General features: G+C 63.6%; 55 protein-coding genes and 2 pseudogenes (1 of these 57 only partly in view). 30 read left to right on the top strand and 27 right to left on the bottom strand.

What is annotated here, in order from left to right:
- The 5 genes from B4394_RS08930 to B4394_RS08910 form a co-directional block, all read left to right on the top strand.
- Positions 1-166 carry the 3' portion of a sensor domain-containing protein gene (locus B4394_RS08930; protein ID WP_078314804.1) on the top strand. 515 nt of this gene lie to the left of the window's left edge, so 166 of the gene's 681 nt are visible here — the last part of the coding sequence; its start codon lies beyond the left edge, outside the window; it ends in the stop codon at positions 164-166.
- 76 nt (positions 167-242) lie between these two features.
- Positions 243-980, top strand: coding sequence for an SDR family NAD(P)-dependent oxidoreductase (locus B4394_RS08925; RefSeq protein WP_078314847.1), 738 nt, complete (start codon positions 243-245; stop codon positions 978-980).
- The gene (locus B4394_RS08920) at positions 977-1,630 is read left to right on the top strand and encodes a TetR/AcrR family transcriptional regulator (RefSeq protein ID WP_078314803.1); all 654 of its coding nucleotides are present in this window, start codon (positions 977-979) and stop codon (positions 1,628-1,630) included. Before B4394_RS08925 ends, B4394_RS08920 begins: the two co-directional genes overlap by 4 nt.
- 1 nt (position 1,631) lies before the next feature.
- Positions 1,632-2,921: an acyl-CoA dehydrogenase family protein gene (locus tag B4394_RS08915; protein WP_078314802.1), complete on the top strand. Its 1,290-nt coding sequence runs from the start codon at positions 1,632-1,634 to the stop codon at positions 2,919-2,921.
- On the top strand, positions 2,921-3,970 hold the full coding sequence (locus B4394_RS08910) for a phosphotransferase family protein (protein ID WP_078314801.1): 1,050 nt from the start codon (positions 2,921-2,923) through the stop codon (positions 3,968-3,970). The genes B4394_RS08915 and B4394_RS08910 overlap by 1 nt, the downstream gene beginning before the upstream one ends.
- On the opposite strand, the gene B4394_RS08905 is transcribed toward B4394_RS08910, so the two are convergent.
- Complete coding sequence (locus B4394_RS08905) at positions 3,960-5,348, bottom strand: amino acid permease (RefSeq protein WP_078314800.1); 1,389 nt, start codon at positions 5,346-5,348, stop codon at positions 3,960-3,962. The genes B4394_RS08910 and B4394_RS08905 overlap by 11 nt on opposite strands.
- A gap of 103 nt (positions 5,349-5,451) precedes the next feature.
- On the opposite strand from B4394_RS08905, the gene B4394_RS08900 reads away from it, so the two are divergent.
- On the top strand, positions 5,452-6,285 hold the full coding sequence (locus B4394_RS08900; protein ID WP_139360070.1) for an LLM class F420-dependent oxidoreductase: 834 nt from the start codon (positions 5,452-5,454) through the stop codon (positions 6,283-6,285).
- A 54-nt stretch (positions 6,286-6,339) separates the two neighbouring features.
- Here the strand turns inward: B4394_RS08900 and B4394_RS08895 are convergent, their stop codons facing one another.
- The 5 genes from B4394_RS08895 to B4394_RS08875 all read right to left on the bottom strand — a co-directional run bounded on the left by B4394_RS08895 (position 6,340) and on the right by B4394_RS08875 (position 10,249).
- A complete protein-coding gene (locus tag B4394_RS08895; RefSeq protein WP_078312391.1) occupies positions 6,340-7,431 on the bottom strand; it encodes an inositol-3-phosphate synthase in 1,092 nt (363 codons plus the stop codon).
- Positions 7,432-7,460: 29 nt separating this feature from the next.
- Positions 7,461-8,006 carry a PadR family transcriptional regulator gene (locus B4394_RS08890; protein WP_030097647.1) on the bottom strand — a complete coding sequence of 182 codons (546 nt, stop codon included), beginning with the start codon at positions 8,004-8,006 and terminating at the stop codon, positions 7,461-7,463.
- A 102-nt stretch (positions 8,007-8,108) separates the two neighbouring features.
- Positions 8,109-8,954 carry a DUF1707 SHOCT-like domain-containing protein gene (locus tag B4394_RS08885; RefSeq protein ID WP_078312390.1) on the bottom strand — a complete coding sequence of 282 codons (846 nt, stop codon included), beginning with the start codon at positions 8,952-8,954 and terminating at the stop codon, positions 8,109-8,111.
- 28 nt (positions 8,955-8,982) lie between these two features.
- Entirely contained in the window at positions 8,983-9,768 is a 786-nt protein-coding gene (locus tag B4394_RS08880; RefSeq protein WP_078312389.1) for a DUF1707 SHOCT-like domain-containing protein, read from the bottom strand.
- A 25-nt stretch (positions 9,769-9,793) separates the two neighbouring features.
- A complete protein-coding gene (locus B4394_RS08875) occupies positions 9,794-10,249 on the bottom strand; it encodes a hypothetical protein (protein ID WP_078314798.1) in 456 nt (151 codons plus the stop codon).
- A gap of 130 nt (positions 10,250-10,379) precedes the next feature.
- Here B4394_RS08875 and B4394_RS08870 point away from each other — a divergent pair, with 130 nt between their 5' ends.
- The 8 genes from B4394_RS08870 to dnaB all read left to right on the top strand — a co-directional run bounded on the left by B4394_RS08870 (position 10,380) and on the right by dnaB (position 18,460).
- Positions 10,380-10,802, top strand: a complete 423-nt coding sequence (locus tag B4394_RS08870; RefSeq protein ID WP_078312462.1) for a DUF5318 family protein — start codon at positions 10,380-10,382, stop codon at positions 10,800-10,802.
- A gap of 19 nt (positions 10,803-10,821) precedes the next feature.
- Positions 10,822-13,194, top strand: coding sequence for a transglycosylase domain-containing protein (locus tag B4394_RS08865; protein WP_078314797.1), 2,373 nt, complete (start codon positions 10,822-10,824; stop codon positions 13,192-13,194).
- An 85-nt stretch (positions 13,195-13,279) separates the two neighbouring features.
- Positions 13,280-14,866: a glycosyltransferase family 87 protein gene (locus B4394_RS08860; RefSeq protein WP_078314846.1), complete on the top strand. Its 1,587-nt coding sequence runs from the start codon at positions 13,280-13,282 to the stop codon at positions 14,864-14,866.
- Between the two features lie 128 nt (positions 14,867-14,994).
- Positions 14,995-15,285 carry a 30S ribosomal protein S6 gene (gene rpsF, locus B4394_RS08855; protein WP_030097640.1) on the top strand — a complete coding sequence of 97 codons (291 nt, stop codon included), beginning with the start codon at positions 14,995-14,997 and terminating at the stop codon, positions 15,283-15,285.
- A 74-nt stretch (positions 15,286-15,359) separates the two neighbouring features.
- Positions 15,360-15,860 (top strand): single-stranded DNA-binding protein, encoded by a 501-nt coding sequence (locus B4394_RS08850; RefSeq protein WP_078312386.1) that lies wholly within the window; start codon positions 15,360-15,362, stop codon positions 15,858-15,860.
- Between the two features lie 44 nt (positions 15,861-15,904).
- Positions 15,905-16,159, top strand: coding sequence for a 30S ribosomal protein S18 (gene rpsR, locus B4394_RS08845; RefSeq protein WP_005064619.1), 255 nt, complete (start codon positions 15,905-15,907; stop codon positions 16,157-16,159).
- A 17-nt stretch (positions 16,160-16,176) separates the two neighbouring features.
- The gene (gene rplI, locus B4394_RS08840) at positions 16,177-16,632 is read left to right on the top strand and encodes a 50S ribosomal protein L9 (protein WP_078289820.1); all 456 of its coding nucleotides are present in this window, start codon (positions 16,177-16,179) and stop codon (positions 16,630-16,632) included.
- A gap of 451 nt (positions 16,633-17,083) precedes the next feature.
- Positions 17,084-18,460: a replicative DNA helicase gene (dnaB, locus tag B4394_RS08835; RefSeq protein WP_078312385.1), complete on the top strand. Its 1,377-nt coding sequence runs from the start codon at positions 17,084-17,086 to the stop codon at positions 18,458-18,460.
- A gap of 145 nt (positions 18,461-18,605) precedes the next feature.
- Here dnaB and B4394_RS08830 read toward each other — a convergent pair whose 3' ends face one another.
- A complete protein-coding gene (locus B4394_RS08830; protein ID WP_078314796.1) occupies positions 18,606-19,748 on the bottom strand; it encodes a glycoside hydrolase 5 family protein in 1,143 nt (380 codons plus the stop codon).
- Between the two features lie 327 nt (positions 19,749-20,075).
- Entirely contained in the window at positions 20,076-20,507 is a 432-nt protein-coding gene (locus B4394_RS08825) for a hypothetical protein (protein ID WP_139360054.1), read from the bottom strand.
- Between the two features lie 149 nt (positions 20,508-20,656).
- On the opposite strand from B4394_RS08825, the gene B4394_RS08820 reads away from it, so the two are divergent.
- Entirely contained in the window at positions 20,657-21,211 is a 555-nt protein-coding gene (locus B4394_RS08820) for an LGFP repeat-containing protein (RefSeq protein ID WP_078314794.1), read from the top strand.
- Between the two features lie 150 nt (positions 21,212-21,361).
- On the top strand, positions 21,362-21,574 hold the full coding sequence (locus tag B4394_RS08815; RefSeq protein WP_078312369.1) for a CsbD family protein: 213 nt from the start codon (positions 21,362-21,364) through the stop codon (positions 21,572-21,574).
- A gap of 290 nt (positions 21,575-21,864) precedes the next feature.
- Here the strand turns inward: B4394_RS08815 and B4394_RS26010 are convergent.
- Positions 21,865-22,014: pseudogene (locus tag B4394_RS26010) on the bottom strand (carbonic anhydrase); the annotation flags it as partial.
- 528 nt (positions 22,015-22,542) lie between these two features.
- Between B4394_RS26010 and B4394_RS08805 the strand changes: the two are divergent.
- Positions 22,543-23,631 carry an MlaD family protein gene (locus B4394_RS08805; protein ID WP_139360053.1) on the top strand — a complete coding sequence of 363 codons (1,089 nt, stop codon included), beginning with the start codon at positions 22,543-22,545 and terminating at the stop codon, positions 23,629-23,631.
- 1 nt (position 23,632) lies between these two features.
- On the opposite strand, the pseudogene B4394_RS08800 reads toward B4394_RS08805, so the two are convergent.
- Positions 23,633-24,450: pseudogene (locus tag B4394_RS08800) on the bottom strand (peptidoglycan recognition protein family protein).
- A 478-nt stretch (positions 24,451-24,928) separates the two neighbouring features.
- Between B4394_RS08800 and B4394_RS08795 the strand changes: the two are divergent.
- Positions 24,929-26,125 (top strand): alpha/beta hydrolase-fold protein, encoded by a 1,197-nt coding sequence (locus B4394_RS08795; RefSeq protein WP_078314792.1) that lies wholly within the window; start codon positions 24,929-24,931, stop codon positions 26,123-26,125.
- Positions 26,126-26,246: 121 nt separating this feature from the next.
- Positions 26,247-26,357, top strand: coding sequence for a hypothetical protein (locus B4394_RS08790; RefSeq protein ID WP_286142001.1), 111 nt, complete (start codon positions 26,247-26,249; stop codon positions 26,355-26,357).
- 145 nt (positions 26,358-26,502) lie between these two features.
- Here the strand turns inward: B4394_RS08790 and B4394_RS08785 are convergent, their stop codons facing one another.
- The 5 genes from B4394_RS08785 to B4394_RS08765 all read right to left on the bottom strand — a co-directional run bounded on the left by B4394_RS08785 (position 26,503) and on the right by B4394_RS08765 (position 30,596).
- Positions 26,503-27,684 (bottom strand): DUF7373 family lipoprotein, encoded by a 1,182-nt coding sequence (locus B4394_RS08785; RefSeq protein WP_286142000.1) that lies wholly within the window; start codon positions 27,682-27,684, stop codon positions 26,503-26,505.
- A gap of 213 nt (positions 27,685-27,897) precedes the next feature.
- A complete protein-coding gene (locus B4394_RS08780; RefSeq protein WP_078314791.1) occupies positions 27,898-28,359 on the bottom strand; it encodes a hypothetical protein in 462 nt (153 codons plus the stop codon).
- Positions 28,360-28,502: 143 nt separating this feature from the next.
- Complete coding sequence (locus tag B4394_RS08775; RefSeq protein WP_078314790.1) at positions 28,503-29,684, bottom strand: MAB_1171c family putative transporter; 1,182 nt, start codon at positions 29,682-29,684, stop codon at positions 28,503-28,505.
- Positions 29,681-30,133: a regulator gene (locus B4394_RS08770; RefSeq protein ID WP_078314789.1), complete on the bottom strand. Its 453-nt coding sequence runs from the start codon at positions 30,131-30,133 to the stop codon at positions 29,681-29,683. Before B4394_RS08770 ends, B4394_RS08775 begins: the two co-directional genes overlap by 4 nt.
- 34 nt (positions 30,134-30,167) lie before the next feature.
- The gene (locus tag B4394_RS08765) at positions 30,168-30,596 is read right to left on the bottom strand and encodes a helix-turn-helix domain-containing protein (protein ID WP_139360066.1); all 429 of its coding nucleotides are present in this window, start codon (positions 30,594-30,596) and stop codon (positions 30,168-30,170) included.
- A 348-nt stretch (positions 30,597-30,944) separates the two neighbouring features.
- Here B4394_RS08765 and B4394_RS08760 point away from each other — a divergent pair, with 348 nt between their 5' ends.
- From B4394_RS08760 to B4394_RS25675, 3 genes are read left to right on the top strand one after another with little or no spacing between them, the layout of a single operon-like run.
- The gene (locus tag B4394_RS08760) at positions 30,945-31,571 is read left to right on the top strand and encodes an MspA family porin (RefSeq protein WP_286142006.1); all 627 of its coding nucleotides are present in this window, start codon (positions 30,945-30,947) and stop codon (positions 31,569-31,571) included.
- Positions 31,571-32,839 (top strand): hypothetical protein, encoded by a 1,269-nt coding sequence (locus tag B4394_RS08755; protein WP_078314787.1) that lies wholly within the window; start codon positions 31,571-31,573, stop codon positions 32,837-32,839. The genes B4394_RS08760 and B4394_RS08755 overlap by 1 nt, the downstream gene beginning before the upstream one ends.
- Before the next feature lie 12 nt (positions 32,840-32,851).
- Positions 32,852-34,042, top strand: a complete 1,191-nt coding sequence (locus B4394_RS25675) for a hypothetical protein (RefSeq protein ID WP_286141999.1) — start codon at positions 32,852-32,854, stop codon at positions 34,040-34,042.
- Between the two features lie 253 nt (positions 34,043-34,295).
- Here B4394_RS25675 and B4394_RS08745 read toward each other — a convergent pair whose 3' ends face one another.
- Both B4394_RS08745 and B4394_RS25350 read right to left on the bottom strand, forming a co-directional pair.
- On the bottom strand, positions 34,296-35,024 hold the full coding sequence (locus tag B4394_RS08745) for a hypothetical protein (protein WP_078314786.1): 729 nt from the start codon (positions 35,022-35,024) through the stop codon (positions 34,296-34,298).
- A gap of 115 nt (positions 35,025-35,139) precedes the next feature.
- Entirely contained in the window at positions 35,140-35,316 is a 177-nt protein-coding gene (locus B4394_RS25350) for a hypothetical protein (RefSeq protein WP_176138292.1), read from the bottom strand.
- A gap of 167 nt (positions 35,317-35,483) precedes the next feature.
- Here B4394_RS25350 and B4394_RS08740 point away from each other — a divergent pair, with 167 nt between their 5' ends.
- Positions 35,484-36,014 (top strand): mismatch-specific DNA-glycosylase, encoded by a 531-nt coding sequence (locus B4394_RS08740; RefSeq protein ID WP_078314785.1) that lies wholly within the window; start codon positions 35,484-35,486, stop codon positions 36,012-36,014.
- Here the strand turns inward: B4394_RS08740 and B4394_RS08735 are convergent.
- From B4394_RS08735 to B4394_RS08725, 3 genes are all read right to left on the bottom strand, one after another.
- Entirely contained in the window at positions 35,965-36,777 is an 813-nt protein-coding gene (locus B4394_RS08735) for a DUF1906 domain-containing protein (RefSeq protein ID WP_078314784.1), read from the bottom strand. The genes B4394_RS08740 and B4394_RS08735 overlap by 50 nt on opposite strands.
- 128 nt (positions 36,778-36,905) lie before the next feature.
- On the bottom strand, positions 36,906-38,378 hold the full coding sequence (locus B4394_RS08730; protein WP_078314783.1) for a serine hydrolase domain-containing protein: 1,473 nt from the start codon (positions 38,376-38,378) through the stop codon (positions 36,906-36,908).
- A gap of 265 nt (positions 38,379-38,643) precedes the next feature.
- On the bottom strand, positions 38,644-39,264 hold the full coding sequence (locus B4394_RS08725) for an FMN-binding negative transcriptional regulator (protein WP_078314782.1): 621 nt from the start codon (positions 39,262-39,264) through the stop codon (positions 38,644-38,646).
- Positions 39,265-39,404: 140 nt separating this feature from the next.
- Here B4394_RS08725 and B4394_RS08720 point away from each other — a divergent pair, with 140 nt between their 5' ends.
- Positions 39,405-40,664, top strand: a complete 1,260-nt coding sequence (locus B4394_RS08720; RefSeq protein WP_078314781.1) for an MFS transporter — start codon at positions 39,405-39,407, stop codon at positions 40,662-40,664.
- A gap of 28 nt (positions 40,665-40,692) precedes the next feature.
- Here the strand turns inward: B4394_RS08720 and B4394_RS08715 are convergent, their stop codons facing one another.
- The gene (locus tag B4394_RS08715) at positions 40,693-41,253 is read right to left on the bottom strand and encodes a TetR/AcrR family transcriptional regulator (RefSeq protein ID WP_502688519.1); all 561 of its coding nucleotides are present in this window, start codon (positions 41,251-41,253) and stop codon (positions 40,693-40,695) included.
- A gap of 253 nt (positions 41,254-41,506) precedes the next feature.
- Here B4394_RS08715 and B4394_RS08710 point away from each other — a divergent pair, with 253 nt between their 5' ends.
- Both B4394_RS08710 and B4394_RS08705 read left to right on the top strand, forming a co-directional pair.
- Positions 41,507-41,911 carry an MmpS family transport accessory protein gene (locus B4394_RS08710; RefSeq protein ID WP_078314779.1) on the top strand — a complete coding sequence of 135 codons (405 nt, stop codon included), beginning with the start codon at positions 41,507-41,509 and terminating at the stop codon, positions 41,909-41,911.
- Complete coding sequence (locus tag B4394_RS08705; RefSeq protein WP_078314778.1) at positions 41,908-44,838, top strand: MMPL/RND family transporter; 2,931 nt, start codon at positions 41,908-41,910, stop codon at positions 44,836-44,838. The genes B4394_RS08710 and B4394_RS08705 overlap by 4 nt, the downstream gene beginning before the upstream one ends.
- 11 nt (positions 44,839-44,849) lie before the next feature.
- Here B4394_RS08705 and ppc read toward each other — a convergent pair whose 3' ends face one another.
- From ppc to B4394_RS08680, 6 genes are all read right to left on the bottom strand, one after another.
- Positions 44,850-47,639 (bottom strand): phosphoenolpyruvate carboxylase, encoded by a 2,790-nt coding sequence (ppc, locus tag B4394_RS08700; RefSeq protein ID WP_078314777.1) that lies wholly within the window; start codon positions 47,637-47,639, stop codon positions 44,850-44,852.
- An 86-nt stretch (positions 47,640-47,725) separates the two neighbouring features.
- Complete coding sequence (locus B4394_RS08695) at positions 47,726-48,559, bottom strand: SDR family NAD(P)-dependent oxidoreductase (protein ID WP_078314776.1); 834 nt, start codon at positions 48,557-48,559, stop codon at positions 47,726-47,728.
- Between the two features lie 115 nt (positions 48,560-48,674).
- Complete coding sequence (locus tag B4394_RS08690; RefSeq protein ID WP_078314775.1) at positions 48,675-49,463, bottom strand: DoxX family protein; 789 nt, start codon at positions 49,461-49,463, stop codon at positions 48,675-48,677.
- 159 nt (positions 49,464-49,622) lie between these two features.
- Positions 49,623-49,778, bottom strand: a complete 156-nt coding sequence (locus B4394_RS25095; protein WP_099051630.1) for a hypothetical protein — start codon at positions 49,776-49,778, stop codon at positions 49,623-49,625.
- A 104-nt stretch (positions 49,779-49,882) separates the two neighbouring features.
- The gene (locus B4394_RS08685) at positions 49,883-51,382 is read right to left on the bottom strand and encodes a PPE family protein (RefSeq protein WP_078314774.1); all 1,500 of its coding nucleotides are present in this window, start codon (positions 51,380-51,382) and stop codon (positions 49,883-49,885) included.
- 278 nt (positions 51,383-51,660) lie between these two features.
- Positions 51,661-52,425, bottom strand: coding sequence for a DUF1906 domain-containing protein (locus B4394_RS08680; RefSeq protein WP_078314843.1), 765 nt, complete (start codon positions 52,423-52,425; stop codon positions 51,661-51,663).
- Positions 52,426-52,494: 69 nt separating this feature from the next.
- Here B4394_RS08680 and B4394_RS08675 point away from each other — a divergent pair, with 69 nt between their 5' ends.
- The 4 genes from B4394_RS08675 to B4394_RS08660 all read left to right on the top strand — a co-directional run bounded on the left by B4394_RS08675 (position 52,495) and on the right by B4394_RS08660 (position 56,435).
- Positions 52,495-54,159 (top strand): ABC-F family ATP-binding cassette domain-containing protein, encoded by a 1,665-nt coding sequence (locus B4394_RS08675; protein WP_078314773.1) that lies wholly within the window; start codon positions 52,495-52,497, stop codon positions 54,157-54,159.
- A gap of 327 nt (positions 54,160-54,486) precedes the next feature.
- A complete protein-coding gene (locus B4394_RS08670; protein WP_078313044.1) occupies positions 54,487-55,326 on the top strand; it encodes an SH3-like domain-containing protein in 840 nt (279 codons plus the stop codon).
- 29 nt (positions 55,327-55,355) lie between these two features.
- A complete protein-coding gene (gene scnC / locus B4394_RS08665; protein ID WP_078313043.1) occupies positions 55,356-56,048 on the top strand; it encodes a thiocyanate hydrolase subunit gamma in 693 nt (230 codons plus the stop codon).
- Between the two features lie 21 nt (positions 56,049-56,069).
- Complete coding sequence (locus B4394_RS08660; protein ID WP_078313042.1) at positions 56,070-56,435, top strand: thiocyanate hydrolase; 366 nt, start codon at positions 56,070-56,072, stop codon at positions 56,433-56,435.
- Positions 56,436-56,448 lie beyond the last annotated feature (13 nt).

The following is a 56,448-nucleotide window of genomic DNA, read 5'->3' as shown; positions in this document are numbered from 1 at the left end:
CGAGGTGAACTGGACGCGCACCACCGACAGCTCACCGTGGTCGTGCCGTCTGGTGGCGCGACAGCGCGCGAACTACGTCGCCTCGGTGATGTTCTGCCGACTAGACCCCAACGACGATAAGACCGAAGCGCTGTTCACGTTGTTGCTGGACAAGCTCGCTCGGTGACCGATCGCAGCAGCCCTTGCGTTATCGGTGTCGCGTCTTTAATGTATCGATCGCCACATTAATGGAGGAGACTCGAATGCTGCAGGACAAGGTCGTCGTCGTCACCGGCGGAAGCCGCGGATTGGGGCGAGCGATGGTGCAGGCATTCGCGGCCCATGGCGCCGATGTGGTGATCGCGAGCCGCAAGATCGACTCCTGTAACGAGCTGGCCGCCAAGGTGGAAGCTGAGCATGGACGCCGCGCGCTCCCGGTGGCCTGCAATGTCAGCTCCTGGGAACAATGCGATGAGCTGGTCGAGACCGTGTACCGCGAATTCGGCCGCGTGGACGTATTGGTCAACAACGCGGGGCTGTCCCCGCTGTACCCCAGCCTGGATCAGGTGTCGGAAGCGTTGTTCGACAAGGTGATCGGGGTCAACCTGAAGGGCCCGTTCCGGCTGTCGGCGTCGATTGCCACCAAGATGGCGGCAGGTGCGGGCGGTTCGATCATCAACATCAGCTCGATCGAAGCGGTGCGGCCTGACGCCACCGCCCTGCCGTACGCGGCGGCCAAGGCCGGTTTGAATGCCCTGACCCTCGGGCTGTCGCACACTTTCGGGCCGGCCGTACGCGCCAACACGATTCAGTGCGGGCTGTTCAATACCGATATCGCGGCGGCCTGGCCGGAGGGGTTCGCTGAGGCGCTCATTCCGAGCATTCCGTTGCGCCGCGTGGGGGAACCGGAGGACATCGTCGGCGCGGCACTGTATCTCGCGAGCGAAGCCTCGGCCTACTGCACGGGAACGACAATTCGCCTGGACGGCGGCATCTTGTGACGGAGGCCGGCGCCAAACCGCGGCGGGGCCGGCCTCCCGCGTCCGACGGTGATGCGGCGGCGACCCGTCGGCGGATCATGGATGTGGCGACAGAGCTGTTTGCGGACAAGGGATTTCACGCTACGGGTGTCGCAGAGATTGGTTCGGCGGCGGGCGTACGCGGCGGTGCGCTGTACTATCACATTGGATCAAAAGAGGAACTTCTCTGGGAGATCCTGCGCAGCTACATCGACGAGATGCTCACCGAGGCTGCCCATATCGCGGGTATGAATACCCCGCCGGCCAAGCGCCTGCGCACGCTGATCGGCTCCTACGTCATCCTCATCGTCAAGTACCGCAAGCAGGTCGCCATACAGGTCCGTGACGGTTCCGCGCTGACCGGTGAGCGTGCCGCGGAACTACAGGAACTACGTGACGAGTTGCAGCGCTGCTGGCAGCGCGTCCTCGACGAGGGTCACGAGGCCGGGGTGTTTCGCACGTCCGATCACCTGATCACCAATGCGATCCTCGGGATGCTCAACATGGTGGCGGTCTGGTATCGCGCCGACGGCAAGAGCCCGGCACAGATCGCCAAGCGCATCGCCGACATGGTCTTGGACGGTGTCCAGACGAACCGTCTCGTTGAATCCGAACCGACAGGAAGTGACTGACATGGCATGGGATTTCGAAACCGACCCCGAGTACCAGGAGCTGCTGGACTGGGCCGAGGAGTTCGTCCGCACGGAGGTTGAACCACTCGACTACGTGTTCCCCAATCCGTACGACAAGTCGGACAAAGAAGCCATGGACTACGTACGCCCGCTCAAGGAAGAGGTCAAGCGGCGCGGCCTGTGGGCCTGCCACCTCGGGCCCGAACTGGGCGGCCCGGGCTTTGGGCAGCTCAAGCTGGCGCTTCTCAATGAGATCCTGGGCAGGTCGGTCTGGGCGCCTTCGATATTTGGATGTCAGGCACCCGACACCGGCAACGCGGAGATCCTCGCGCACTACGGTACTGAAGCTCAGAAGGCCACGTATCTGCAGCCGCTGATGGATGGTGATATCGGCTCCTGTTACGTCATGACCGAGCCGCAGGGCGGATCCGATCCGACGCTGTTCAAGACCACCGCGGTGCGCGACGGTGACGAGTGGATCCTGAACGGGGAGAAGTGGTTCAACTCCGAAGCGCGGCACGCGGCCTTCTGGATCGTCATGGCCGTCACCAACCCGGACGTCAGTCCGTACCAGGGCATGTCCATGTTCATCGTCGACCCGAACGCCCCCGGAGTCGAGATCGTCAGAAACATCACCGTGCACGGGTTCAGCGAGGACGAGGCATATACCCGCTTCACCAACGCCCGGATTCCCGCCGAGAACATGCTGGGCGCCGAGGGTGCCGCGTTCGTGATCGCCCAGACCCGTCTGGGTGGAGGTCGCGTGCACCATGCCATGCGGACGGTGGCCCAGGTGCGCAAGGCATTCGACATGATGTGTGAGCGCGTCATCAGCCGGGAGGCGCGTGGCGGCGCCATCGCCAAATTGCAGATGACGCAGGAGCGCATCGCCGACAGCTGGATCGAGATGGAATCGTTCCGTCTGCTGGTGCTCCGCACCGCGTGGCTGATCGACAAGCACCAGGACTATCTGAAGGTGCGTAAGGACATCGCGGCGATCAAGGCCGCCATGCCGAAGGTCATGCACGATGTCGCCCAGCGCGCCCTGCATCTGCACGGCTCGCTCGGGGTGTCCGAGGAGATGCCGCTGGCCAAGATGTTCTTGTACTCGGAGGTGATGGGTCTGGTCGACGGCCCAACCGAGGTGCACAAGGTAACCATCGCTAAGGAGGTCCTCAAGGACTACACCCCGTATGAGGGGCTGTTCCCGCCGAGCCACATCCCGGCGCTGACGGAGAAGGCGCGGGCGCATGTGGCGGCTCGGCTCGAGCACCGGGTGGGCAATCTGTAATGGCCGCACCGCAGCATGTAGATCCGAAAAGCGTTGATTTCGACATTGTTTCGCGCTGGATGGACGAGCAGGGGCTCCCCGCGGGCGAGGTTGCGGATGTCTCCGCGATCACGGGGGGCACGCAGAACATCATGGTGCGGTTCATCCGGGGTGGCCGCGAGTACGTGTTGCGGCGACCACCCAAGCATCTGCGTGAGGCTAGCAACAATGTGATCCGTCGCGAGGCGAGATTGTTGGGAGCCTTACGTGGGCAAGGAGTTCCGGCACCGGAGCTCATCGCGGCCTGCGTCGACGAGACGGTGCTGGGTGGCGCGGTCTTCTACCTGATGGAGCCGGTCGACGGCTTCAACGCCTCGGTTACCCTGCCGGAGTTGCACGCCGGTAGAGCGGATATCCGGCATCAGATGGGATTGGAGGCTGTCGGCGGCATCGCTGCGCTGGGCGCACTGGACTACCAGACGCTGGGACTGGACGGCTACGGAAATCCCGACGGCTTCCTGGAGCGCCAGGTGCCGCGCTGGCTCAAGGAACTCGACTCGTATGCCAAGCGCGAGGGATATCCGGGTCCGGATATCCCGGGCCTGCGGTCCGTCGCGGATTGGCTTGAGCAGCACCGTCCGTCGCAGTGGAAGCCGGGAATCATGCACGGGGATTTCCACCTGGCCAACATGATGTTCCGCAATGACGGCCCGCAGTTGGCGGCCATCGTGGATTGGGAAATGTCGACCATCGGCGATCCGCTGCTGGATTTGGGGTGGCTGCTGGCGACCTGGCCGTCCGAGACCGACGATGCGTCACTGGGCGGGGCACTCGTGCAGGCCGGGAACCTGCCCACGCCCGAGGAACTCGTCGCGCACTATGCCGAACGCACGGATCGCGATCTGAGCGCGATGGACTGGTACACGGTGCTGGCCTGCTTCAAGCTGGGCATCATCCTGGAGGGTACGCATGCTCGTGCCTACGCTGGGAAAGCACCTGTGGCGGTGGGTGATTACCTCCACAGCCTGACTTTGCAGCTGTTCAGGCGGGCGATGGCAATTACCGGGTGACCGGTTCCTCGGGTGACGGGTCGCGGCGCCGGGTCAGGCGCAGTACCACGAAGGCGATCAGGATCACCGCCCAGGACAGCAGGCTGGCCCACAGCTGCGACCGGGTGCCGTCCTGAAAGCCCATGGCGACCAGAATCGCCACGATGGCACCGGCGGTGAGAATCGTCAACACCGGGTAGCCCCACATCTTGACGATCAGCTTATCCGGAGGCGTGCGGGGCCTGAGCACCAGCTGTGATATCGCAATCATGAAGTACACAAAGAGGATTACCGCGCCGGAGGAATTGAGCAGGAACAGGAACACGGTGTCCTCGGCGACGTATGCCAGGATCACGCAGACGAATCCGATGAACGAGGACGCCAGGATGGCGTGCACGGGAACACCGCGAGAATTGACGCGTAGCCAGCTGCGTGGCGCCTCGCCCCGTCCCGCCAACACGAAGAGCATGCGGGAGGCGGTATACATCGCCGAGTTGAGACAGGACAGTACGGCGGTGAGCACCACGATCCGCATGATGTTGTCGGCGTGCGGAATCCCCATGGTCTTGAATGCGGTGACGAAGGGAGAGGTGCCCAGGGTCGGGCTATCCCACGGCACGATCACCGCGATAAGGAAGATTGATCCCACAAAGAAGAGCCCAATTCGGTAGATGACCGAGTTGGTGGCCCTGCTGATGGCCCGCGCGGGGTCCTTGGATTCGGCGGCGGCAATGGTGGCAATTTCCGGGCCGACCATGGAGAACACGACGACCACGATGGCGGAGAAGATCGCACCGGTGCCGTTCGGTGCGAACCCGCCCTTGGTGAGGTTGGAGAAGTCCATCTGCTTATCCGGCCACCAGCCCACGACGAACATGGTGCCGAGGACCAGAAACGCGATGATGGCAAGCACTTTCACGCTCGCAAACCAGTATTCGAATTCTCCATAGGAGCGCACCGAGAAAAGGTTGGTGGCGGTCATGGCCACCATGAGGACTAGTGCGATGAGCCACAGGGGAGTATCCGGCCACCAATCTTGGACGATCTTGCCGCCGGCCACCGCCTCGAACCCGACGACGATCACCCAGAAGTACCAGTAGAGCCAGCCGACCGAGAATCCGGCCCAATCACCGAGTGCGCGGCGGCTGTAGTCGGCGAAGGAGCCGGTCGACGGATTCGCCACGGCCATCTCGCCGAGCATGCGCATCACCAGCACGATGAGCACTCCGGTAATGGCGTAGGTGAGGAAGGCAGCCGGTCCGGCGGCCTTGATGGTCGCACCTGACCCGACGAACAGACCGGCGCCGATCACGCCGCCGATCGCGATCATCGTCAGGTGGCGCTTCTGCAGCGAGTGCTGCAGACCGCCGCCGTCGGGCGTTTCCGCCGTGGTGCCCATGGGGTGTCTCCTTCAGCCGGGTAGGTCGATGTTGCACCCCGTAACCAGATCGTGCAGCGCGTTGCCAGGAATTTCGTTGGGCGGCGGGAGGTTCCTGGTGGTCGTGAAGCACTTTGGTATCTCCACCTCATCGGCCGACGGATACGTGAGTCCGGACGCGATCGCCCGCGCGGTGGAGGAGCGCGGATTCGATTGGCTGTTGTTCGATGACCACTCGTACTTCCCGATGGACACACCCGATGAGATCGATGCGGAGTTTCGTGCCCGGCTTCCGTTGATCCGGGACCTTCCCGTGGTGCTGGCCTACGCGGCCGCGGCCACCGAACGGCTTGTGATCGGCTCGGGGGTTGCGCTGCTACCTCAGCGCGATGTCCTGCACACCGCCAAGGCGTGGGCGACTCTGGCGACGTTGTCTGGTGGCCGTGCGGTGCTCGGAGTCGGTGTCGGGTGGAATCTGGGCGAGCTGCGCAACCATGGCACCGACCCGAAGGTGCGCGGTGCGAAACTTGACGAGCAGGTGGTTGCCCTAAAGCTGCTGTGGACCGATGAGGTGGCTGAGTTCCACGGAGAGCATGTCGATTTCGGGCCCGTCGCAGCGAGTCCGCGTCCGGAATCGCCGCTCCCGATCTATGTCGGTGGTCCGAGCCCGGCGGCACAACGACGCGCGGTGCGGCTCGGTGATGGCTGGTTGCCCTACGCGGCGACGTCGACACCCGATGATGTGCGCGAGGCGCGCCGTCTGTTCGCCGAGCATGGTCGCGCGGACCTGCCCGTGAGCGTGAGTGGCACGGCCGGGGACGAGCGTGTTGCCGCAGCGTATTTGGCGGCCGGTGTGGATCGGGTGCTGTTTCACCTTGATCCGCGAAGTGAGACAGAAACGCTGGTGGAGCTCGACAGGCTCACCGTGATCGCGAATCGATTGCGCGCCAACATATAAACAGGGAGGGCATACCGTCGGGTATGCCCTCCCTGTTGAGGAGTACGGGAGCGGTCAGCCCTCGATGAACTGCTCCAGCTGGACGCGCGCGACATCGTCGGCGAGCTGCTTGGGCGGGCTCTTCATCAGGTAGGCAGAGGCCGGCAGGATCGGGCCACCGAGTCCACGGTCCAGCGCGATCTTCGCGGCGCGCACCGCGTCGATGATGATGCCGGCCGAGTTGGGGGAATCCCAGACCTCAAGCTTGTACTCGAGGTTCAGCGGCACGTCGCCGAAGGCGCGACCTTCCAGGCGGACGTAGGCCCACTTGCGATCATCGAGCCAGGCGACGTAGTCGGACGGGCCGATGTGCACGTTCTTGTCGTACACCTTGTCGGCCAGCGAGCCGTTCAGGTTCGAGGTGACGGCCTGGGTCTTGGAGACCTTCTTGGACTCCAGACGCTCACGCTCGAGCATGTTCTTGAAGTCCATGTTGCCGCCGACGTTGAGCTGGTAGGTGCGGTCCAGGGTGACACCGCGATCCTCGAACAGCTTGGCCATCACCCGGTGGGTGATGGTGGCGCCCACCTGGCTCTTGATGTCATCGCCCACGATCGGCACACCGGCGTCCTCGAACTTCTTGGCCCACACCGGGTCCGAGGCGATGAACACCGGCAGCGCGTTGACGAACGCCACCTTGGCGTCGATGGCGCACTGTGCGTAGAACTTGTCGGCCTCTTCCGAGCCCACCGGCAGGTAGGAGACGAGGACGTCAACGTCGTTGTCCTTGAGTATCTTCACCACATCGACCGGATCGGCGTCGGAGACCTCGATGGTGTCGGCGTAGTACTTGCCGATGCCGTCCAGGGTGGGGCCGCGCTGCACGATCACATCGGTCGGCGGCACGTCGGCGATCTTGATGGTGTTGTTCTCGGAGGCCGAGATGGCCTCGGAGAGATCGAAGCCCACCTTCTTGGCGTCCACGTCGAACGCGGCGACGAACTTCACGTCGCGCACGTGGTACTGGCCGAACTTGACGTGCATCAGACCCGGAACATTGGAGTTCTCGTCCGCATCCTGGTAATACTGCACACCCTGGACCAGCGAGGACGCGCAGTTGCCGACGCCGACGATGGCTACCCGCACCTCAGATGTGTTGTTGGACATGGACGGTTCTCCTTTACCGATGGACATACTTAACGCTCCTCGACCCGTGCCTGCGCGGTGCGCTCGGCGGCGATCAAGTCGTTGAGCCACTTCACTTCTCGTTCACTGGATTCCAGGCCAAGCTGGTGCAACTGCTTTGTGTATCGGTCGAACGAACTGCTCGCCCGGGTAATGGCCTCGCGCAGACCTTCCCGGCGTTCCTCCACCTGACGACGACGGCCTTCGAGGATGCGCATCCGGGCCTCGGCCGGGGTGCGGTTGAAGAATGCCAGGTGCACACCGAAGCCGTCGTCGGTGTAGTTCTGTGGACCGGTGTCCGCCACCAGCTCGCTGAAGCGAGCGCGGCCCGCGGCCGTCATCTGATAGACCCGCTTGCCGCGAAGCAGCACCGTGGTGCCCGCGGGCGCGGAGTCCTCTGCGATAAGCCCGTCGGCCTGCATGCGGCGCAGGGCCGGGTACAGCGAGCCGTAGGAGAAGGCCCGAAAGGCGCCCAGTAGGCCCGTCAGGCGCTTGCGCAGCTCGTAGCCGTGCATGGGTGACTCAAGCAGCAGGCCCAAGATGGCCAGTTCCAACATGAAGTCACCTCCCAACACCGTGTATGACGCCGGAGCATCTCTCGTGCACCGATCGCGCCATAGTATCGCCGCGATATATGCGGGCGCCACACGGGGGAGGGTTTATCTCTCGGATGGATACATCGTCCGAATCGGCGTGCCGTCGGGATTGACGTAGATCGAGCCATTCTGGAACTCACCGCTCACCGAGATGTCGATCTGCACGGTGTCCGGCGGCGCGGTCTTATCCTCGCTCGGCTTGATGAAAAGGTAGGTGTTCTTGACCTCGCTGGCCTTGATGCCGAGGGTTTCGGGTGCGCCGCGCAGGATCCCGATGATGGTCTTCACATCAAACTTGCCGAGATCCACTACGTGGTCGGCATGCGACCCACTGTCGTCATCGGGGTGGTCCCACCCGCCCTCGTAGCGGTACCGCAGGGTGCGGCGCGGCTCGCGCGGATCGGGTCGGGTGAGCAGGGCGTACTCCCCGTAGATGTTCAGTTCGTACCCCGTGGTGTCGCCGAACTTTTGGCGCATCTGCTCGAACAGCCCGGTCAGACCGCCCAGCGACATCAACTGCCGCGGCGGCGTCAGCACGATCGGCGCCACGCCGTCGGGCTTGGCGCCCGGGTCTGATTGGAAGTCCAAAGGAGAGTTGGTGTTTCCATACGCGCCCCAACCGACGAGAACACCCACCAGGATCAGCGCCGTGGCCACCCCGGCGGGGGCGTACCACCGCCGCCACCAGGGGCGTTGCGACCCCTGGAGGACGGGCATGCTCGCCGCGGACTTTGCGTTCTGCAGATCCGAGACGAGGGCGCTCAGCTGGCTCAGTGTGGAGGCGTTGGTGGCCGCAGCGACCCTTTCCCGGTGCTCCTCCATGGACAGCTGTCCGTCGCTCAGCGCATCGTCGAGCAGCTTGCAGGTGTCGTTGCGGTCGCTGTCCTTGGCCCGGGTGACTGTCGCCATGCGAGGAATCGTAGAGCGATCTTGATGCTCAGGATGCGGGCGTGACCTCTTTGGGCTCGCCGTTACCCGCGACGACCATCCGTCCGGTGCGGTCCCTCTCTGAGACGGTGACGGTGATGTCGACGCCCTCGTCGCTGGGCCGGATCACCATGACGGTTCCGCTCTCTCCGGCTGTGGGCACGTTCAGGGTCTCGGGTGCGCCGCGCAGGACGCCGACGATCTTGGCCGGATCGAACCGGCTCAGGTCGCCGATCTTCACGTTGCGCCAGGTGCCGGGCTGCGCGCCGCCGTCGCGGAACCCGCCCTGATACGGGTAGGTGATGGGCAGTTCCGGATCCGCGGCCTCGATGCGGACCAGCGACGCGTTGTTCCAGCGCACGGTCAGCTCGATACCCGTGGTGTCGCCGAACTTCGCGCGCATCTGATCCAGCAGGCCGGACAGGCCCGGGACGGAGAACAGCTTGGTCGGCGCGATCACCACGGGGGCGACGCCGTCGGCGGCCGCGCCCGGGTCCGGTGGCACCGGCCGCGTCGCGTAGCTGCTCACCCCGGCTCCGACGGCGGCGGCGACGACAGCCGTGACAACGATCGCCGGCCAGCGGCGCCGCTGCGGCTGCGGTGCGGGTACGTGGGCCGGAAGTGCGGCGATCTGCAGATCGGAGACCACGCCGTTGAGTTCACCGAGAGTCTGCGCAGAGGTGGCCACGGCGATCCGTTGACGATGTTCCTCCGAGGAGATCTGGCCTTCGCCAAAGGCGGCATCGAGCGCCTTGCAGGTGACGTCTCGGTCAGAGTCCTTGGCACGGGTCGCCATGCGAGGAATCGTAGAGTGGCCGGAATCAGCCCCAGTACGCGAACTCGCAGACCGGGTTCGGCTCGTTCTTGAACGACACCAGCATGTCGCCCATCGTGATCGTGCAGCCGGTGGCGCCGGCGCCGTTGGCCTGGACCTCGGAGTTCGCCTCCTCGACGACGTCGATGGTGTGCTCCCAGGGCAGCGAGACATCCTTCTCGATGTGGGCGGGGCCGCCGTTCTCCTGCCAGGTGACGGTTGCCGTTCCGGCGCCCATCACCTTCAGGACTGCGGACCCGACGATCTTGCCGGTGCCCTTCACCCCAACGGGCGCGGAGGCAGTCGCCGCGGGACCGTCGACCGGGGCCGGCCGCGTCGTCGACGTAGCCGCTGAGGTGGCTGCTTGCGTCGACGAGATGTCGGCAGATTTCCCGCATCCGGATGTGATCACGGCGATGACCGCAAAGCCGGCAAGCGCCGGCGAAAGTCGAAGAAATGTCACCTTGCCCCCTCTTCCTGACAACCGACCCATCGTAACGAGTGGAACGCAGACAGACTTCGGCTTCGCAAAGGACATGCTGTCTGTGTGGCCCGGGGTCTGCCTGCGGGTAATCGGACGTACTCTGGTTACCGTGCGATTGCAGAGACAGGTGGTGGATTACGCGCTCAAGCGGCGATCCCTGCTGGCCGAGGTCTATTCCGGGCGTACCGGCGTGGCCGAAGTCTGCGACGCGAACCCGTACCTGCTCCGCGCGGCTAAGTTCCACGGCAAATCGAGTGCCGTGGTCTGCCCGATCTGCCGCAAGGAGCAACTGACGCTGGTGTCGTGGGTTTTCGGCGAGCACTTGGGAGCGGTATCAGGGTCGGCCCGTTCGGCCGAGGAACTCGTGATGCTTGCCACTCGGTACCCGGAGTTCGCCGTGCACGTTGTCGAGGTATGCCGGACCTGCAGTTGGAATCATTTGGTGAAGTCGTATGTCATGGGCGCCCTCCCGGCGCCGAAGGGGACCACCCCACGTCAGCGGACAACTCGTGCCCGGACGGCCAGTGAATAGGCCACAAGGTGAGGGCGGCGTGGTTGGCGGGCAGAATCCGGTAGCTCCCAGCAGCGGCTCGGATTCACCGCGTACCCCCAGCATGGACGATCGCCCGACGTCGATCCTCGACCCCGTCGAGGATCTGCCGTTGTACCGGCGCGACGAGGACGCCGTGGCCGCCGCGCGCGCGGCACTGGAACGTGACGACGAGGGCATGGGGCACGAGCCGCCGCCGCCACCCGGCAGGCCCGGTGGCCAGTCTCGTCCGCCGCAGCGCCGCCGTAAGCGGAAGACCAACGGCTGGAGAATTTTCCGTCGTGTGATGATCGCGCTGGTCTTGCTGGCGATCGTTATCCCGCTGGCGACGTTCGCACTGGCGTATTCGGTGGTCGACATCCCGAAGCCGGGTGACATTCGTACCAGCCAGGTGTCCACCATCCTGGCCAGCGACGGCACCACCGAGCTCGCCAAAGTTGTTCCACCGGACGGGAACCGGGTCGATATCAAGATCGACCAGGTGCCCCAGCATGTGCGTGCGGCCGTGATGGCCGCCGAGGACCGTGATTTCTACGGCAACCCGGGGTTCTCGTTCTCAGGGCTGCTGCGCGCTGTCAAGAACAACATGTTCGGTGGCGACACTCAGGGTGGATCGACGATCACTCAGCAGTACGTGAAGAACGCGATGGTGGGCGCGCAGCGCGCCGGCCTCGGCGGCCTCACCCGTAAGGCCAAAGAAATCGTCATCTCCACCAAGATGTCCCAGTCCTGGTCCAAGGATCAGGTGCTGGAGGCCTACCTCAACATCATCTATTTCGGGCGCGGTGCGTACGGCATCTCGGCGGCATCGAAGGCCTACTTCGACAAGCCGGTCGAACAGCTGACCGTGTCCGAGGGTGCGTTGTTGGCCGCGCTAATCCAACGGCCTTCACGACTGGATCCCGCGGTGGACTTGCCTGAGTCGACCAACCGGTGGAATTGGGTGCTCGACGGCATGGTGACCATCGGTGCCCTGTCCGCGCAGGATCGCGCCGGGCAGGTGTACCCGGCAACGGTGCCGCCCGAGCAGGCCGCCGCACAGAACGCGACCACGGGCCCGAACGGCCTCATCAAACGTCAGGTGATGGCGGAGCTGACCGACCTGTTCAACATCGATGAGCAGACGTTGAACACCGAGGGTCTGCAGATCACGACCACCATCGACACCAAGGCGCAGCAGGCCGCCGAGAACGCGGTCAACAGCACCCTGCAGGGTGAGAACCCTGATCTGCGGACGGCGGTGGTCTCCGTCGACCCGCGTACCGGCGCGGTGAAGGCCTATTACGGCGGATCGAACGCGCAGGGCCTGGACTATGCGCAGCAGGGTTTGCAGACCGGCTCGTCGTTCAAGGTGTTTGCCTTGGTGGCGGCATTGCAGCAGGGCATCGGCCTGGGCTATCAGCTGGACAGCTCGGAGCTGACGTATCAGGGCATCACCATCAAGAACAGCGAAGATGCTTCGTGTGGAACGTGTTCGGTGGCCGAGGCGCTCAAGCGCTCGCTGAACACCAGCTTCTACCGGCTCATGCTGAAGCTGAAGAACGGGCCCGATGATGTGGCGACGGCCGCGCACAACGCCGGTATCGCCGAGAACTTTCCCGGTGTCTCGCACACTCTGTCCGAGGACGGTCAGGGCGGCCCGCCGAACAACGGCGTCGTGTTGGGTCAGTATCAGACCCGGGTGATCGACATGGCCTCGGCGTATGCGACCTTGGCGGCGTCAGGGACCTACCGCAAGCCGCACTTCATCCAGAAGGTGGTGAACGCGGACGGTCAGGTGCTTTTCGACGCGGGCTCCTCCGACAACACCGGCGAGAAGCGCATATCCGATGACGTTGCGAACAACGCGATCTCGGCGATGAAGCCGATTGCGGGCTACTCGCGTGGACATGGGCTGGCCGGTGGCCGAGAGTCGGCCGCGAAGACTGGTACCGCCCAGTTGGGCGACACCAAGGACAACAAGGACGCCTGGATGGTCGGTGTCACCCCGTCGCTCTCGACAGCGGTGTGGGTGGGAACCGACGACGGCAAGCCGATCAAGAACAGTTGGGGCGGGCCGATTTACGGTTCCGGCCTGCCATCGGACATCTGGAAGAAGACCATGGATGGTGCGCTGGACGGCACCACCAAGGAGACCTTCCCCAAGCCAGGTGTCATCGGTGGTTATGCCGGTGTGCCCGTCTACGTACCCCCGCCTCCGGCGCCGAATGGTCCGCCTGCGCCCGCGCCGGGCGGCGGTGGAGAGGTAACGGTCATCCAGCCGACCATCGAGATCGCGCCGGGTATCACCATTCCGGTGGGGCCCCCGACAACGATTCCGGTTGGCCCGGCGGCGCCACCGGCGGGTGACGTACCGCCACCTCCGGGGCAGTAGGCAGGTGCCGGCCGAATCCCGGAGCCGCAGCGTCGGCGACATTGAGTCTGTGAGCCGTAGCGTCGGCGACATTCAGGGTGCGACGGTGTCTCCCGAAAAACTCGCGGGTGATCTGCGCAGCGCCGACGACCGTGACTTCCCCAGTCGCACAGATGTGATGGGCGCCGAGCTGTCCGAGGTGGTCGGCGGACCGCTGGGTCGGCACGCGTTGGTCGGCAGGCAACCGTTCTGGACGCCGCTGCGGGTGGTGTTCATCATCGCGCTGGGGTTCCTCATCCTGGGATGGACCAGCAAGGCGCCCTGTCTGCAGCAGAGTGGAACCGGCAGCGGCTCCCAGCGCGTGGCCAACTGGGACAACAACCGCGCCTACTACCAACTGTGCTACTCGGATACCGTGCCGCTTTATGGCGCGGAGCTGTTGAACCAGGGCCGCTTCCCGTACAAGTCGAGCTGGCTGGAAACCGACTCGAGCGGGCATCAGAAGATTCAGTACGACGGCACCCCGGCGGTCCGGTACATGGAGTACCCGGTGGTCACCGGGGTGTACCAGTACACCGCGATGGCCCTGGCCAAGACGTACACCCAGGCCAGCGACCTGCTGGGGCTGCCCATCGTCGCCGAAGTCGTGATGTTCTTCAACATCGTGGCCTTCGGGTTGGCGCTGGCCTGGCTGGTGACCATTTGGGCCAGTGCGGGATTGAGCCCGCGCACACGTCCATGGGATGTGGTGATGATCGCCGCGTCCCCGATCGTGATCTTCCAGATCTTCACGAATTTCGATGCCCTCGCAACGGCTTTCAGCATGACGGCGCTCTTGGCGTGGGCGCGCAAGAAACCGTGGCTCGCCGGTGTGTTGATCGGGCTGGGGGTGTCCGCCAAGCTCTACCCGCTACTGCTGCTGTTTCCGCTGCTGCTGGTGAGCCTGCGGGGTGGCAAGATGCACGAGTTCTCGAAGACCGCCGCCGCCGCACTGGCCAGCTGGGTAGTGGTGAACGCGCCGGTGGCGATGCTCTTTCCGCGAGGGTGGGGGGAGTTCTTCCGGCTCAACACCCGGCGCGGCGACGACATGGATTCGCTGTACAACGTCTTCAAATCCTTCACGGGGTGGCAGGGCTTCGACGGCTCGCTGGGCTTCTGGGAGCCCCCGGTCATTCTCAACGCGGTCTCGGCGGTGCTGTTCGGGATCTGTTGTGTGGGTATCGGATACGTGGCGCTGACGGCGCCGCGGCGTCCGCGCGTAGCGCAGCTGGCCTTCCTGGTGGTGGCGGTGTTCCTGCTGACCAACAAGGTATGGAGCCCGCAGTTCTCGCTGTGGCTGGTGCCGCTGGCCGTGGTGGCGGTGCCGCACCGCCGAATCCTGTTGGCATGGATGACCGTTGATGCGCTCGTATGGATTCCGCGGATGTACTACCTGCTGGGTATGGAGAACAAGGGACTTCCCGAGCAGTGGTTCACCGGCACGGTGCTGGTGCGGGACATCGCGGTGATCGGTCTGTGCGCCCTGGTGCTGCGCCAGATCTATCACCCCAGCGAGGATTTGGTGCGCGCCCACAGCGACAACACCGACGATCCGGCGGGTGGGCCGTGCGACGGGGCCGCCGACGACGCTCCGGCATGGCTGCCCTCCTGGCTGCGGCCGCGTAAACCCACACCGCATATCGCCCGCGCGTAGTTTCTCCAGTCGGCGATTTCGCCGGTCAGGGGGCTGTGCGGTAGCCTTGGCCGGTTGCCGACGCAGGCGACTCTCCTGCCACGGATACGCCGTGGCCGCACTAGACCACAGGAGGTGATGAGTTTCTCATGCGTCAGTACGAAATCATGGTCATTCTCGACCCAACCCTTGACGAGCGCACCGTAGCTCCATCGCTGGATACGTTCTTGAACGTTATCCGGGGTGACGGCGGAACCGTTTCGAAGGTAGAGGTCTGGGGCAAGCGTCGTCTTGCTTACGAGATCGCCAAGCATGCCGAGGGCATCTACGCGGTGATCGACGTGGTCGCAGAGCCCGCCACCGTATCGGAGCTTGATCGCCAGCTTGGCCTCAACGAGTCCGTGCTACGGACCAAGGTCCTGCGCACCGGAGCCCGCTAGAGGTCCTACGGAAGTCAGTCGACTTCCGTAGGCTGCCGGTTAACCACGCCAGCTGACAGACACGAGGAGGAACCGTGGCAGGTGACACCACCATCACGGTCATCGGAAATTTGACCGCCGATCCAGAACTGCGTTTCACCCCGTCCGGGGCCGCCGTCGCCAACTTCACTGTGGCGTCGACCCCCCGCATCTTCGACCGACAGAGTTCGGAGTGGAAGGACGGAGAGGCGCTGTTCCTGCGGTGCAATATCTGGCGTGAGGCCGCCGAGAATGTGGCCGAGAGCCTGACCCGAGGGTCCCGTGTCATCGTCACTGGCCGGCTCAAGCAGCGCTCCTTCGAAACCCGCGAGGGCGAGAAGCGCACCGTCATGGAGGTCGAGGTCGACGAGATCGGCCCGTCTCTGCGGTACGCGACCGCCAAGGTCAACAAGGCCTCGCGTGGTGGTGGCGGCGGTGGAGGTTTCGGCGGCGGAGGTGGCGGCGGGACTTCCCGTCCCAGCGAGCCCGCCGACGATCCGTGGGGCAGCGCCCCGGCCTCCGGTTCCACCGCAGCGGACGACGAACCGCCCTTCTGATCTGGGCGACACAACTTATCTAGCTAGAAAGAAAGAGATTCACCATGGCCAAGACGACTAAGCGCCGTCCTGCCCCGGAAAAGCCGGTCAAGACACGTAAGTGCGCGTTCTGCACCAAGAAGGCGCTGAACATCGATTACAAGGACACCAACCTGCTGCGCACGTACATCAGTGAGCGCGGCAAGATTCGTGCCCGCCGGGTTACCGGCAACTGCGTTCAGCACCAGCGCGACATCGCGATCGCAGTGAAGAACGCGCGCGAAGTAGCCCTGCTGCCGTTCAGCTCGGCGACGCGGTAGGACCGGAGGGACATCTGATGAAGCTGATTCTGACGACCGAGGTCGAGCACCTCGGCACTGCCGGTGACACCGTTGAGGTCAAGGACGGTTACGGACGCAACTACCTGCTGCCCCGCGGACTGGCGATTGTCGCCACCCGTGGTGCGGAGCGCCAGGCCACCGACATCCGTCGCGCCCGCGAGGCCAAGGAGATCCGCGGCGTCGAGCACGCCCACGAGATCAAGCAGGCGATCGAGGGTCTGGGTGCTGTGAAGCTGACGGTGAAGACCGCCGGCGAGGGCAAGCTGTTCGGTTCGGTGACCGCCGCTGACGTGGTGGGTGCCATCAAGGCCGCCGGTGGACCGAACCTGGACAAGCGGACCGTCACCCTGCCGAAGGCACACATCAAGCAGATCGGTTCGTACGCACTGGACGTGCATCTGCACGCCGGTGTGGCGACCAAGGTCACTGTGGATGTAGTCGCCGCAGGCTGATCGATCCGAAATAGTGCCGGGTCAACGGCGCCGTGGGTTTCCGCGGCGCCGTTGCCGTATCTGCTGGCGAACGTATTGTACGCGTGTGCCACTCCAGCGAAGCTACCTCTAGTTAACCTAGAGGGTTGAGAGGGGTAACAGAACACGCCCGAGTACGCAACCTGATGCGACACGCCGGACGGATTCCCATCCACAGTCCTGTCAATTAGTTGACCGGCTGCCAACTGGGAAAAGTGCAGGAATGTAGGTATCTATCCCCAGGTTGTCCCCAACCCCCTAACACCGGGTTGGACAGTAGTCCACACCCCATGCCCAGGCTCATCCACAGGGCCACTTGGCAGGGTCGCTAGCAACATCTAACGTCTACCGCGGCGCGCCGGGATGAACCGTACTTGTCGGACCTTGCCGCGATCATGTGTTCGACTTGATGTGAGTAGGAGGACCGCGCGCCGTGGCAATAGTCGACGATCTGGGCCATTCCGGTCCGGTTGCTCCTCCCGAGGAGGAGTTCGGCCGTCAACCACCTCAGGATGTGGCTGCCGAGCAGTCCGTGCTGGGCGGGATGCTGTTGTCCAAAGACGCCATCGCCGATGTGCTGGAGAAGCTGCGGCCGCACGATTTCTACCGGCCCAATCATCAGAGCGTGTATGAGGCTGTCCTCGATTTGTACGGCAGGGGAGAGCCCGCCGATGCGGTGACCGTGGCCGCCGAGCTGGACCGGCGCGGGCAGCTGCGCCGGGTGGGCGGGGCGCCGTATCTGCACACGCTGATCTCTACCGTGCCGACCGCCGCCAACGCCGGGTACTACGCGGGCATCGTCGCCGAGAAGGCACTGCTACGCCGGCTCGTGGAGGCCGGGACCCGTGTGGTGCAGTACGGGTATGCCGGCGCCGAGGGTGCCGATGTGGCTGAGGTGGTGGACCGCGCCCAGGCCGAGGTCTACGACGTCACCGATCGGCGGATGTCGGAAGACTACGTACCGTTGGAAGAGCTGCTGCAGCCGACGATGGACGAGATCGACGCGATCGCGTCCGCCGGCGGCATGTCCAAGGGCGTGCCGACGGGCTTCACCGATCTGGACGAGATCACCAATGGTCTGCACCCGGGTCAGATGATCATCGTGGCGGCGCGACCCGGTGTCGGTAAGTCGACCTTGGGCCTGGATTTCATGCGGTCGTGCTCGATCAAGCACCAGCTGCCCAGCGTCATTTTCTCCCTGGAAATGAGCAAGACCGAGATCGTCATGCGACTGCTTTCGGCCGAGGCGAAGATCAAGCTGGGTGATATGCGTTCGGGCCGGATGAGCGATGACGACTGGACGCGGCTGGCGCGGCGGATGAGTGAGATCAGCGAGGCGCCGCTCTACATCGACGACTCCCCCAACCTGACCATGATGGAGATCCGCGCCAAGGCGCGGCGGCTCAACCAGAAGGCCGGACTCAAGCTGGTGGTGGTGGACTACCTGCAGCTGATGACCTCCGGCAAGAAGCACGAATCCCGTCAGCAGGAAGTCTCGGAGTTCTCCCGAAATCTGAAGCTGTTGGCCAAGGAGCTCGAAGTTCCGGTCATCGCGATCAGTCAGCTGAACCGTGGTCCCGAGCAGCGCACCGATAAGCGCCCGCAGGTGTCCGACCTTCGTGAATCCGGCTCGCTGGAACAGGACGCCGACATGGTCATCCTGTTGCACCGCCCGGACGCGTTCGAGCGGGATGATCCGCGCGGCGGCGAGGCCGACCTGATTCTCGGCAAGCACCGTAACGGCCCCACGGCCACGATTACCGTCGCGCACCAGCTGCATCTGTCGCGCTTCACCAACATGGCGCGGTAACTACATTCGGTTGTCGCACCACCCGATGTTGTTGAACGGCATTGAGTTTGGGATCCAAATCACCGCCCGGCACCGCGACCGCGCGGCCCGCCTTGCTAGACGCCAAATATCCCACGCGCTTCATAAACAAGGCTGGTCGCCATGCTTACACGCGCGTAGTCAGCTTTCGCAGCGTCTGATACTCGGCGTCGCGATACGGCCGCCCGTCCGGCTGTAGTAGATCGCTGAACCACACGTCCGGAACCTTGGTGTAAGGCTTGTCCCAGGAATCCCACGGGAAGTAGGTCTGGGTCTTGCCTGCCACCAGCCCCCAGCTGTACGCACCGACGTTGTGCCGCTTCGCAACGGGGAGCACGCCCTCGACGGTGCTGCCCTGGTCGCGGGCCAGGTACTCGGTGCACAGGATCGGTCGGCCCAGCGGAGCGAGCTCGTTGATGCGGGCCTCGAACTCGGTGGGGCCCGCATACGAGTGGAACGAGATGACGTCGGAGTTATCGAGTTGGAAACCGGCCATCTCACTACGGCTTCCGCGATCCCAGCTGCCCTGCCACACCCCACTGGTCAACGGCTGCACGGGATTGACCGAACGTGCCCAGCTGAATACCTGCGGAAGCAGCCCGCTGACGGCGTCGATCTTGTCTTTGCGCTCCACCTTGCGGTACTGCTTGGCCGGGTTGTCCGGCTCATTCCACAGGTCCCAGCCCAGGATCCGGTTGTCGCTGCGGAACTGGCTCATGACGCCCACCACGTAATCTTTCAGCGCCCCGCGGTAGCGCGGGTCGTCGATGCGGTGCGCCCCCGGGCTCTGTACCCAGCCCGAGTTGTGCACGCCCGGCGTCGGCGCCCGCTGGGCTCCTAGCTGAGGATTTGGATCCCAGCACGAGTCGAAGAAGACGAACAGTGGCTTGATGCTCTGGCGCGCGGCGATCCCGACGAATTGCGACAGCCGGTTCTGGAATCCGGCGCGGTCCTGGGCCCACAGCAGATCGTGCAAGAACACCCGTACGGTGTTGAACCCCAGTAGCCGGCACGCCCCCAACTCGCTGTCGATGCGCCGCGCGTCATAGGTGTCCGGCGCGAACATCTCGAGTTGGTTGATCGCGTTCGAGGTGATGAAGTTGGTGCCGACCAGCCAACCCTGCGCCTGGTACCACGCGTTGGCGCGTTCAACCGGCCATTGGCCTGGCGCGGCCGTCGCCCGCGGGATCACCGAAAGAGGAGCCAGTATCTGGGGGAGAGTCGCTGCTGCCAGCACCAGCGGAATCTTCAGGGCCGTTCGACGGTGCACCCAGTGAACATAGTGGCGCCCAGCAAGTACTCAGGGCTCACGTATCGCATTGCAACCACTGAGGTTTCATATCGTTATCAACTTGAAGCGCCCGGGGTTTGGTGGCTATTACATGGGTCAGTACCGACGCTGGCCGTCATGAAGCAGCGCGATAGTTTTGTTAGGCGCGCCCGGTACGCAGCGCCGCCGCCAGCGCGGGTCTTAACGGGCCCAGATGCCCACCAGCTCGAGCGCACTACCCAGCATCTAACGTGTGGCCGCCGAGTCTTCGTTGTTGCGATGTTGCGTCGCGAGATTAGCTGGCAATGCTGGTTGTGGTCGCTGAAATCACTGGGTGCCGGGACCCCCGCCGACGGTGCCGTTCATGTCGGCGGGGCCGCTGGGGACCCCACCCGCGGCTCCGTTCACGCCAGCGGGACCGTTGGAGGAACCGCCTGCGGAACCGCCGCCGGGACCACCGATGGGGGGGACGTTCGAGTTGGCGGAATTGCCGACGGGACCGCTGGGTGAACCACCGATGGGGCCCGTCACGTCGGAACGGTCAGAGTTTCCGATGGGACCGGTCACGTCCGAACCCCCGGAAGAATCGCTGTCAGGATCGGCCACCTCGGAGTTGCCGGGCAGGGCCATCACCGTGGAAACGACGCCATCGTGGCTGCCGTGATTGGTGGTGATGGTGCCGCCGAACAAAGTCACGACCCCGCACACCACCAGCGCTCGTCCCAACATCCGGTGGCGGTTTGAAGGCTTACCCGTCATAGCCACAACCCTAGTTTATTCTGTAAACAATTGCTAGCATCGTCGGACATCCGAGGTTCGTTCATAGATGTCTTGCCGGCGCGAGATCGGCATGAGTGCAGTACGCGTTTTTCGCGGAAGATCGATCACACACCAAGGGAGAGAAGTAGATGCGCATCAAGAATCTGCATGTCACCGCGTTGCCCGTCGCAGTAGGCGTCATTGCCTCAGTTGCGGTGGGCTGCTCACACAAGACTGGTGACGCGCCTTCGCTCAGTTCTGCTAGCTCGGCCGCTTCGTCGGCGATTTCTTCCATCACCGCTTCGCCCTCCGAAAAGCCCAGCACCACACAGATTCCGGGTAAAAACGGCACGCCTTACACCCTGGAGGGACCAATCCTCGCCAAGTGGAACACCCTGAATGATGTTCAGAAGAAGGACCTGGGCGCACCGTACGACAATCAGAAGGAGACCCTGGATCGGAGCGGCGTCTATCAGCAGTTTGACGGCGGCGTGCTGATCTACCGCAATGGAGAGCCGGTCTATTTCGTGTGGGGCAAGATCCGAGACACCTGGAACGACAATCAAGCCTCACAAGGCAAACTCGGCTATCCCACGGCCGATGAGGTGACCGAGACTGACGGCTCGTTCAAGTCCACCTTTGAGCACGGAACGATCACTTTCAAAGCGGGCGATGCCGATGCGAAAGTCTCACTGACAAACTGAGCAACCAGTAGAAACGTCAGCACGGGCTCGCGTCGTCGGTGACCCTCAAAACGCCGCAGACGACCCGTGCTGCTGACAACAGCGGAGTTGGCCATTCCAAAAGCGAGACGCTTGTCTCGCTGCACGACATCGTGAGAAAGGTTGGGAAACATGGGAATTACTGATGACGCCCAGAACAAGTTCGATGATCTTAAGGGCCGCGCTAAGGAAGCCGCCGGGTCCGTCACCAACGACGACGATCTGAAAGCTGAGGGACAAGCCGAGCAGGGGATCGCCTCTGCTAAGCAGAAGATCGCTGAGGCTGCCGATAAGGTCAAAGAGGGTGTTGAGGCCGTCAAGGACAAGCTAACCGGAAACGACTAGCCAAGCCGCGATCAATAGGCGGCGCCCGACGCGGGTCTGTATCGCCTGCGCCACAGAGCGGTCACCGACCGACGGACTGCACTAACGCTTTAATCCGTTGCACGGCTGACGATTTGACTTCCATCGAGCACAGTAGTGCTGTCATGTTGGAATGCCGGATCGTATGGGTTCCGGACCAGGTGACGGCGTGCACTTCATCGCCTGCGCGTTGGCGTCGAGATTCGCCCGTTTCGTCTGTTGCTGGGATAGGCAGCGTCAGGCTGCTGTCGCCTACTCGGGTCGCCGTCGCCGGCGACCACCTGTGAGCGCTGCAGCAGTTTGGTGCCGGTCTCCTCGACGTGGCGGGCCTCGAACTCATCGATCCGCGTCAGCCCGTCCTTACGGCCACTGAGAATCGAGGGCATCACCCGCACCACCAAGTCCCGGATGCTTGCCGAAGGCGTCATGACCACCGGCGGTGCCGCCTTCTCTGAAGCATGGCAAAATTGATCCCTAAACAATAAGCATTGCTGGGGCTGGGTGTCCTAAATCGGACGGCCAGCACGTCGAAGAGTGTCTTTGGTGCACTGCAGCGCCGGGAGAGTGCTCCCCGATAGCAAACTCTAGACCGTTCTAGATGGTCCGTACTTCACGGTGCTGCCGCTCATCACCGATCTCCCGGGCCACGCCTCGTTCGTTGCACGCGTTGAGTCAATTCCGCCACTCGAGGCGACAGTAAGTCCGGCCACGGCAGCAGCGGCCCGCCCCCGGCCTTCTGGGGCACACACCCGCCATGTAGTGGAGATCACTGACTTTCAGGCGATAGCGAGACGGTTTCACGCAGCTTCTCTTGGTACGGTTGCGCGATGGCATGGGACGCGCATTCCCAGATAAATTCTGGTACGGTTGTCCCCATCCGCTCAGTGGCAGCGGGGTCGTCTCTTCGCGTCCGCACAGCCATTCAAGCCGTCGCAGCAGCTTTACTGGCAATGACGGTGTCGGCATGCGATCCGCCGACGCTGGAGAGTCTTGACCTACCGGCGCCAGGTATCGGCTCCGATGCGTATGTGGTGACTGCAAAGTTCGCCAATGCGCTGAATCTGCCAGATTTGGCAAAAGTTCGCCTCAAGGGCGCAGATATCGGCGAGGTCGAATCCATCGAGGCCATCGACGATGTGGCCGTCGTCAAGCTTCGGATACTCAGGGGTGTACGCCTGCCAATCGGCTCAACCGCCCAGCTGCGCAGTGCAACCCCATTGGGTGACGTGTTCGTAGCCCTCGAACCGCCCAATCAGCCATCTGCGGAACTCCTTAAGGACGGCGACGTTCTCGACCTACAAACCACGTCGTCGGCTGCCTCCGTGGAAGGTGTGCTCAGTTCAGCAGCGGTATTGGTCAACGGTGGTGTGGTGCGTAACTTGACCCATCTGGTCAACGGGCTCGGCAAGGCTTCGGCAGACAATGGTCGAACTCTGGGAGACATTGTGGGGCAATCGAATCAGCTGCTGGACACTCTCAACAAGCGTTCGGTACAGATTCAAAATTCATTGGATAAGACGTCCCAACTGGCCGCCTCGATTTCGTCACGAGAGAAGACAATCAACGATCTGCTCGAGGCATCGGCCCCGGGCGTGCAGGCGATCGATGCCAATCAGATCGGCGACCTGGCCAACAAGAGCGGGCAGATCAGCGACCAACTTGCGAAGCTCCCATCAATCCAGGGCACCGACGGCCGCAGCACACTCGCCGACTTCAACTCGATCGCGCGCGGCTTCAATGACATCGCGGTGAGCCCCGACACCAGCCTGGTCGCACTCAACCGGCTGATACCAATGCTCATTAAGGCCAACGCCGGTAGTGCGCAAGCACACGACATCAATATCGCCAAGCTCGCACTGGGTAACCTCGACGATGCAGGCAACAAGGGCTCCACCGATTACCACGGACCCAAGCAGGCAGACTGGGCCTACTTTGTCGGTAGCTTCAAATACACCCTGTACCGGCTTCAGGAGCGCATCGTTGGGCAAGGCCCGAACCCTCCAGCCCCCCAAGATAGTTCGGTACCGCCAGGCCGGTGAGCTATCTCCGGATGGGGGATCGGTTACCGAGTAGTGCTGGACTCCACGTTGTGGGCCAGATCTCGAGGCCACGAGTCTGGCGTTGGACTCCCTAATGGCAGCCTCGGTGTCGGGCCGAAGATCCCGTCGGCTACGTGACCTTGCTCGTCGAGAGGCGCTGAAGTTGGGCGATCTGGGGCCCCTTGGAGCTGCAGAATATCGGCGCACTTACTAACCGGCACGGGCGGTGTCGGGGCTGGCTTTGGCAAGGCGGCCGATCTGGTCCTGGATGTCGCGTCGCAGGATATCCATGTCGATGGCGCCCGGATCCCACTTGCCCTGGGCGCGACCGGCATACTCCTTATGCCCGATCGTGCGGGCAGAGGTCTGTGCCAGCCGTCGGTTGATCGCCGCACAGCAATTGACCAAGGCGAAATATTGGGCGTTGGGCCAATTCTGGCGGTGTGGAGCGGTAGGGCTAGTACCGGTGTTTGCGCATTCGATGCCGATCAGGTGCCAATCGCCCATGTTGGTCGGCAACCACGGATACATGCGAACGCCCGCGTGCCACGCAACGCCGACCGCTACCACGGTCACCGAGCCATCCCGCGCGATGTGGAGCTGCGACAGCGGCCCTGCAAGGTCGGGGCGACCGTGGGCGATCGAGGCGGCGCTGGCGCTATCGGATCCGGTGTGGTGCACCATGACACCGCGAATATCTTTGAAGTCGCCGTGCCCGCGGCTACGCCAGCCGGGATACTCGATGGGGTTGACGCCCGCAGCGCGCAGGATGTCGACAATCCAGACCGGGTCGCCGGTCCAAGGTCCCGTCTGCGGCATAGCGGGTCCTTCCTCGCATCATCGGTAACAGTGGAATGCCAACCGTTGACGCGATCGAACGCGCAGTGCGGACGCTGAGATCCGATGCGTACCCAAATTCTACGCGGGCGCTAGGACAAGAACCGCGCGGCAACGCCAGTCGCGAGAATGGTTATTACATAAACATTTTGCCAAAGATGCATTGGCTGACATGGGCATGCCTCTAAGGCGTGATTCGACTTCGCGCGGTCCTGATCGCCGAGGAGTACCAGCGAACTTCAGCGCGGCGCGACCTGTGGCGCGAAGCCGCTGGTGCAGGCCAAACAGATCGGCTAGTCGGCACCCGCGCGCGAGGGACGTGAGTACGCGATATCCGTGATATGCATGTGATGTCTTGTAACTCAAGCTTTCCGCTCTAGGGCGCCTACAATTGATGGTGTCAGATCGGCCGTCTTCACTGACGGTACTCGGGCCAGTCTCAACGTGAGGGGTGAGCCAAATGGTCAGAACACATACCGTGGTCTCGGGGGACACACTGTGGCAATTGGCGTTGCGTTTTTATGGTGATGCGGAGCTTTATCGGCTGATCGCCGCCGCCAGCGGGATCGCCGATCCTGCCGTCATTGGTGTGGGGCAGCGGTTGGTCATCCCCGATGTCACGAGATACACGGTGGTTGCGGGAGACACGTTGTCGGCGTTGGCGTTGCGTTTTTATGGTGATGCGGAGCTTTATCGGCTGATCGCCGCCGTCAACGGCATTGCCGATCCCGCCGCCATGAACGTCGGGCGGGCACTGGTCATATTTCTCGGGCGCAGTGACGGGTTTGGGCTGACGATCGTGGACCGCAACGAGAACGATCCGCGCCTGTGGTACTACCGATTCCGGACCGACGCAATCGGCTGGAACCCGGGCGTCAACGTCCTGCTGCCCGATGACTATCGCACCAGTGGACGCACCTATCCCGTCCTCTACATGCTCCACGGCGGTGCCGCGGACTTCCGCCAGTTCGACTTTCTGGGCATCCGCGACCTGACCGCCGGAAAACCGATCATCGTGGTGATGCCTGACGGCGGGCAGGCGGGTTGGTACTGCAACCCAGTCGGCTCGTTCGTCGGCCCCCGAAACTGGGAGACGTTTCACATGGCCCAGCTGATCCCCTGGATCGAGGCGAACTTCCGAACGTACGCTGAGTACGACGGCCGCGCGGTTTCGGGGTTTTCGATGGGTGGGTTCGGTGCGCTGAAGTACGCGGCCAAGTATTACGGCCACTTCGCCTCGGTGAGTAGCCATTCGGGCCCGGCGAGTCTTCGCCGGGACGGCGGCCTCGTCGTGCATTGGGCCAACTTGAGTTCTGCCGCCGTCGAACTGGGCGGCGCAACCGTCTACGGCGTGCCGTGGGACGAGGCCAGGGTCAGTGCCGACAACCCGGTCGAGCGGATCGAGAGTTACCGAAACAAGCGGATCTTCTTAGTCGCGGGTACCAGTCCGGATCCGGTCAACTGGTTCGACACCGTGCAGGAGACCCAGGTGCTTGCCGGCCAGCGAGAGTTCCGCGGACGCCTCAGCGACGCCGACATCCCACACGAATTTCGTGAGGAGCCCGGCGGCCACGTCTTCCGGCCCAACATGTTCATGCTCGACCTCGACGGGATCATCGGGCGGTTGCGCCCCGCGAGTAGCAGCGTGGCAGTTTGAGACCTCGCCGACAGTCATCAACGTGGCGGGTGGGTCGAATAGGGCACTCGCGCTGAACAACTGGGCGTAGCTACGCGGCTACCTCGAACCGATCGGCGGACCGTATCGGTGGCATGGTCGAGTGAGTACCGATACGCGTGCGTTAGCCCAGCTCGCAGGCGACCGCTGCCCTGGCGTGATTCATACCCCGCACGGGCGAGTAGCCATGACCCTTGACGAGGCCGACTTGTGAGGTCGGTACCCCCTGCGGGGTGCTGGACGCCCGACCATCCTGGGCCAGGGCGTCGCTGACGTCTGTCGGCCGGATGGGCGATTCGCCGCCGCCGACTCCGATCGGGGCATTTCTCACCCTGCTCCGAGGGGAGTGACGCTGGCGGCTACGTGCTGTGCAAGACCTGATACTGCGCGGCGGCAAGCTGTTGTGCGTCCTGGAGTTCGCGCTGACCCGCTTCGATGACGTAACGGTCCACCGTCGTGTAACAGGTGTTGCTGCTCTCGTCCGCCACGCATTGGCTATCCGGCAGATTCGGAATGGCATCGGTGGGTGTGGAACCTGCCTGCCCGGGCCGCCCCTTGGCTGCCAGCGTGATCAACCCGTCCACCATACGGCGCGCCGCGGCGGCCTCCTTGGTTTGGAAAACCGTTGCCGCACCGCCAGACATCAGCTCAACCCCCGCGTCATCTTCGATCGCGGCCATGGCAATCGGATCGAGCGTGAAGTTCAGTGAGCCGCGTCGGTCGTAGGCATACCCGGAGTTGATGCTCTTCTGTTCCTTCTGCTGGATGGTGCGCGCTACCAATCCCGACGGATCGCGCGGCAGGTTCACCAACTCCGCGACATTGGTGGGTGTGAACTCGTCGATTGCGGGAAGCTGCTTGTCCAGCGTCGCGCTTACTAGCTGGGCAGCGGTCTCAGTCGATGACGCTTCCCCCCACTCGTGCAACACAAACGGACCCCGCGGGGTGAAAGCCGCCACCACGTGCTTGCCCTTGTCGTTGACTCCCGCAGCCGCGTGCGTGTCCGGATGGCCCGGTATGGAAATCGGCGAGACCGGCCCTGGCCCAAACCGATCCGCGGCCGCCAGTAACGGAGCGGCAGCCGCCGCAGCATCGGCGTCGGGAAATCTCATGACGAAATTCTTCAGCCGTCGGTCATGCGGTATCGCAGAGTCGTTGGTGGAACGGGCATTTGCGAATCCCGTGACGTAGCCGTGGTCGATGGCGATGCGCACCGCCTCTTGACTGAAGACATCACGTAGTGCTTCGGACTTCATGACCGCGTTCGGCATATCCTTGCGATTCAGATCGGGATCCACCTCCCAGGGGCCGATCACCGCGCTCGACATCCGTTGCGCCTCAATTCGCCGCCCGACGACATCGGACCCAGCCTTGCCCAGCGCGGGTCCGGGCGTCACCGGGTACGTTCCGGTGTCGAGCGAACCAGAGGGAGCCGAGTCCGAGGAATCAGCCGCCGGTGTGCGCGCTGGCGTATCTGAACAAGCCTGTGCCGTAAGCGATGCCGCCGCCAGTATGGCGACAATCCAGACAACCTTCACCATCACCCCTAAGTTAGTTGGCTTAGCGCCGATAGGCGCGCACCTGCGATAACGCTAGCAAACAAAACTGCACTCGCGTCTTGCTGAGGCATACGTGGATTGGTCATCCGAGCGCGGGCGGGCCCACGTCGGAATGTGCATACTGCCGCGCTGTTCCCGAGTTGTTCTGTGCAGATTTGCACATGCGGATGGGCCTCATGCGGCCGAATCGGGCGATTACAAATCGACAGCCGCGGCAAGCGGGTTGGGCTCGGCGGCATCGAACAATTGCCGGATGGGCGCGAACGCCGCGGTGATGGCCTCGGCGGTCGCATCGGCGGCGTTGTTGACCACATGCACATGTGCGGTCGGATAGACCGTGTGCGTACCGAGGTAGCTAAGCGAGTAGTTGACGTCGATCGGATACCCCTGCTTAGCCTGTGCGGGCGGCGAGGGCGCCGTCTGCACGATCGTGATCACGGCATCAACGAATCGATCCCAAACCTCCGCACTCACGGGGCGCGTGATGACCGACTCCGCCGGCCAGCGATTGTCTGCGACGCGCATTTCGGCACTGGATTTGCGGACCGTGATGGTGGTTGTGGTGTGTTGATACATAACCCCGAATCCGACCAGGTCGTGTACATACAGGACGTACGGATCCAGGCTCCGCACCGGCTGATCAGACACATTGACCATTACGCACCATCCTTTCGCGGCCACCAGATAGGCCGGTTGGCGGACCTTGAACCGGGCCCTGGATGCGACCGTAAGCCCGGATAGCTGTATCAGTCAATATTTAGGCGTTATGAACTTACTGGCAAACTGATCTGCCTGCCAATTTACGAATACGACCGAACCCGACTCTGTTCTTGCGCGATGTGCGTGACTGTCGGCCACCAGGCGGCGATGTCGATGAGCTGGGTGAGTTCGTCGTCGCGGGTCGCGGTGGTCGCGAGGGGTGCGCTGTTGGTGGGCGACGGGTCTGTGCTGGTTGGGTGTGCGATGGCGTTGGCTATCTGTAACGCCTGCAGACCGCTCTGGATGACGGCCTGTGGTCCGCAGGCATGAGCGAGTCGTTGTCGGTCGTTGTCGGTGAGTTCGGTGATGTGGGGGGCCAGTTGCATGAGGGCGTCACGGATTTCGATGACGACGCGGTGCAACTGGAAGTCGGTGACCGGTTGAAATCGTTGCGGGGACGCGTTGAGGACGATGTCGGGGTAGGCGGTGGTGAGGTCGGTCCATAGGGGGTGGAGTTTCCTCCAGGTGCGGCCGTTGGCGTCGCGGTGCAGGAGTGCTTGTGCGGCCACGACGCAGGGTCCGAACGCTAGCGGTAGGGCCAGGAGCAGGGCGCCGAAGCCGGCGTAGGAGTAGATGGCTTGGCGCACAGGCAGGGTGTGGGCTAGGTGCAGGCGCTCGAGTAGAGCCAGGGTGAAGATGCTCAAGCCAGGTAAGCATATGAACGCGGCGATGGCGCTCAGTTCGACGGCGATGAGGCGTTGGGCCGTGGTGGTGTGTGTGTCGCGCAGGTTCTTGGCGAGCTGCGACAGGATCACGGTGGCTGCGGCGACCGACAGGACCGACCAGATGGCGGCGGCCAGCACTTCAGAGTTGTCGCTGGCCAGGGCGATGGGTTGATCCTGCCTGCGGGGGTCGACGGCCACGAAGTAGAGCACGATCAGGGTGACGACGGTGGAGATCCGGTAATGGCGGTAGCCACGGACCAGGGCGTCGGGGTCGATGCCGTCGGTCATCGCGATGATGCCGATGACCTCGGGGCATGTCAGCAGTAGCAGTGCGAGGGGGATTTGGGAGGTGGTGCCGATCGTGCTGGGGATAGTGGCGGCGAGCAGGTGTTGCACCTGTGGTTCGCTGGCCAGATGGGTGGCGGCAAGGTACGTCAGTGCGCGATTGCGGTGGCGGGCGGCGAGCCCGGTGCTGAGCCAACGCCGTCGAAATGCGAGCACCAACACAAAACAGGCGAAGACGGGCCACGAGATGAGGCCCGGTATCGCACTGGTCACTGGTTGCCCAGCAGGATGTCGGTGAGGGTTCGGTCTTTGGGTGTGTGGCTGAGGATGAGGCTGGCGAACATTTCGGCGTCATGTTCGGCGGCGGTGTTGTAGGCGCTGCGGCCCAGGGCCGCTTTGACGGTGCCCGGGTCGAGGTTGGGTGTGAGCGCTGAGACCATCTGTGCTGTATCTGTTTTCGCGCTCTTATCGTGACCGAGCAGCATGTGGCCTAGTTCGTGCAAGATGATTTGGTCGGCGTGCAGCCTGGAGGTTCCGTCTTGGTAGAGAACGATGTCGTCGTGTTCGCGGACCAACCACAGGCCGCAGGCGCTTCCAGCCAGGAGTGCGGCGTCCACAGGCAGGAGCGTGATCCGGCGACCGCGCAGTTGTTCGACGGCAGCAATGAACGTCGCCCGGTCGAACGGGTCGGGTACGGGCAGCTGGCCGATGAGCTGGCGCATGTCGGCTTCGGGTGAGCCGTTGTGCTGCGGGCGTTTACGTCGAAGTCTCATCAGGGGGTCCGATCGGGGGCAGGTTTTCCAGCTCGCGTAGACGGTCCACGATGCCGGCCAGGTTCCCGATGGATTCGGGTGTGAGCCCGGAGAGTCGGGTGGCGATATCGCGGATGCCGTTGTCGCGCATGGCCTTGACGAGACGAAGCTCAGATTCGACGGCGGCATCGGCGCCGGCATCAATGAGGTAGGACGCGGGCACGCCGAAGTACTCGGCGATGGCTTGCACGTTCTGCACGGTGGGGTTGGTGCGCTTGCCGGTGCGCAGCAGGCACAGGTATGGCGCACTCATCTGGACCCCCGTCTTCTCGAAGATTCCGTCGGCGACCGTCGCATCTGACGGTGGTTCGCCTGCGGGACTCATCACCTCGTACAACTTGGTGAGCTTAGCGGCCAGGCTCTCATGCCGCATGTCTTCAGCAACGTGTATTCCGTCATCCTTGCTCGCCATGTACCCCATCCGTTCGTTGGCTTTCCCACCCAGAGATCAACGTACCGCAATCCTTGACCAGTAACCGCACTATAGGCATAGTCTTTCCAGTAAGTGTTGCTACAGCAATCGTTGACTGATATACATCTGCATGTGCCGCCGCAAAGCGTGGCATCCAACCCTCAGGTTGTGTCCAGACGGGGAGATAGACGGTTGACTAGTGCATTAACGCCCAGGCGCTCGAAGCGCTGTGTTGCAGCCGCAACATCAGCGTCAGTTGCGGCCGTGATCTTGATTGGTACGCCCTGCGCGGTTGCCGATCCGCAGGTGATGCCCGATCAGCAGCAGCAGTTCGTGACCGATGACGGCTGGACGGTGGGGTTGACGATGACCAATGAGGTGATCGATCACATCGACAACATCGCCGGGGCGAGCAACTCGTGGCAGGCCCGGGTGTCTTACCGCGCGGAGGCCACCATCAGCGGTGCCGGCGCGGCGGTTATTCAGGACGCACAACTGGAAACCGGATATTTCGTGGGCTGTCGCACCGACTCGTCTTCGGGTGTGGAGCTCGGCGGTGACCTGGGTCTGACACTTAGCCAGCAGGTCAACGGCCAAGCCTACGGCGGGGCCTATGGCGGCGGCAATGGCGGCGCGGGGGGCGGCGGCGGACAGGGCGGCGGTTTCGGCGGCGCCTCGGCGGGTGGCTCCCTGGGCGCCCAGGAGCATATCGGCGGCTACATGCGTGTCGTGCTCAAACCGGGCGGTTTGGCGCAGTTGCCGATGGACCGGATCAACTTCCGCAACATGCACGCCGTCTCACAGGTGCGTAACCAGAACGTCGAGGCCGATGGCTGCGGCGGCCAGGTGAAGATCCAGTCCTTTGCGACGTTCCGGATCCGCACCGAGAACGGCAACGACACCCAGACCGTCTACGGCGAACCGAAAGACCTCTAATGACAAAAGTTTTCAGAATTGCGCTGATGCTGCTTGCTGTTGGGCTGGTGGTCATCCCCGCCGAGGGGTCGGTCATGACAGCTAGCCGCGCGTATGCCGATCCGGTGGTTCCGACTCCGCCGCCGCTGCCCGCTCCGCGGGAGATGCCCGCCGATGCGCCCCGCATCAACAACATTGGCGGCGCGAAAGTCTCGTCTTCAGCACCCCAGGGTGAGGGCAACGGGATGGGCCAGCCGTTGGCGGCCGCACGCGAGCTGTCGAATTTCACGGTGCCGATGTTCGCCAAGGACGGCATCTTCTTCCCCACCACCTGGGCCGGCAAGAACATCGCCATCCACCTCCCCGGTGAGATGACCTTGCAGGCCGCCGCCTGGTCCGGTGACGGCGGCGCGACCTACACCTCCAATGATGTGGATTACCAGGTGATCCCGTTCTCCGGTGGTGGCGGCGATATCGTGATCCGCCGCAAAACCATCTTCTCGCCCTCGGATATGGCTGTCGGGGTGCGCATCCCCGAAGGCACTCACCTGCGCCAGGGCACCAACGTGGTGCTGGTCGAATCCGACGCCCACCCCGGCGCCCCATCACGGGTGATCGGCACCTTCTCCATCCCTGTAGCCCGCGACACCAACCGCGCCGCGATCGACGTGACCCCCGGCATCGGACCGGGCTTCCCGAAGCAGACCAACATCCTGATCAACCTGGGCCAGGCCAACATTTTCGCCTTCCCCATCGAGATCACCCTGTCCTACCGCGCCTCCAACACCCCCACATCAGGAGCCTTGACCGCCGACTGGAACGGCATGCCCAACGGGGTTAACGCACCCCAAGTCATCACGGTCCCCGCCGATTACGTCACCGACCTCGACGGCAGGTACCGGCCAGCTGGGGTGGACCCCGTGCTCTATGCCGAACGGCACAACGGTATGTGCCCCGGCGGACCCAGCCAATACCGCTCACCGGACGGCCGCACCGCGGACTTCACGCCCGCCTGCATGCGCCAGCAGATGTGCCTAGACGCTGCACCACGCGGGACCTCGGTCGATGTCTGCAACAACACCCTGTTCGCCAACATGTCCACCAACTGCACCTCAGCATTCGGACAACAAGGCGACCAATACGACACCTGCCTGCGGGTCGCCAACGACGAAGCCGCCTGGGTAAAAGCCAACATGCTCACCGGCCCCCTGTGCCAACCCATCACACCGGCCACCAATACCCGCAGATTGCCCTCCAACGGCAACACCTACTGCGGCACCACCAACTAACCGGGGAACACGATGAATATCCTCACGAGTCAAACCAGACTTCCCGCAAAGGCTTCCACGCGCCAACTGCTTCACCGCGCAGCCAGTACCGTGGCCGTTCTTGCGATCGTCGCCGCAGCGGTCGGCTTACCGATCATCGCCCCTGAAACCACAAATGGCCCTAGCTCCGTGGTAGCGATCGCACGCGCCGACTGCCCACCGGACTGCGGCGGCAACCCCGGCGGCAATCCCTCCGGTCCGCCCGGCGGCGGCACCGAATTCGTCCCACCCTCCATGCCCGCCATGCCGTCCTACGAATCCGGACGCGGCTACCCCGCACCCGACCAAAACAACAGCGTCTCCATCTACAACAGCGCTGCACCCCAACCCAGCCAAGCCGCTCAACCAAGCCAAGCACCCGCCCAGAACCAGAACGGCAGCTACAACCGCGCCGCCAACGGCGAACAACAACCCAACCAATATCAGCAAGCCCCCAACAACCAGGGGATCAACCAAGACTGGCAACAACTCAGCGATCGCCTCAACAACCAGACGCAGGGGCAGAACCACGCCAACCAGCCGAATCGGGAGCCTGACCAGCAGGATCAGGAACCTGATCGCTGCGATCTCCTGTGGAAAGACCTCGTGAGCGTGGGCCAGGCACTATCTGATGTCTACGACCGCGGTGGGGATGACCCGGCGCTGGAGCAGCGATCCGCGGAACTCAGTTCGGCGCTGAACGAGGAATGTGCATCTCCTGCTTCCACCCCGGCCGAAGACGAGGACGACGACCCAAAACGGAAGCCTAAGTCGGGAAGCAGGAAGAGGTCCGGCCCCATTGAGCCGAGGATGTGGACGTTGGAAGAATGCCAGAGGAAGCTCCAGGAAATGAAGCGCACGCGCACACATATATGTGTGCCGGTTGGTCAAGCTGGTATGTACTACCACGGAGGCAGATGGGCCCAACCCCCTGTGCCTCTCGGGCCGGCTCCGCCACTGATAAACGGCGACAACAGAGCAGGGGGCGATGCTAGTAACTTACCGCCGGGTGCCCTGCCAAATCCCGGCCCCACCGCCCCTGCTGAGCCGCCGCCTCCCTATACACCGCCCCCTCTGGACTGCGGCCCCGGATACCACAAGACCGGTGAACCTCCTGGCGGCGGGGGCTTTCCCTGCCGGCCTGATGATCCAGGGATTCCGCCGGGAACGCTGTCACCGTACTGATCAACTAGTCAAAGCGTCATTTCGCGCGCCGGTCCTAGTACGCTCACGCCGCCAGTAGATCGACCCCTCTTTGAGCTTGGCCACGACGTCGTCATAGGCGTAGAGCTCTTTACAGCCCGGCGTCCGGTGCTGGTTCGTTGGCCGTCTGCGTGTAGGTACAGGCGCGGCACGACCCGGCGCAGCACTTTGTAGAACGTCGAGGGCGGAGGTGCCTCGCCGGCGAGCTTCATCATGCGCAGCACGTCCGCTCCCGTCATGGGCTGATCGCGGGCCCGGGCCCGCATGTCCTCGCGGAGTTCATCGACGCTGTACGTCGACCGGCACCGCGGACATCCCACGACGCTCTCCCCTTCTCTGCGTAGAGCTTCACCCCGCACGTCAGCGGGACACCTTCGTCGCTCTCCCCCATCGGCTTCGAGCACTCTCCGAAGAGCTGCAGCTCGGGGCGGTCGATGGCCCTGTGTGCCTTCTTGGTGAGGGCAACGAGCTCGTGGTACAGCTCAGCGGCGTTCTCCTCGGACATGATCGCGAGCAGATTGTGGGCCAGCCAGCGCGCCATGTCCGCGCTCGATGCCGTGTAGTCCATTGGGATGCGGCGCCACCCGGGCAGCAAGGGACCGATGAACTCCGGCTCCACCGAGTCCAGCGGCAGAAACCGAACGTGGCGGCTCTCGGTGATCTGCTTGACCCACGAGGTCAGCTCGGCACGGGTCTCGTGGCGCAGCTTGGACGCCCTGCCATCCGGGAGCAGTGGCATGGAGTCGGGCGCCGTGCGGACACTGCTCGAGCCCATGCGGGTCTGCAAGTAGGCCGACTCCATCAGGTGGTCCAGATACCAGATGATGCCCGGCTCCTCCCCCTGTGCCTCGGTTCCCTTGCGGCGGGCCACCTTCTGGCCGACAAGCAGCCGCCTGATGGTCTTGCCGCAGTTCCAGCACAGGAACAGCTCGCAGCGTTCTCCGCAGCGGGTGCACTCGGTCACGTTGGCAGTACCTTCCCCCGGGCGAGTGTCAGTTCGATGATGTCGATTCGGTCAGGTCGGGCTTCGAGCTCGGCTATCGCCTGGAGCACTGGCGATTCCGTATGCGAATTGGCCATCAGACGCCCGCCTTGAGTCGGCCCTTGCAGGGGCAGGACTTGTATCCATCCCCACCGGGGCGTGGACATTTCCGCCCGGCTAGCGCTCCCCAGTCGATGCAGTCGCGCCCGATCGCCTCGTTCACGTCGTACGGGCCGGGCCTGTCGCGACGTCCGGTGCCGTTCCAGTCAGCCATGCGCGGCCTGCTGGTGAGTGCATTCACGACAGGATCCGAGCCCAGCCGCCAGCCCTGTTCGTCGCAGAACGTGCACGCTTCCCGTGCTTCTCGGGCCCTGCGGAGTGCAGCGTTCTCGTTTTCGGTGGACCGCGATTCGGTCACTTCCTAGTGGCGTTGTGCGCCACATGTCTGTTGAGTGTCGTCTGGGTCGCGAGGGCAGGTTGGCCTACTTGCGTGAGCTCCCAACCGGATTCGTGTTCTCTGGCTGCCAGGGCCGTGCCTGGTGGATACGGCCCGAGCGATCGGTGCATCGGGCCTGGGAGGGCCTGCGCCCGGAGGACGAGCGTCAACTGCTGACCTACGGGTGCGGCATCACCGCTGCTGTCAGCCGCGCAACACCCCGGGCCGTCGACGTCACGGCGAGCGAATTCCGTGCGGCCCGGCCAGATTTTGAGGAGAAGATGCGGTGCTTGGAACCTCGAGCACTGGCATTCCTCGGAAAGCGTGCGGTGGTCTCCATGCTCGAAGCCCCACACATCTCCTTCGGGCTACAGCCGTTTCGCTTCGCGGAGGTGACGACGTGGGTGTTGCCGAACCCGAGCGGGCTCAACCGGCGGTCTACGCTCGATGCACTTGTCGACGCCTACGCCGAGCTCCGCATGTCTCTCATTGATGGAAGTTCCACTGGCCGACGTCCTGGGCCAGGGCATCGCTGACATCGACCTCGAGCCCGCCGACCACCGGGCCCGGATTGGACGCGGTGCTCACAATGCGTTGGTAGAGAACTGCGCCGGGGAAGACCTGACCGCGCGACCACGACCGGGTCTGCCAGGCCCACACATGGCCGGGCGAGCGTGAGTTACCGATCACACCGTCGGCGGCGGCCCACTGGCACGGATTGACACCTCCGTAGATGCCGGTGCGCTGCACGCCCAACACCGAATTGATGCCCCGAAACCATGGCAGTGCAACGTCGTTCCAGGTGTCGCGGTTGATGTCGTCGTCGACGGAGAAGAAGACCGGTGCGCTCTGTCCACCACCCGCGGCAGTGTGCAGTTGCCAGGCGGTGCGCGCGTCCTCGACGCCTCCTGCGAATCCGCGGGTGAAGTCCGACGGAGCTGTCCCCCCGGGCTTTCCGTATTGGAAATTGCTGACGATCACCAGCCCGGCCGCGGTGAGCGACTGAGCATAGGGCCGGGTGATCGGCTTGGCGCCCATCGAGGAGCCGGGACGCGACGTCGAGACGTAGTTGATCACTCCCGAGTGCCCGGCGGCCTTGATGTGCTCTGCCGGAATCTGGCGCATGGCAAAGTCGATCAATGTGGGCGCAGCGGCCGACGCCGTCGGTATTCCGGTACCAAGTGATGCCGCACCGAGCCCGGCGAGTGCTGATACCGCAGTGGCGTAGCGCAGCGCGTCACGTCGGGTCACCGAACGTGAGGAGCGTAGAAAGCTGTCAGTCCCCGACGACTCTTGCATCGCAGGAAGTTAACAATGTGACTGTTGTTAAAGATGTAGCCTCGCCGGTACTTCCGATAACGTTCTTGCATCAAGGCGTGCGATCTCGTGATCGGTACGGGCGCAGTCGTTCTCGGCTGCGAGCCCAACTAGTTGCTGTAGAGACGCAGAACCTGCGCCGCTGTGGTGGCGATGTCGCCGCTCAGCCGCACGACCGGCGGGCCGCCGCGCTGATGGATGACGTTCGCCAGAATGGCTACGTACGTGTCCGAGCCCGGGTCTATCCACAGCGATACCCCGGTGAAGCCGGAGTGGCCGAAGCTGCCGATGGGAAAGAGCATTCCGCGCGGCTTGGATAATTCGGTATCGATATCCCAGCTGAAGCCGCGCAGGTTCTGTCCCGCAATGGCCGGGTAGCTTGGCGCGAGCAGGGGATCTGTTGGGTTAGGGCCCTTTTCGATGGCCTGGCGGGTGGCGTTGTTAGCGGCCGCGAGTTGCGTGGGGGTATGGCCGGGCTGCTGCGGACTCGTCATCAATTCCAGCGTGGATTGTTTCAGCGGGAACGGGCTCGGCCGCCCGGCGAGCCGATCGAGAAGCGCCTGGGAGTACCGGCCGACGTCATCGGCGGTCGAGAACACGCCGGCGCTGCCGGCCACACCGCCCATCCGGCGCGCGGTTGGGTCATGCACGGTGCCGCGAATCAGATGGTCGTAATGGGGGTTGAGGCCCGGGGAGTCTTCGTCGTGCGCTGTCGGCGCGATGCGTGTCAACAGATCGGTGCTCCAGGTGCCCGGCAGGCACGGGGCGCCAGTATGCGCGGTCTTATCGAAAGCAATTGCCGTACCGATGATTTGGTGCTGCCCGCACGCCTTGGCTGCGGGCAGGTACCGTGTGTCGGCCATGCCCAATGGCGCAAAGACGTTGTCCTGCACATAAACATCCAATGGCTCGCTGGTGATCTTTTCGATCAGTGTGCCGAGGATGATGAAGTTGATATCGGAATAGTGGAACGTCGTGCCGGGATCGAACGCCAACGGGGCGGTGAGTGCGCGATGGATGCCGTCTGCCTTGTCGGCCTCCATCAGGCCCCAGGGGCCCTGATGGCTCAAGTCGCCTCCGATACCCGAGGTGTGCGTGAGCAGCATGCGAAGCGTCACCTGGGCGCGGCGTGGATCGTGGGCGGGGTTGAAGCCCGGCAGGTATGTCTGCACGGGTTCGTCGATTGCTACCAGGCTCTTTTCGTACAGCTGGAGAAGGGCCACGCTCGTCCCGAGAGGTTTGGTCAACGATGCCAGGTCGAACATCGTGTCTTCGGTCATCGGCTCGGCGGGCGCGGGCGACCCATCCAGGCCGGGTTCGTCGGGGAGCTTGCGCCACCCGAAAGCCTGCCGGAAGGCAACCGTGCCGGCGTGTCCGATCTCCACCACCGCACCGGGCAGCCGGGGTGCCGCAACCGCGTCGTTTACGAGGCGGGTGACGGGGGCGAAAGGGCCTTGAGGAACGACGCTCGGCGCAGGGATCTGATGCGCCGAGTTCCCGCACGAGGGCACCCCCGCCAGGGCAAACAGGACTGCGATGGCGGCGAAGGCCCGGGCGACGCACGATCCCGATACCGTCACCAGATCGACGGTAGTGGAGTAGCAGGACCACGAGCTTTCAAGGGGGCGTTCAGAGCTGTCGGCCGAGAGAATGGATGCATCAGCTGACCAGCTCCCAGGGAAGGTGGGCGGTTGGGGATGTCTATGAGGCAGTCACGAGTCGACGGGCTGTACGTGGATTTCTTCACCGAGTGTTGCGCTGGTCGGGTCTTGTGGGCGGGTCGCGCGACGTCCTTGCGCTGGAGGGACTGCACCGCTCGTTGCAACGCATCAAGGAGACCACCGAGGGCTAGTCTCCGGAGCTCCGGGTCTCCACGTAATCGGCGACGCGCTGGTCTGCCGGGTCGGGGGACTGACGCAGTCCATCGATGACACCGGTGCGATTGCGTTCGGGCTGGTTCTGCGACATCTTTGTCTTGCCTTCGACACGATCGATGCTCAGTTCGATCCCGACGATCGCGCGTATCTGTGCGGTGGTGAATGGCTCTGGCGCATCATCAATTCCCCACGGTGACTCCCTGTTCTGTTCATGCCGGTCCGTGAGTTCGGCGACGAGCGTGCGTACCCAGTCGGCATCGTCATGAGCGGTGAGGGTGCCGTGCACGGTGATGACTTCGTAGTTCCAGGTGGGCACCACCTTGCCGGTCTCGTCTTTGGTGGCATAGAAACTCGGGGAGATGTATGCCTGTGGCCCGGGAACGATCGCGACGGTCGGCCCGCTCCGTTGCCAGTGCGGGTTGGCCCGAGATACATGCCCCACCAGGGTGTTGGTCGCGGCCCGATAGAGCAGAGGAACCGGAGTCACCAGGTATCCGTCGGCGTCATGCGTGACGAGGTGTGCCAGGCCGACTTCGGAGAGTGCCGCAGCTGCCTCGTCATCCCGCATCGCGAAGTTCTTCGGTACGTACACGAGCTCATTGTCCTTAACTGCTGTTGGTGAAGCGAGTGATATACGCGGGCTTCGCCCTGTAAGGGCGTGCGATCTCGTCCCCAGCGGCCCTGCCGCGTGACCACCTACAGTGGTTGTTCGAAGAACATCGAGAGGACCGTATGTCTACGGAAACGCCTGCTACACGCCTCGAGGCGGATGTCCGGGTGGTGCAGCCGCGCGCCTTCCTGCCGGTCTTTCTGCTCGCCTACTTCGCCTCCGCGGTCGCGCTGCTTGCTGCCGGGGCGGTGAGCATCCCCTTGCGTCTCGCCGAGCTTGACCCAGAACACAAGACGCAGGCGCTGTCGCTGACGATGGCTCTCGGCGGAATCGCGATCATCGTGGTGACACCGCCGCTGGGCCATCTCAGTGACACGTCGACCTCGCGATTCGGTATCCGCAGGCCGTTTCTTGTGGGAGGCACCCTGATCGGGGCGGTGGGTCTGACGACATTGGCCACGGCGCCGACGGTCGGGGGAGTCGTCGCTGGTTGGTGCATCACCCAGATGGGTTTCGCGGCAACGCTTGTGGTGTTCAACGCACTATTGGCAGATCAAATATCGGTCGCTATCCGCGCACGTGTTGCGGCGGCGTTTGGCATCTCGACCAGTCTGGCGCCCGTGGTCGGCAGTGTTTTCATCAACGTCCTGCCCAACGACCCCCGATGGTGGTTCGGTCTCCCGGCGGTGCTGGCGCTGCTGTTCAATGCCGCCGCGGCGTTTGTTCTGCGCGACATCGTCCGCACCCAGCGGCTTCCCCGCAGCTGGCAAGCGATCCTGGCCAGCTATTGGATAAATCCAAGGAAGCACCAGGATTTCGCGTGGGCGTGGATCTGCCGGCTCTTCGTCACGATGTCGGTGCTGTTGGTCACTGTCTACATGCTGTACATCGTGGCAGGCACCCTGGGGTTGTCCGAGCATGAGGCGGCCGCCAAGTACGGGATCATCATTGGCGCCTTCCTGGTCACCAACATGCTCACCGCGGCGGTGTCCGCATGGTGGTCGGATCGCACCGGACGGCGCAAGGGCATTGTCTGGACCTCATGCCTGATCACCGCGGTTGGCTTGGTGATCCTGTTGCTGTTCAAAGACTTTCATGCCCTCCTACTCGGCGCGGCGGTAATCGGAGCCGGGCAGGGCGCCTACGCCGCGGTGGACTTGGCGCTGATGACGGAGGTGCTCCCCGAGACGGAGTCCTCTGGGAAAGACCTGGGCGTGGTGGCCATGGCGTACCTGCTGCCGCAGCTGCTCGTCCCCATGTTGGCAACAGCGCTATTCGGGTTGCACCATGACCAAGGAGATTTCAGCGTCCTGTACCTCGCGTCGATGATGCTGTCGGTTCTCGGTGCGCTGGCGGTGCTTCCGATCAAAGCCGTGCGCTAATAGCGGCCGTCCGCGGGATCGGATGCGGTCACTCGTCGTGGGGTCCGATGTAGGACGCCACCGCGGAGTAGAAGATCTCGACGTAGATGTCGATCATGTGTTGGCGGTTTAAGTCGGGGCGGGATTGCCACCAGTGGCCGAGGCGCTCGGCTGCCCCGGACATGGCGTGAGCGAGACCTTCGGCGAACAGCTCAGGTATGCCAGGCCGATCCTTGATGATCAGCCGGTAGGTCGTCTGGATGATGCCCAGCCGCAAGTCGGCGAGTTCTTCACGTGACTCGGTGGGCAGCACTGCGGCGCTGCCGTCAATGAGCTCCCACCGTTCGGGGCGGGTCTGGACGAGTTCAAAGAACAGGCCGGCGGCGGTGGCGAATTGCTCTCGCACCTCCAGTGTGGAGTCCACCCGCGAGATAAGGGCCTCTATGAAGTCGGCTTGAGCCCGGCGGGCACAAGCCAGATACGCCCCATCTTTGGTGGTGAAGTGGCGATAGGCAATGGGCTTCGTGACCCCCGCGGCCTGGGCGATATCGCCCAACGACACCGCGGCGAAGCCACGCTCAAAGAACAACTGCTCGGCGGCGTCGAGCAGGTGACTGTGACGCAGCACCCACGGTTGACGCGTCGAGCTGGTCTCCATGGCTCAACAGCCTAACTCCACTTGTTACTTCTGGTAACAAGGGCTATGTTACCCGTAGTAACAATGGACCTGTGGCCGGCACAAGGAGCATGTGATGAGGGGATTCGATGGTCGTGGTGCGTTCCGCTCCCGACACACCGCCTCGAAGACGAGCAGTCGCAAACGGTCGAGTGGCCGCGCTGGGCGAATCCTCGGCACGTTGTGGATGCCCTTGGTGGCGCTGATCGTGATCGCGGTCGTCGCGTTCGGCGTCAATCGGATTCGAGAGAAGTCGCAGGCGATCAGCCACCCTCCGACTACCCGTCCGATTCCGGCCACGGTTGTTCAGATCAATCCCAAGAACGTCACCTACGAGGTGTTCGGCAATTTGGGAGCTAGCGGGAAAGTGTCCTATGCAAATCTCAACAGCGAACCGGTTGATGTCGTGCTGACATCACTGCCGTGGTCTGTCTCGGAAACCACGATGTCCTCGGCTGCGTCGCTGAGCCTGGTGGCTCAGGTCGACGGGGATTCGTTGGGCTGCCGTATTCGGGTCAATGGCGAGGTCCGTGAGGAACAGGTCGTCAACCATGCCAGCGCCGCAGTCGCCTGCACGGTGACGGCAGCATGACCTCGGGTCAGCAGCCGCCGGAGGACGCGGATACCGGTCCGGTGCAGATATCTTCGGCACCGCCGGTGGCGAAGGAACCCGAGAAGCGCTCTGCGCCAGTGCGATTGCTCCGGGTACTCGCGATTCCGGTGGTGATTTTCTGGGTGGTGGCTGCCGCCGCCCTGAACATCTTCGTGCCCACCCTGGAAGAAACCACCGCGGCCAACGCCAAGGCGATGATTCCGCGTGATGCACCCTCGTCGGCTGCCGCCATCACCCAGGGGCAGGACTTCCAGGAGTCCGATTACACCAGCATGGCCGTGGTTGTCCTAGAAACAGAGGGCCGCACGCTCGGCGAGCAGGACCACCGCTACTACGACGAGATGGCCCGCCGTCTGCTTGACGACAAAGAGCATGTGCAGTCGCTGATGAATCTGTGGGGCGACCCGGTCACCCGGTCGGGTCAGCAGAGCGCGGACGCGCAGGCCGCAACGCTGACCGTCAGACCTGCCGGAGATTTGGGCGATGCCGACTCCAACAGGTCGATCAAGGCCATCCGCGGCATCATCGAGAAGCTGGATAAGGACAAGCCCGAGGGTCTCACGGTCTACGTGAGTGGCCCCGCCCCCCTGGCCTCGGACACCCTCAACGCCGCCGATGAAAGCATGGTCACGCTGACCATCGTCACCGTCGTGGTGATCATCGCCATGTTGCTCATCGCCTACCGGTCCTTCACCCGGGCGATCATTCCTCTTGTTGGCGTGTTGATTACGTTGGCCACGGCGCGCGGTGTGGTCTCGCTTCTGGTCGAAAATCACGTCATCGGGATCTCGTCGTTCGCGATGAACATGGCGGTGTCGTTGGTTCTGGGTGTGGCCACCGACTACGGGATCTTCTATCTCGGTCGTTTTCAGGAGGCCCGGCGCGCGGGGGAGGACCGGGAGTCGGCGTACTACACCTCGGTGCGCAGCGTGGCTCACGTCGTCCTGGGATCGGGCATCGCCATATCGGGTGCGTGCCTGTGCCTGAGCCTGACGACCCTGGACTACTTCCGCACGCTCGGTCCGCCGTGTTTCGTGGCCATGGTCGTGGCCGTTATCGCGGCGCTCACGCTGGGTCCGGCGCTGTTGACGCTGGGGAGCAAGGTGCCCTGGTTGTCCGAGCCGGCCAAGACCAGCCCGGTCTGGCGCAAGCTGGGCACGGCCATCGCCAAGTGGCCTGTCGCGATGATCGCGGTTGCGGCGCTGGTGATTCCGTTGTGCATCGCGAACCTGGCCAACTACACGGTGAGCTACAACGATCGTGATTACGCACCCAAGAGCGTCGAGTCGTCTCGCGGGTACGACGCCGCGGATCGGCACTTCCAGCCGAGTCAGCTCTCGATCGACACCTTGTACATCAAGGCCGATCACGATATGCGCAACACCACCGACATGATCAGCCTGGATCGCATCGCCAAGAATATTGTTCGCACGCCCGGTGTTTCGATGGTGCAGAGCATCACCCGTCCCAACGGGCGCCCGCTGGAACATGCCTCGCTGCCCTACGCGATGGGTTCGATGGGAACCAAGATCGGCCAAAATCTGGGGTTCCTGAAAGACCGCGTCGCCGATATCGACACCATGGCCGCCCGGATGGGCGACATGATGCAGTTGAGTAAGAACATGGCGGACATCACCGGCCAGCTGTCCGCCGGTACGCACATGTCCGTGGAAGCTTCGCGGGGTCTGAAGGCCGCGATGGACAAGACGCGCGACAACCTGGCCACCTTCGATGACTTCTTCCGGCCCGTGCGCAACTATTTGTACTGGGAGCCGCACTGCTTCGACATTCCGATCTGTTGGGCCATGCGCTCGCTCAATGAATCGGTCGACAATATCGACGAGGCGACCTCGCAGCTGGGCCCGATGGTCGATGGCCTGAGCATGGTGGACGCGGCCACGCCGCAGATGATCACGCAGCTCAACGCGATGGTGCAGAACATGGCCGTCATGCAGCAGCTGACCTTGACGATGCAAAGCCTGTTCCACGCCACCATCGCCCAGCTGGAACCGATGATCAATCCGATGGTCGATATGGGCAAGGCGTTCGACAACGCCAAGAACGACGACTTCTTCTTCATGCCACCGGAGTCATTCAAGACCAAGGATTTTCAGACCGGCCTGAAGTTCATGATGACACCCGACGGCAAGGGCGCCCGAATCCTGATCTACCACCAGGGCGAGGCCATGAGCCCGGAGGGCATCGATCAGATCCAGCGGGCCGAGACCGCCGCGCACGAGGCGATCAAGGGGACATCGCTGTCCAATGTTGATCTGCTGGTGGCCGGTGCATCTGCCAATTACCGTGACGTCCAGGCATTTTCCCAGAACGACATCCTGACGATGATGCTGGCGACATTCGGGCTGGTGTTCCTGATCGTCATGGTCATTACCCGAACCCTCGCCGGCTCGGTGATTGTGCTGATCACCGTGGTGCTGTCTTTCCTGGGCTCACTGGGACTGGCCGCGTTCATCTGGGAAACACTGATAGGAATTGAATTGCATTGGCTGACACTGCCCATTGCGTTCATCGTGCTCGTCGGCGTGGGCTGCGACTACAACCTGCTCTTGCTTTCCCGGTACCGGGAGGAGTTGCACGCAGGTATCCGCACCGGCCTGATCCGCACCATCGCGGGGTCCGGCAACGTCGCCGTCACCGCGGCCCTGGTGCTGGCCGGCACCATGCTGGCGATGCTCTCCAGCGATGTGGTCAACATCGGCCAGGCCGGATCCACCATCTGCATCGGACTGATCTTCGACATGATGATCGTTCGCCTGTTCCTGGTCATGCCGCTAGCCCGGATACTCGGACCATGGTTCTGGTGGCCCCAAAAGCTGCCCACACGCAAACGCGCCACCTTCAGAGACGAGCCCGAACTCGGCCCGCGGCCAGACGTCAGCGCGTGAGTATGCAGCGGCTATCCGCTGTTGCGCAGCGCAGTGGCCAGACCGCTCATCGTGAGCAGTATCCCGCGCTGCACCAGTTCGTCCTGGTCGCCGGAACGATATCGACGCAGCAGTTCAACTTGTAGGTGGTTAAGCGGCTCTAGATAGGGAAAACGGTTGAATACCGAACGTGCCAGTGCGGGGTTGTCGGCAAGCAGGTCGTCGTGTCCGGTGATCAGCTGATGCATGGCGATGGTTCTGTCGTGTTCAGCCACGATCTTGTCGAAGACCCGGTGCCGCAGGGCTTCGTCGTCGACCAGGTCTGCGTAGCGGGCGGCTAATCCCATGTCTGACTTGGCCAGAACCTGGGCCATGTTGGACAGGATCGTCTGAAAGAACGGCCATTGACGATAGAGCTGCTGTAACACCTCAAGTCGTCCGTCGCCTTCGGCGATCCACTGTTGGATCGCGGCTCCCGTGCCGTACCAGCCGGGCAGCATCACCCGCGATTGGCTCCACGCCAAAACCCATGGGATGGCGCGCAGGTCGGCGATCGATGTGGTGGGTTTCCGCGATGTGGGCCGACTGCCGATGTTGAGCGCCCCGATCTCGTTGACTGGTGTCGAAGCCTTGAAATACTCGACAAATCCTGGTGTTTCGTGCACCAATTCGCGGTAGGCACGCTGGGCGCGCGCGGCAAGGTCATCGAGTATTTCGTACGCCGCGCCGGCCGCCTGCCCCAGACCTTCGACGTCGAGCAGCGTCGACTCCAGGGTCGCGGCCAGCAGTGTCTCGAGGTTGCGATGGGCGGTACGCGGCTCGGCGTACTTGGCGGCGATCACCTCGCCCTGTTCGGTAATACGCAGCGATCCGGACACCGCCCCCGGCGGCTGCGCCAAGATGGCGTCGTAACTCGGACCACCGCCGCGGCCCACGGTGCCCCCGCGACCATGAAAGAGCCGCAATCGAATTCCGGTCTTACGTGCGGATTCCACCAAGTCCAGCTCAGCGCGGTAGAGCGCCCAGTTGGCGGCCAGGTAGCCACCGTCCTTGTTGGAATCGGAGTACCCGAGCATGACCTCTTGGCTTTCGCCGCGGGCCGCCACCAGGGCGCGGTACAGCGGAAGTTCCAGTGCTGCCTCGAGAATGGCGGAGCCGCGTTGCAGATCGTCGATCGTCTCGAACAGCGGCACGATGCCCACTGGGCAGAATGGCCGTGGCCGTGAAGCGTCCAGCAGACCGGCCTCTTTGAGGAGAATCGCCGCCTCCAACATATCCGAAACGGATTGGCACATCGAGATGATGTAGTTGGGAACCGCTTTGGGGCCGTAGGTCTGAACAGCCCGCGCGGCGGCGGCGACGATATCGAGCTCCTTGCGGGCTAGCTCGGAGAGCTCCGCGTCCTCGCCGATCAAGGGACGGCGAGTACGTAGCTCGGCGAGCAGTACCTCGATACGCTCGGGCTCCGACAGCGATCGATAGTTGGAGTGCACCCCGGCCCACGCGAGTAGCTCGGACACCACCTCTTCGTGGACATCCGAATTCTGCCGCATATCTAGACCGCTGAGATGAAAACCAAAGACATGCACAGCTTCTCGTAGCGCTAACAGACGATCGTCGGCCAGCACCACGCTGCCGTGCGCGCGTAGCGAAGCATCCACGACGTCAAGGTCGCGGAGCAATTCATCCGGCGTGCGGTACGGACTCAGGTCGAGATCCAGATCATGCTCCGGCATCTGGTCAAGGATCTGGGCGGCGGTCGCGGTGAGACGCGCATGAATGACGCGCAGTGCACGACGGTAGGGCTCGTCTGCCCGCTCGGTCTCGCCACCTTGTTCGGCCAGCGCGGTCAGGTCGGCAGAAACCGTGACCAGGCGGATCGATAGGGAGAGCTCCTGCTCCAGTGCTACCAGTTGTTCGAAGTAGTAGGCAATGGCCGTCTGGGCGGCGCTGCTCGTCGCAAGATGCACTACCTCGGCGGTGACGTTCGGATTTCCGTCCCGGTCGCCACCGATCCAGGAGCCAGGCCGCAGGATCGGCTCGCTGAGTAGTTGCGTATCCGGCCACCGGCGGCGTAACGCCTTGCGGACCTCGGCGTTGATCTCAGGTATCACCTCGAAGAACGCCGCCTGGTAGTACCGCAGCCCGACTGCGATCTCGTCTTGAATTTTTAGCCGGGACAAGCGGATCAATGCCGTCTGCCACAGTGTGAGAATCTGCCGCCGTAGTTCGTTCTCGATATCGCGGCCGGTCTCGGTATGTGTCAGTCCATGCATCCTCAGCCGCATGAGTTCGGTAACGCGATGCTGGGTATCGAACACGGTACGGCGGCGTGTCTCGGTAGGGTGGGCGGTGATAACCGGTGACACCAGCGCGCCGGTCAGCGCGTGCGCGACGCGGTTCGAATCTATCTGCGCAGCATCGAGTTTGAGGTACGTGGCAGCGAGGCTGCTGTCCTGCGGTGGTGCGCCCGCGATGACGTGGACGGCGCGACGACGCTCCCGATGGATATCCTCGGCGACATTGGCCAGCAGTGCGAAATGGGTGAAGGCCCGGATGACGGGGATGGCTTGGTGAATGTCGACGCCGTCGAACAGGTCTGCCAGCTCAGCGCGGTCGATCTCCGATCGGCGCACCCGGAAGGACTCCACGCGCGCCCGCTCGACGAGTTCGAAGACCTCGTCGCCGCACTGCTCACGTACCGTTCGGCCCAAGATGGTGCCCAGGAGCCGGATGTCTTCACGCATCGGCTCGGTGGCCTCCCGGCCCACCTGTGTCCGGGTTACCGCGCCTATCGGTGCAAGATCGGAAACCTCAGCCATAAGTAGAGTATCGGTGGCGACAAGGCTGCCCGCACGATGAGCGCCATGATTGTTTACCGATCAGCACCCGATACGTCGGTGCGTATCTACGTGATCGACGCGATGGTGCTGTCCGACGCTGCCGGTGAGAACAAGTCGATCGCCGGTAGCAGGGCACGCAGCACGGCGGGGTTGACCTCCACCGGTTGATGAGTAACCGCGCGCACGATCCAGCGACCGGCCTCCTGTGCGGACAATGCGACGGCGCCGTCGTATTCTGCTGTGGGTGCGATCATTTCAGTGCGCACGAGCGGGAAGTGCACGTTGGTCGCGTGCACGCCGGGGTGTGGCCGCTCGGCATTGAGGCTACGCCCGAAGATCGCCAGCGCGCTCTTGGAGGCCGCATACGCGGAGAAGCGCGGAAAAGTGTTGGCATGCAAGGCCCATGTACAGACATTGACGAATTGGCCTTGTCCGCGCTCCATCATTCCGGGTAACAATCCGAGGGTCAGCTGCACGGGCGCGAAGTAGTTCAGCGCCATGGTCCGCTGGTAGTCGTGCAGGCGGTCGGTCGCATCGACAATGTGACGGCGGATGGAGCGTCCGGCGTTGTTCACCAGCACATCCACGTGCTGATCGGCGAGATCCTGCAGCAGCCGTGCGATCTCGGCCTGGTCGGTCAGGTCGCAGGTGCGCCAGTCGCAGCCGGTCTCCGCCGCGAGTGTCTGTAGCTCGTCTGCACGCCGGGCCACCCCGATGACGCGGGCCCCCCGGGCGCGCAGTTGGGTGACGGCCTGTCGGCCGATTCCGGCTGACGCACCGGTGACCACCACCGTCAGTTGGCTGACGTCACGACCCGGGCCGGACAGCAGGGAGTCGATCCGTGCAGGTAGCAGAGTGCGGCGCTGGACAAGCTCCTGGACGGTACGGCTAACGGACACGGAATCCCTCTCAGGTCGCGGGGGCCACCCGATACCGGATATGACCACACGGTCATATTAGCGGATAGGGTGGACCTGGACCGGGCCGGCCGCGACGCGGGGGGATCTGCCCGCGCTAGCGGCCGAATACGCGGGCGAGTCTGCGGAGTTTGGGAGGTGGGTCGGCGGCAAGGGCCTCAATGTGATGACGGCCTTTGCCGGCGGCACTTGCCAGCTCCGAGCCGCGCTCTGTGAGTAGTTCTGTGAGTTCACTTCCGCGCTGTGCGGCAATCTCGGTCAGCTGGCTGCCGCGTCGTTGAGCGGTCTCGGCGATCTCGGCTCCGCGTTCCCGGGCGTACTCGGCGATCAGCGGGGCCTTCTCGCGTACGGTCTCACCGAGCTCCGCGGCTTTGGTCTGTAGTGAATGCGAGGGATGTTCTGCTCCGGGGATGGCTGAGGCAACGGCGGCGACGGCGTCGCTGGCAGCTCTACGGGCGCGCCACGACAATCCGGGCCGTCCCTCGGTATCGATACCGGCGATGATCAATCCGCCCAAGAGCGAGATGTTCTTCCAGAAGTGAGTCTTCTGCTGCAACTTGAGGTCGGGATCGGGTTCGCGCCAGAATGCCTGGTCCGCCAGGGTCGCTGGAACCAAGGTGCCGGCCAGTGTCCATGCCGATATCCGGGGAAATCTACCGCTGGCAAGAGCCAGCCCGGCGGCAAGCTGAGTAGCCGCATGGATGCGCACGTAGGTCTGAGGATCTCGTGGCAGGTATGTGGCCACCGAGTCCGGCGCGCTGTCTAACAGATTGTTGACCAGCGGTTCGGCCACGTCCGCCGACACGGCAGGACGGCGGAGGCCGTCAACTCCCGCCGCAACGAAGATGGACGAAAGCATCGGACGCGCAATGCGTCGTACCAGCACAGTAACCTCCAAGAAGTTCGCGGAAAGTGAAGGGCCCCAGAGCCGACCGGCCTGAGCCAATTCAGTCGGGCTGTTCCCGGAAAGCTCGACTACTAAACATCCGGAAAACGCTCAGTCAGATAGGCGCACCCGGTCGGCGTCGCTTATGCGGCGGTGCACTCAAAACCACACCTTGCGGCCCGCAACCGGCCTGCCTACCGCCCCCAGGATCCACAGCACGGCCCCGGCTACTACGAGGACTATTCCTATTGTCTGCAGAATCGGAACGGCCAGTACGTATCCCAAAACGGCCAGCAGAATGCCCAAAATGATCATGATGTCCCTCTCCTTGCCTAAGGCAACTGGAGCCTTATGTGGGAGGGCATACCCGCTCGGAGTAACACTGAAACATCGACCGTGAGCACCGGAAGCGCGAGGAGTCAGCGTGCGGTGTCATCCCCATCAACGCCCCAGGTCTGCGGCAGCATCGGGCTGGTCCGGCTCTCGGGTGCGTCCCCTGCGAGGGTGGTCAATCCGGCGGCCTCGGTACCCGTCGACGCGGTGCGGACGCCGGCGAAGCCAAGCCTGCCCGCACCCGTGGTGGAGGCTCCCACTGTCACCGGACCGTCAGGGCCGGAGGGGATTTCGGTGTCCAAGGTGGCGTATTCGTGGCGGTAGCCGCGGTCCTCGGCGGTTCCGCGACGGCGCCTACGGCTTCTGGCCTTTCCGGGATTGCAGGCCAGTGCCGCGGCGGCCGCCACCGCACTGCTCGGTGCGTGGGCCACGGCTCCGGTGCTGTGACCCATGGTCGGCCCGAACCCGAATCCGGGACCATCGCCCCGAACCGCGTAACCGAGGCCTTCGGCTCCCGCGGGTGGCGGTGTGGGCGCCGGGGCAGAGCTGGGGGCAACCGTGGAGGTGGATGACGGGGTGGGCGCGGCCGAGCTCGCCGTGGTCACCGTTCCACCGCTCATCGCGACGGCGTTCGGTTGCTCCGCGCGTGGATGGACGACCTCTGCGGGTAGGTCGGCCGGTGGCGCCACCGGCATCTGGGACAGGCTCCCCAAGGTGATGGCGAGCGGGAGCGAGATGCCTGCCGCGGGGCCCAGGATTGCGGCGTAGATAGGCGTTCCCATCACGCCAAATGTTGCGGCATAGGCGAATACGAAGAACAGCGGCTGCCAGGTAACCAGGGCGGCGGCAGGGTTGGTGGAGAAGTCGATAATGATCTGAATGATGGTGCCGACGGGGTCGGTGATCAGTCCCTTGAGCGCGCGATACATGCCTAGGAAGTGTTGGGAATTCGCCAACAGCATCTCAATGGGGTCGTTCGGGTCAGGCACGATGGGCGGCGGCTTGGTGGCGTCCTGGGCCGCGGCCCGTGCGGTGCCATCACTTTCTGGCGAGAGCAGTACCGGTGACGGGAGGGTCGGCGGCGCTGCCGTCACCGAGGTCTCGGCGACGGCCTGATAGGTGCTCATCACGGTGGCGGCCTGTATCCACATCCGAATGTAGTCGGCCTCATTGAGGGCGATCGGAATAGTGTTGATACCAAAGAAATTGGTGGCGATCAGCGCCCCGTGCGTCGCGTGATTGGCGGCGAGTTCGACAAGGGTGGGCATAGTGGCCAGCGCCTCGGAATAGGCCGTCGCCGCCGTCTCTGTTTGCGCCGCGACTCCCGCGCTGGCCGTGCTGGTCTGCTGTAGCCAGCTCAAGTAGGGCACGTGTGCCGCCTGGTATTGCTCTGAGCTGGGGCCATTCCATGAGCCTGCTCGCACCGAGCCCAGCGTCGTGGTGAGTTCCGTTGCTGCGGAGGAGTATTCCGTGCTCAGCGCGCGCCAGGCGTCTGCGGCCGCGAGCAGAGGGCCGGGCCCGGGGCCACTGCTGAGCAAGGCGGAATGTACCTCGGGAGGAGCCGCCATCCATACCGGAGCTGTCATGAGCCGTTGCCTGCGCCGCTGATCGGACCGACTGTGGGGGAATCAGTTTCGCAACTCATCATCTGACCGGTTTCCAGGGCGACGCGCGGGCGGCCCTGGCGCCTCCTCTCCAGTGCTCGCTGACCGGCTATGAAATGGGTCAGCCAACAAAGGTTAGCGTAACCTTCCTTCGATTGGTGGTGTCCCTCGGTGCGGGAGATCTGGTTCCGCTGCGGTGCTGGATATCTGGGTGCCCGGGTACCCGCGCGATGGCGGGCCTGGCCTGCATCTCACGATGCTTACCGAGGCAAGTCCCACTGTCCGAAGTCGGCTGCGAGAACGTCGTCGACGTCCACATGTACGTCCCCGATGAGCGGTCCCGGGGTCGAGGCGGTGTTGACCGCGCTTTGGTACAGCACGGCCGCAGGCTCACGCGCCCCGCCGGACCAGGCACGTGTCTGCCAGGCCCAGCGATACCCGCCGGTCGTTGAGTGCCCGATGACACCGTCGCTGATCGCCCACCCGCACGCGCGGGCGTGACCGTAGATGCCGGTGCGGCGAACGCCCAATACGGCATTGATGCCCTGGAACCATTGAACAGCAACCGTTTTCCAAGTGTTCTGATCGATATCCTCATCGACGCTGAAGAAGATCGGGGCCGAATCCGGTCCTCCCGCGGCGCCGTGCAGCCGCAGGGCGGTCTGCGCATCGGCCACGCCGCCGTCGTAGCCGCGGGTGAAGTCTGATGGGGTGGGCCAGCCCGGCTTGCCGTACTGGTAGCAACTGACGACGTGAAGTCCGACCGCGCGCAGCCCAGCGGCGTAGTCACGGGTGACGGGTTTGAAGTCGAAGGTTGCGCCCGGCCGCAACTCGGACACGTAGACAAGGGCACCGGCGTAGCCCGCGGATTTGATCTGTTCCGGGGTAACCAGACGCTCGGTGAAGTCGATCAGCCGCATACCGTCCGCGAATGCGTGCGGGGCAAGGGCTATCGGAAGACCCGCGAGGATCGGCACGGCCAACGCGTATCGAAGGGCGTCGCGCCGTGAGACCGACAGGTGCATGGCGCGATGGTAGCGGTCCACTGCTTACGCGTGGGGCCTGTTGCGGTGTGGTGATGGGACGATGAACCCATGACCGCAACGCTTGTCGCGAAGAATGTGGCCGGTGGATTCGCCCACCGCACCCTCTTCGAGGCGCTCGACGTGACCGTGGCGCCCGGCGATGTGGTTGGCGTCGTCGGCGCCAACGGTGCCGGCAAGAGCACGCTTCTGCGGATACTTGCCGGGGATCTCGAGCCGCTCGAGGGTTCTGTCAGCGCCGCGCCGGCCGACGCGTTCATCGGGTGGCTCCCGCAGGAGCATGAGCGGGTGCCGGGAGAAACCGTCGCCACCTACATCGCGCGCCGCACGGGATGCACCGAAGCTACGCAAGCCATGGAAGCTGCGGCCGCGGCACTGGCCGACGAGAATCGGAGCCCCTCGGAGATCGATCCGACCGACGCCTACTCGGCCGCGTTCGATCGTTGGCTCGCCTCTGGCGCGGCGGATCTCGACGAACGGTTGCCCGCGGTTCTGGTTGACCTGGGCCTCGGCTCGGATGCGGTGCGTCCGCAGTCGACCCTGATGACTGACCTGTCGGGTGGACAAGCGGCGCGTGTGGGATTGGCGGCGCTGGTGTTGTCGCGGTTCGACGTCGTTCTGCTGGACGAACCGACCAATGATCTCGACCTGGACGGGCTGGCTCGGCTAGAGGAGTTCGTCCGGGATCTGCGTGGTGGCGTGGTGTTGGTGAGTCACGATCGCGAGTTTCTTGCGCGCAGCGTCACCCACGTTCTCGAACTGGACTTGGCGCAGAACACCACCACCGTCTTCGGTGGCGGTTACGAAAGTTATCTGGAAGAGCGTGCGGTTGGTCGGCGGCATCGACGCGAACAGTATGAAGAGTTCGCCGAGAAAAAGGCTGACCTTGTTGCGCGCGCACGTACTCAACGGGAATGGTCGAGCCAGGGTGTGCGCAACGCTATGCGTAAGGCCCCCGATAACGACAAGATCCGGCGTCGCGCGGCCTCCGAGTCCAGCGAGAAGCAGGCGCAGAAGGTTCGGCAGATGGAGAGTCGGATCGCCCGGCTCGAGGAGGTCGTGGAACCCCGTAAGGAATGGGTGCTCGAGTTCACCATCGGTGCAGCGCCCAGATCGAGCTCTGTCGTCGCGACTCTCGATAATGCCGTTGTGCGACAAGGGGATTTCGTTCTCGGGCCGGTGTCGCTTCAGGTTGATACCGGTGAGCGGATCGGCATCACGGGCCCCAACGGGGCAGGAAAGTCCACCTTGCTCCGCCTGCTCTTGGGGCGCCAGCAGCCCGACGAGGGCCGCGCGAGTATGGGTGCAAACGTTGCGATCGGCGAGATCGACCAGGCGCGTGCGGATTTCACCGGAACGGACAGGCTCGTCGATCGCTTTGAGCAGCGGGTGCCGGCGTGGTCGACGGCCGATGTGCGCACCCTGCTCGCTAAGTTCGGTCTGCGCGCCGATCATGTGGAACGCCGGGTGGGCGAGCTTTCGCCCGGTGAGCGGACCCGGGCAGGCCTAGCGCTGCTACAGGCGTGCGGCACGAACGTGTTGGTTCTGGACGAGCCCACTAACCATCTCGACCTCGCCGCCATCGAGCAGCTCGAGGAGGCGCTCGAGACCTATGACGGTGCGTTGTTGTTGGTGACGCATGACCGCCGGATGCTGCAGAACGTTCGGTTGGACCGTTCGTGGATGGTTGACAACGGTGGAGTGACCGAGCTTTAGTCGTAGATTCAAGTACTTTGCTGTACCTGCCATCCGTCGGCCCTTCCGCGTCCGCTGGCCCGAGGGTTGCGGCACGTGTCGAGCGCCAGGGCCTCGCACAGTGAGGAATGGGCGTAGCCAGTATCTATTGATCTTTTCGGGTCGGAGAGACGGTGCGCGGGCATGCGGTCAGGGACTCACGTCACGCCGGTTTTCCCTAGGGTATCCGGCATCGGTATTGACGTAGCTGAAAAGTATTGTCGCCGTAATCCAGAACTGCTAGCGTCCAAGTCTTAGGGAGCTCCGCGCTTCTGTACCAACGTTCCGTACGACAGCAAGGGGACGTTCATGAGTACTGCGTCCGAGCGTGCGGCACGTCTGGACCTGGTGGCGCGCTTGAAGTCGTCCTATCCGGAGATCGTGGATGCGCCGACTCCCGATCTCATCGATCACAACTACTTCACCGCGTACATGAAGACCTCGCATGACGTCGGTGGCGAGCCGGATGCACCCATCAAGTACGAGAACAAGCAATACGAGAAGTGGGAGGAACTGACCTACGTCATGTGCGAAGTCCTGGCATGGCGCGGGATCTGGCTTTCGGAGGAGCGGCGCCGGATCGGGAACGTCGACGTGGGTCGCACTATCTACCTCGGGCTTCCGTACTACGCGCGCTGGCTGTGGGCGGTCGGCCGGGTGCTGGTGGAAAAGCATCACATCAGCCTGGGGGAGCTGAACGACCGGATGCTGGAGGTCAAGACTCGGTATGCCGGAGGCCTGGAAGGCAGGACTCCGGAAGCGCGGCCAAAGTGCGAAGGCGACGGCGCCCAGGTGAGGCGCAACGCGCACCACATCGAAGCGGTCGGCAAGGGCGACCCGCAGGTTTATGCCGGGAAGGCGGGCAAGCCCCGGTTTCATGTGGGCGACGCAGTCGTCGTGCGTGAGGAGCCTGCGCTGTTCTACACCCGCACACCGGAATACGTTCGGGGCGCCACCGGCGAGATCGCGGCCGTCGCATATGAGACCCCTGCGGCGGAGGATGAGACATGGGATCGCCCGGACGCCACGCCCGAATGGATGTACATCGTGCGGTTCAACCAGTCCAAGCTGTGGCACGGCTATACCGGGGCCGCGATCGACACCCTGCAGACGGAGCTTCCTGAGCGGGCTTTGAAGGCAGCCAGTTAGACCTATCCGGATCGAGAGGGATCAGCGCCATGACCAACGATCACGATCACACTCGCACTGTTGCCCCCATGGTGGACGAGATCACCGACTTCGAGGTCCTGGAGATCGCGTTGCGCGAATTGTGTATCGAGAAGGGAATTTTCACCGCCGAGGATCATCGGCGCTTCACCGAGTTCGCCGAGCAGATCGGTCCAACTCCTGCCGCGCGTCTGGTGGCCCGGGCGTGGCTCGATCCGGAATTCAAGGAACTCGCACTCACCGCACCGATGGACGCCAGCAAGGAGGTCGGTGTCGATTGGTTCGAGCCGACCGGGTGGGGCACCCCCAGCGACTTCATGGCATTTCAAATATTGGCGAACACGCCGACGTTGCACCATGTCATCGTCTGCGCCTTGTGTTCCTGCTACCCGCGACCGATCCTGGGAAATTCCCCCGAGTGGTACCGCACACCCAACTACCGCCGCCGACTTGTCCGCTGGCCGCGTCAGGTGCTCTCCGAGTTCGGGCTCAACCTGCCCGACGACGTTGAGGTCCGGGTGGAGGATTCCAATCAGAAGCATCGGTTCATGGTGATGCCCATGCGTCCGGACGGCACTGAGGGCTGGGATGAGGATCAGTTGGTCGAGATCATTACCCGTGACTGTTTGATCGGCGTCGCCCTGCCAACGGTCGGCGTCACCACCAACGTCATCGTCGATACTCGTCCGGCCGTCCATCCGTAACCGAGTGAGAGCCGAAACATCATGGAGACAGAGGGTCTGGGCTCGGCCGGAGGAGTTGTCAGCGAGTCTCTGCAGGACATTGTGCGGCGTCATCAGGTCTGGCCGGAGATGGCGGCAAAGTACGGAGTCGCAAACCCCGTACCGCCATGGAAGACCAGTCTGGATGGCCTCTGCGATGCGCTCGACCACGCCGCCTGCGGCGATGTCCCTACCTTCAAAGAGCGGAGGGATGAGGAGGACGCGCTTTCGGCCTCCCTGTATTCCAGCCTGCCCTATCCCGAGAGTCAGCTGGTGTCACTCGCGCACTCGCTGGTCGCCCGCGGCGTCATCGACGATGCCGAGCTTCGGCGACGGCTCGCGAGCGTTCGCGCCCGGCTCGAAGCCTGAACTGGGGATACCG

The sequence above is a fragment of the Mycobacterium sp. D16Q16 genome (assembly GCF_002013745.1).
GTDB lineage: Bacteria > Actinomycetota > Actinomycetes > Mycobacteriales > Mycobacteriaceae > Mycobacterium.
The sequence above is the reverse complement of the archived record's forward strand: the minus strand, read 5'-3'. Positions and strand labels throughout refer to the sequence as shown.

Excerpts from the sequence above, each read along its gene's own strand:
- B4394_RS08925 (WP_078314847.1), top strand. The coding sequence starts at position 243 with ATGCTGCAGGACAAGGTCGTCGTCGTCACCGGCGGAAGCCGCGGATTG.
- B4394_RS08915 (WP_078314802.1), top strand. The coding sequence starts at position 1,632 with ATGGCATGGGATTTCGAAACCGACCCCGAGTACCAGGAGCTGCTGGAC.
- B4394_RS08910 (WP_078314801.1), top strand. The coding sequence starts at position 2,921 with ATGGCCGCACCGCAGCATGTAGATCCGAAAAGCGTTGATTTCGACATT.
- B4394_RS08905 (WP_078314800.1), bottom strand. The coding sequence starts at position 5,348 with ATGGGCACCACGGCGGAAACGCCCGACGGCGGCGGTCTGCAGCACTCG.
- B4394_RS08895 (WP_078312391.1), bottom strand. The coding sequence starts at position 7,431 with ATGTCCAACAACACATCTGAGGTGCGGGTAGCCATCGTCGGCGTCGGC.
- B4394_RS08890 (WP_030097647.1), bottom strand. The coding sequence starts at position 8,006 with ATGTTGGAACTGGCCATCTTGGGCCTGCTGCTTGAGTCACCCATGCAC.
- B4394_RS08885 (WP_078312390.1), bottom strand. The coding sequence starts at position 8,954 with ATGGCGACAGTCACCCGGGCCAAGGACAGCGACCGCAACGACACCTGC.
- B4394_RS08880 (WP_078312389.1), bottom strand. The coding sequence starts at position 9,768 with ATGGCGACCCGTGCCAAGGACTCTGACCGAGACGTCACCTGCAAGGCG.
- rpsF (WP_030097640.1), top strand. The coding sequence starts at position 14,995 with ATGCGTCAGTACGAAATCATGGTCATTCTCGACCCAACCCTTGACGAG.
- rpsR (WP_005064619.1), top strand. The coding sequence starts at position 15,905 with ATGGCCAAGACGACTAAGCGCCGTCCTGCCCCGGAAAAGCCGGTCAAG.
- rplI (WP_078289820.1), top strand. The coding sequence starts at position 16,177 with ATGAAGCTGATTCTGACGACCGAGGTCGAGCACCTCGGCACTGCCGGT.
- B4394_RS08825 (WP_139360054.1), bottom strand. The coding sequence starts at position 20,507 with ATGACGGGTAAGCCTTCAAACCGCCACCGGATGTTGGGACGAGCGCTG.
- B4394_RS08820 (WP_078314794.1), top strand. The coding sequence starts at position 20,657 with ATGCGCATCAAGAATCTGCATGTCACCGCGTTGCCCGTCGCAGTAGGC.
- B4394_RS08815 (WP_078312369.1), top strand. The coding sequence starts at position 21,362 with ATGGGAATTACTGATGACGCCCAGAACAAGTTCGATGATCTTAAGGGC.
- B4394_RS08805 (WP_139360053.1), top strand. The coding sequence starts at position 22,543 with ATGACGGTGTCGGCATGCGATCCGCCGACGCTGGAGAGTCTTGACCTA.
- B4394_RS08795 (WP_078314792.1), top strand. The coding sequence starts at position 24,929 with ATGGTCAGAACACATACCGTGGTCTCGGGGGACACACTGTGGCAATTG.
- B4394_RS08785 (WP_286142000.1), bottom strand. The coding sequence starts at position 27,684 with ATGGTGAAGGTTGTCTGGATTGTCGCCATACTGGCGGCGGCATCGCTT.
- B4394_RS08780 (WP_078314791.1), bottom strand. The coding sequence starts at position 28,359 with ATGGTCAATGTGTCTGATCAGCCGGTGCGGAGCCTGGATCCGTACGTC.
- B4394_RS08770 (WP_078314789.1), bottom strand. The coding sequence starts at position 30,133 with ATGCGCCAGCTCATCGGCCAGCTGCCCGTACCCGACCCGTTCGACCGG.
- B4394_RS08765 (WP_139360066.1), bottom strand. The coding sequence starts at position 30,596 with ATGCGGCATGAGAGCCTGGCCGCTAAGCTCACCAAGTTGTACGAGGTG.
- B4394_RS08760 (WP_286142006.1), top strand. The coding sequence starts at position 30,945 with ATGCCCGATCAGCAGCAGCAGTTCGTGACCGATGACGGCTGGACGGTG.
- B4394_RS08755 (WP_078314787.1), top strand. The coding sequence starts at position 31,571 with ATGACAAAAGTTTTCAGAATTGCGCTGATGCTGCTTGCTGTTGGGCTG.
- B4394_RS25675 (WP_286141999.1), top strand. The coding sequence starts at position 32,852 with ATGAATATCCTCACGAGTCAAACCAGACTTCCCGCAAAGGCTTCCACG.
- B4394_RS25350 (WP_176138292.1), bottom strand. The coding sequence starts at position 35,316 with ATGGCTGACTGGAACGGCACCGGACGTCGCGACAGGCCCGGCCCGTAC.
- B4394_RS08740 (WP_078314785.1), top strand. The coding sequence starts at position 35,484 with ATGTCTGTTGAGTGTCGTCTGGGTCGCGAGGGCAGGTTGGCCTACTTG.
- B4394_RS08735 (WP_078314784.1), bottom strand. The coding sequence starts at position 36,777 with ATGCAAGAGTCGTCGGGGACTGACAGCTTTCTACGCTCCTCACGTTCG.
- B4394_RS08720 (WP_078314781.1), top strand. The coding sequence starts at position 39,405 with ATGTCTACGGAAACGCCTGCTACACGCCTCGAGGCGGATGTCCGGGTG.
- B4394_RS08710 (WP_078314779.1), top strand. The coding sequence starts at position 41,507 with ATGCCCTTGGTGGCGCTGATCGTGATCGCGGTCGTCGCGTTCGGCGTC.
- B4394_RS08705 (WP_078314778.1), top strand. The coding sequence starts at position 41,908 with ATGACCTCGGGTCAGCAGCCGCCGGAGGACGCGGATACCGGTCCGGTG.
- ppc (WP_078314777.1), bottom strand. The coding sequence starts at position 47,639 with ATGGCTGAGGTTTCCGATCTTGCACCGATAGGCGCGGTAACCCGGACA.
- B4394_RS25095 (WP_099051630.1), bottom strand. The coding sequence starts at position 49,778 with ATGATCATTTTGGGCATTCTGCTGGCCGTTTTGGGATACGTACTGGCC.
- B4394_RS08685 (WP_078314774.1), bottom strand. The coding sequence starts at position 51,382 with ATGACAGCTCCGGTATGGATGGCGGCTCCTCCCGAGGTACATTCCGCC.
- B4394_RS08680 (WP_078314843.1), bottom strand. The coding sequence starts at position 52,425 with ATGCACCTGTCGGTCTCACGGCGCGACGCCCTTCGATACGCGTTGGCC.
- B4394_RS08675 (WP_078314773.1), top strand. The coding sequence starts at position 52,495 with ATGACCGCAACGCTTGTCGCGAAGAATGTGGCCGGTGGATTCGCCCAC.
- B4394_RS08670 (WP_078313044.1), top strand. The coding sequence starts at position 54,487 with ATGAGTACTGCGTCCGAGCGTGCGGCACGTCTGGACCTGGTGGCGCGC.
- scnC (WP_078313043.1), top strand. The coding sequence starts at position 55,356 with ATGACCAACGATCACGATCACACTCGCACTGTTGCCCCCATGGTGGAC.
- B4394_RS08660 (WP_078313042.1), top strand. The coding sequence starts at position 56,070 with ATGGAGACAGAGGGTCTGGGCTCGGCCGGAGGAGTTGTCAGCGAGTCT.